This is a genomic window from Kluyvera genomosp. 2 (genome assembly GCF_036759865.1).
Classification (GTDB): domain Bacteria; phylum Pseudomonadota; class Gammaproteobacteria; order Enterobacterales; family Enterobacteriaceae; genus Kluyvera; species Kluyvera ascorbata_B.
On record NZ_JAPKIA010000017.1, the window covers coordinates 1 to 44,546 of the forward strand.

The window sequence follows — 44,546 nt, forward strand, 5'->3', positions numbered from 1 at the left end:
CGGATGAATATGATGATCTCATATCAGGAACTTGTTCGCACCTTCCCTAGATTTTGTGGATCCTGTACCATTTTTATATCCCTGATAAACGGATGTCATGAAAAAATCATTCGGTGGATGATAGTACAATGACAAAGAAAAAAGTGATCCGTTACACCCATTATTTTCAAAAAAGTCTTAAGTTTCGTAGCATTATGGCAATGTGTTATCAACGATGGGCGGTGGATTAATCTCACTCCATCGCCACCTTCACCGCCGTCCCTAACTGCACCATCACCTCGCGGTGCTTGTCGATCGGCGGCAGCGCGCAGTTGATCCGCAAGCAGTTCCGGTACTTCCCCGATGCCGAAAACAGCGATCCCGGCGCCACCTGGATTTTCATCCGGCACAGCTGCTTCGCCACGCACACCATATCTACCTGCTCAGGCAGTTCCACCCACAGCATAAAGCCGCCGGTGGGACGGGTCACACAGATCCCGCAGGGGAAAAACTCGCGCAGCCAGCAGGTGTAGATCTCCATATTGCGCTGGTAGATCTGCCGCATCCGTCGTACGTGGCGGTGGTAGTGGCCTTCACGGATAAAGTTCGAGGCGGCCAGCTGGGTCGACGGCACGTTGGTGCCGCTGGCGGCGTATTTCATTTGCAGCAGCTTGTCGTAGTAGCGGCCCGGTGCTATCCAGCCAATGCGCAGGCCGGGGGCGATGGTTTTGGTAAACGAGCTGCACAGCATCACCCGGCCGTCGATATCCCATGAGTGGATGGTGCGCGGGCGCGGGTAGTCGGTGGCCAGTTCGCCGTAAATATCGTCTTCAAAAATCACGATATCGTAGCGCTGGGCGAGGCTCAGCACCGCGCGCTTGCGGGTGTCGGGCATGATAAAGCCCTGCGGGTTGTTGCAGTTGGGGACGAGGATCACCCCTTTGATCGGCCACTGATCCAGTGCCAGCTCCAGCGCTTCGATGCTGATCCCAGTGTTGGGATCGGTCGGGATCTCTATGGCCTTCAGCCCTAAGCCGCGCAGCAGCTGCATGGTGCCGTAATAAGTCGGGGATTCCACGGCGATAATATCGCCAGGCTGGCATACCGACAGCAGCGCCAGCGACAGCGCGCTGTGGCAGCCGCTGGTGATGATCAGATCGTTGGCGGTGACCACCGATCCGCCGTCGAGCATCAGGCGGGCGATCTGTTCGCGCAGTTCGCGACGGCCGGCCAGTTCATCGTAGCTCAGCACGTCGACGATATTATGCTGTATTACCCGGCTCATCTCGCGCCACAGTGGTTTAAGCGTGGGCTGGGTGACGTCCGGCGAGCCGCCGCCAAAGGGGATGATTGATTTGTCATTGCGAGCGTCGAGCATGTTCAGTACCTGATCCCACTGGGTGATCTCCACCGGGCGCTGTACCGGGCGCGACATCGGCGGCACCGGCGGCTGGGCTTTCTGCGGCGCGACGAAGTAGCCGGAGCGCGGCTGCGGGGTGATCAGCTGGCGCTGTTCCAGCGTCTGATAAGCCTGCTGTACGGTGCTGATGCTGACGCCGTGCTCCTGGCTCAGGCTGCGCACGGAGGGCAGCTTTTCGCCGTGGCGATACAGCCCTTGTTCAATTCGCTCGGCCAGCAGGTTGGCCAGATGTTGGTAACGCGTCATTGCTGTATCCCCAGTGATCGCCATACAGATGAGAAAACCAGTACAGTCAGGCGATAAAAACCGCACGCAGATATCGTTTTAGCGAATCTGTATGTTAAAGAAAAGTATTTTTTGAATCTGTATTGCAGGACCGGAAATCCGCGAAGATAAAGCCTCTGGCAAGGTGAGGAGGCAAAGTATGGAATTTCACGAGAACCGGGCAAAACAGCCGTTTATCGGCTTTGTGCAACTGTGGCGCTTTATGAAAAAATGGTGGCATTTGCAGCAAACACGTCGTGTATTGCGGCGAATGAGCGATGAGCAGTTGAAAGACGTTGGGCTGCGCCGTGATGAAGTGGGTTAAAAATACGGGCGACGTGCCTGACACGTCGCCCGCCCGCGTTTTAGCTCAACATAAATTGCCATAAGATCCAGCCGCCGAAGCCGATCAATATGCCGCCAGCCGCCCGTTCAATTTTCCAGACCAGATTACCGAGCCGTCGCTGAACCTGCGGCAGCGCGATCAGTACGATCAACAGCAGATCCCAAAGCAGCACGACGCCGGTCATCCAGACTCCGCATACGGCCTGCTGTACCAGTGTGACATCCGGGCCGAGCAGCGCCGTCATCAGCGCCAGATAGAACAGCGCATTTTTCGGATTCAGCAGTGAAGAGCCCAGCCCCAGCAGCAGCTGTCGGGTGAGCGAGGGCAGCGCCGATGCGGTATGTTGCCACTCCTGTGTTCCGGCGCGGCTATTCAGCAGCTGGCGGCCCACCCAAAGCAGGTACGCGGCGCCCATCAGTTCGATACCGGTGAAGAGCAGCGGTGCCTGGCGCAGCAGCCCGGAGCCAATAACGACCAGCAGAATGTAGAACCCGTTTCCTGCCGCAATGCCAAGGCAAACGCCCACGCTGCCGCGCAGTCGAAAGCGTAGCGCGTAGCCTACCAACAGAAAGAAGTCCGGCCCCGGGCTGAGCAGCGCCATAAAGTGCGCGAGTGCCAGTGCGGGAAACGCGGGAGGGAAGAGTGTGGTGACCTGTTCCATAGCGACCTCAATAAAAAGCGTGAGGTCAGCGTAGGCCTGAAGAGGCGTTAATTATTGTCTGATATTGATCTACCCAGCGCGTACTGACGCGGCGTGGCGGCCGTGTAGCTGACGAAGGTTTTGTGGAAATGGCTCTGGTCGGCGAAGCCGCTCTGGTAGGCGACGTCAGCGATATCGTCTCCGGCACGCAGCCGCGCTTTGGCGTACTCCACGCGCGAGTTGTTAAGAAAGCTGCCGGGTGTCAGGCCGGTATCCTGCTTGAACGTCCGGATTAAGGTCTCTTTACGCAGCGAGAAACGTGCGGCGAACGCATCAAGGGAGGGGGGAGAGACGGGGTTTGCCAGTAGCGCCTGCTGCAGATGTTGGCTGGTGGAACGCAGTTTTTCATTAACGCCAGTTCGCAGGGAAAGAGCGGATAACAGCGTGGTCAGCGCGTCGGCGGACATCTGCTCAACGACGGTGAGATACAGGCTGAACAGCGCATCGTTGCGAATGACCTGCCGGGCTAATGGCAGCGGCGTGTCGATATAGAGCATATGGTAGCTGCGCGGCTTTCCTTGTATCGGGTTGCAGCTGTGCGGCGCGTTGGCGGGGATAACGATAAGGTCGCCGGGTGACAAAAGATACTCCTGCCCGTCACAGACGCAGCGCGTTCCACCTTCGAGAATCGCCCCTATCGAGAGCTGCGGGTGACTGTGGCGCTTATAGGCCTGCGTGCTCTGCCAGGTGCTGCGTCGTTCAAGCCCCGGCAGTCGGGCGAAGGTCTGATGAATATCGCGTGGTGTGGTCATTCGCTTCCCCCGGCGGTTTTTTATTTTTATACCACATTAGGGGAAGGTGGGTGGAGATGTGTGAAAAATAAACGATTCGCTTTAGATCACATTAACGAATTTAATGTATCAAATAACTGGTATCAGACTCACAGTTCACGCTGAAATCATTCGCCTCATATAGATAAGTGTTGCTTCACAGCTAGTATCAACTCGCTAATCATACACCTGCAAGAGGATACAATGAAAAATACAAATCGTATGATCGTGAACTGTGTTGCTGCTTCCCTGATGTGTTCCTGGAGCCTTTCCGCGTTGGCGGCAGGTGCCCAGACCGAGGTCAAGATTGTTCGCGATGAATACGGCATGCCGCATATTTACGCCGATGATACCTATCGGCTGTTTTACGGCTATGGCTACGTGGTGGCGCAGGATCGCCTGTTCCAGATGGAGATGGCGCGGCGCAGCACGCAGGGCACGGTCTCTGAAGTCCTCGGCAAGTCGTTCGTCAGTTTTGATAAGGGGATTCGCCAGAACTACTGGCCGGATTCTATCCGGGCGCAAATTGCGGCGCTAGCACCGGAGGATAAGTCCATCCTTCAAGGCTATGCCGACGGCATGAACGCCTGGATTGATAAAGTGAACGCCAACCCCGGCACGCTGCTGCCAAAACAGTTTTCCACCTTTGGTTTTGCACCACAGCACTGGCAGCCTTTTGATGTAGCTATGGTTTTTGTCGGCACGATGGCGAACCGATTCTCTGACAGTACCAGCGAAATTGATAACCTGGCGCTGCTGACGGCGCTAAAAGACAAATACGGTAAACAGCGAGGTATGGCGGTCTTTGACCAGCTAAAATGGCTGGTTAACCCTTCCGCGCCAACGACCATTTCCGCTAAGGAGAGCCACTATCCGCTCAAGTTTGACCTTAACAATACGCAAACGGCGGCCTTGCTCCCGCGCTACGACCTGCCAGCACCGATGCTCGACCGGCCGGCAAAAGGCGCAGACGGCGCACTGCTGGCGCTGACGGCGGGACAAAACCGGGAAACCATCGCCGCGCAGTTTGCGCAGAGCGGGGCCAACGGGCTGGCGGGCTACCCAACGACCAGCAATATGTGGGTAATTGGTAAAAACAAAGCGCAGGATGCAAAAGCTATTATGGTCAACGGCCCGCAGTTCGGCTGGTACGCGCCTGCTTATACCTACGGCATTGGCCTGCACGGCGCGGGCTACGACGTCACCGGCAATACGCCGTTTGCTTATCCTGGTTTGGTGTTTGGTCACAACGGCACGATTTCTTGGGGTTCTACCGCTGGTTTCGGCGATGATGTCGACATATTTGCCGAAAAATTGTCGAAAGATAAGCCGGGCTATTACCAGCATAACGGTCAGTGGGTGAAAATGCTCAGCCGCGAAGAGACCATTAAGGTCAAAGACGGCCAGCCCGAGACCTTCACCGTCTGGCGCACTCTGCACGGTAATGTGATGAAAACCGACCCAGCCACACAAACGGCTTACGCCAAGGCGCGCGCGTGGGAAGGCAAAGAGGTGGCATCGCTGCTGGCGTGGACTCACCAGATGAAAGCCAAAAACTGGCAGGAGTGGACGCAGCAGGCGGCAAAACAGGCGCTGACCATCAACTGGTACTACGCCGACGTGAACGGCAATATCGGCTACGTGCATACCGGTGCGTATCCTGACCGCCAGCCGGGACACGACCCGCGTCTGCCGGTGCCCGGCACCGGAAAGTGGGACTGGAAGGGGCTGCTCTCTTTTGATTTGAACCCGAAAGTGTATAACCCGCAGTCGGGCTATATCGCCAACTGGAACAACTCACCGCAAAAAGATTATCCGGCATCCGATCTGTTTGCCTTCCTGTGGGGCGGCGCGGATCGCGTGACCGAGATTAACCGCATTCTTGATAAGCAACCGCGCTTTACCGCCGATCAGGCCTGGGATGTGATCCGCAAAACCAGCCGTCAGGATCTGAACCTGCGGCTCTTCCTGCCGACGCTCAAGGACGCGACGGCGGGCCTGCCGGTGAGCGACCCGCGTCGCCAACTGGTGGATAAACTAACCGGCTGGGATGGCAGCAACCTGCTCAACGAAGGCGGTAAAACCTATCAGCAGCCGGGCTCGGCGATTCTCAACGCCTGGCTGACCAGTATGCTGAAACGCACGGTTGTGACGGCGGTACCGAAGCCGTTCGGTGACTGGTACAGCGCCAGCGGCTATGAGACGACGCAGGACGGGCCAACCGGCTCGCTGAACATCAGCGTAGGGGCGAAGATCCTTTACGAAGCGCTGCAGGGCGAGAAGTCGCCGATTCCGCAGGCGGTCGATCTGTTTGGCGGAAAACCGCAGCACGAGGTGGTGCTGGCGGCGCTGGACGATGCCTGGCAGACGCTGTCAAAGCGCTACGGCAACGACCTGAACGGCTGGAAAACGCCGGCGATGGCGCTGACCTTCCGGGCCAATAACTTCTTCGGCGTGCCGCAGGCGGCGGCGGATGAAGCGCGTCATCAGGCGGAATACCAGAACCGCGGCACGGAAAATGACATGATCGTGTTCTCGCCGTCGGCCAGCAAAAGCCCGGTGCTTGCCTGGGACGTGGTTGCGCCGGGTCAAAGCGGGTTTATTGCCCCGGACGGCAAGGCGGATAAGCACTATGACGATCAGCTAAAAATGTACGAAACCTTCGGGCGTAAATCGCTGTGGTTAACGCCGCAAGAGGTGGAGTCGCATAAGGAATCGCAGGAAGTGTTACAGGTGAAGTGGTAATTTTTCCCTGTCATCCCCCGTTTTGTCCGGCGGGGGATGCCTATTCGGAAACCTCCGTTTATACCCAACTTTACGTCCGCAGCCAGCCAGATTGACTACCCTTAATACCCTAAGCGGTAAAAACAAGGAGATTCACGATGGCTTACCAGACAGTTAATCCTGCCACTAACCAGCTTATCAAAGCATACCCTTCTCATACCGACGCGGACGTTGAAGCGGCGCTGAAAGCGGCCGATGCGCTCTACCATTCCGACTGGGCAAAAGGGGATATCGACCAGCGCCTGCCGGTACTCCACAAATTAGCCGATTTGATAGATGCCCGCGTTGAGGAGCTGGCGAAGATTGCCAGCCAGGAGATGGGCAAACTGATCGCCCAAAGTCGCGGCGAGGTGAAACTATGCGCGCAAATTGCCCGCTACTATGCCGACAACGCGAAGCAGTTTCTCGCGCCGGTGAAGTACAAATCCGAGCTCGGCGAGGCCTGGGTTGAACACCATCCTATCGGCGTGCTAATGGCCGTTGAGCCGTGGAATTTCCCTTATTACCAGCTGATGCGCGTGCTGGCCCCGAACCTGGCAGCAGGTAACCCGGTGCTGGCGAAGCATGCCAGCATTGTGCCGCACTGCGCAGAGGTCTTTGCGCACCTGGTGCGTGAAGCGGGCGCACCGGAAGGGGCGTGGGCGAACCTGTACATCTCGCAGGATCAGGTGGCCAACATTATTGCCGACGACCGCGTGCAGGGTGCAGCGCTGACCGGTTCTGAAAAGGCGGGCAGCGTGGTGGCGGCACAGGCGGCGAAGCACATTAAGAAATCGACCCTTGAGCTGGGCGGTAACGATGTCTTCGTGGTGCTGGACGATGCCAACCTCGATAAAGCGGTGAAAATCGGCGTCAATGCCCGCCTGAACAACGCCGGGCAGGTCTGTACCGCGGCAAAACGTTTTGTGCTGCATGAGAAAATTGCCGATGCTTTCCTGAGCAAGTTTACTGAGGCGTTTAAGCAGGCAAAAATTGGCGACCCGCTGGATGAAAGCACCACGCTTGGCCCGCTGTCGTCAAAAGACGCGCTGGAGACGCTGACCAAACAGGTCAATGAAGCAGTGAAAAACGGCGCGAAGCTACATCTCGGCGGTAAGCCGGTGCAGCGTGACGGCAGTTTCTTCGAGCCCACCATCCTGACCCACATTTCCCGCGATAACCCGGCGTATTTCGAAGAGTTCTTCGGCCCTGTCGCGCAGATTTACGTGGTGAAGAGCGATGATGAAGCGGTAGCTCTGGCCAATGATTCCCACTACGGGCTGGGCGGCGCGGTCTTTAGCCCGGATATTGAACGGGCGAAGAAAATGGCCTCGCGCATTGAGACCGGGATGGTGTACATCAACTGGCTCACCGATACCGCGGCTGAACTCCCGTTTGGCGGCGTGAAGCGTTCCGGCTACGGGCGCGAGCTGTCGGATCTGGGGATCAAAGAGTTTGTGAACCAGAAGCTGGTGGTAGTGCGCCAATAGCGGCAGCCATAAAAAAACCTGCCATCTGGCAGGTTTTTTTGGGAAGTGGGTAACGTTAGAAGTTTACGCCGCCGCCAATGTAAGCGCCGTCAATCAGCGTGTGGTTTGGACGGCCGTCTTTGCCGTCAACGCTGACGTGGCGATAGCCCACTTTCAGCGTGACCAGTGAAATTGGCGACCAGCTTACGCCACCGTTGGCTTCAACGTAGTTTTTCACGCTGTTGTTCAGGCCTTCCGGCGCGGCATAGCCTTCGCCAAATACGCGGATGCTGTCGGTCAGGGCTACGCTAACGCCGCCGCCGATAGGGAACGCCACGCCGTTATCGCCTTTTTTCGGGCCGATGTAGATAGCTTTCGCGCCTGCGTTCAGCATCACTGGGCCGACTTCCAGGTTATAGCCTGCGCCCACGCCGCCGGTCTGGGTGCCGTCGTCGGTGTTTTTCAGCCAGTTGCTTTCTGCGTACAGGCCAGATGAGGATTTACCCATTTCCAGATTCAGGTTGGTAAAGTTTTTACCCTGCTCAAGGCTACCGCCCATCGCCAGTGCGGAACCGGATACGGCGGTCAGAGCGGAAAGGAGCAGGATATTAAGCTTTTTCATGGTTTATTCCTCGTCATAAAATTAATCTGAGGACACCTTAACAAGTGGATTTTACTTCTGCAAATGTGACTCATGTCGATTTTTAATACTGGAATTGTAGTGGGCATGGTATTTTTTTGTTGCTTGTCTGTTTGTTTTTACCTGCGTCAATAATTAGCGTTTTGACGTTTAGCGCCCGTTTAGTTTTTGGCTAAACGTACCTTGAACAGAGCGGGGGATATTGGTTGGCAGTGAATTAATTGTCTTTCTAATAGTTTCCAAAAATATTCCAATTGTCATGAATAAAAATGGATATTTACATTTCTACGCATTTAATTACCCCCTTCCGGGCGGAGGGGGGCGTGATTCAGGCAGGGCTACGGGTTATTTTTTCAGGCTGGCGAATGCCGCGCGAATTTCTGCTTCCGGCAGTTGAATGCCAATAAACACCAGTGTGCTGTGCGGCGCTTCATCGCCCCACGGCCTGTCCCAGTCGGCGCTGTACAGACGCTGTACGCCCTGGAAGAGCAGGCGGTTCGGTTCGCCGTCAATCCACAGCATCCCTTTGTAGCGCAGTAGCTTGTCAGCAAAGTCCAGCAGCAGGTTTTCCATCACCCGGGAGACGTCGCTGATATCCACCGGGTAATCCAGTTCGACCACAATCGACGACACGTCGTTTTGCTGGTCGGCCATAAAGTGGAAGCGCGGCTTCGAGGTCACGTTCTCTTCCAGCATAAAGCCGTTGGTGTTGAACAGCAGATTCAGGTCGATATCGCCGTGGGTGACGGTGTAAATCGGCGCGCGGGCGTTGATGCGAGCCAGACGCTCGCGCAGCTTTTCGGCCTCACCGGCGACGTCGGTTTTGGTCAGCAAAATACGGTCGGCGTAGCCAACCTGCGACTGGGCGATGGTGAACTGGTTCATCTGCTCGTCGGCGTGCACCGCGTCGACCAGCGCAATTACGCCGTCCAGCAGATAGCGTTCACACAGCACCTCGTGGGAGAAAAAGGTCTGGATGATGGGGCCGGGGTCGGCCATGCCGGTGCATTCAATCACCAGGCGGTCGAAACTGATGTTGCCCTGGTCGAGATTATCGAGCAGGTCTAACAGCGCGTCTTCCAGTTCGTTAGAGCGGGTGCAGCAGATGCAGCCGTTGGTCAGGGTTTTAATCTGCGTGGCGCGGTCGCCAATCAGCTGATCGTCGACGGAGACTTCGCCGAATTCGTTTTCAATCACGGCAATTTTAAAGCCGTGCTGTTCGTTGAGGATATGGCGCAGCAGGGTGGTTTTGCCCGCGCCGAGGAAACCGGTAAGTAGGGTAACTGCAATCGGTGCCATGATGTCTCCTTTAACAGCAGCGCATGCCGCCTTTTCCATCGCCGCCGTAGCGCGCCTGCTGGCGCTCGCGGAAGAACTCTTCGTAGGTCATGTACGGTTTATCCGGATGGTTGGTCTGCATATGTTCGACGTAGTTGTCGTAATCCGGAATGCCAATCAGCATTTTTGCCGCCTGACCGAGGTATTTTTTTGCCTGACCTAAGTTACCAAACATTGTCTCATCCAGATATGAATAAAGCCGGATGGCGGCTAGCGCCTTATCCGGCCTACACTAATGCACTTTTTGTAGGCCGGATAAGCGCAGCGCCATCCGGCATAGAGGTTAGTGATGTGAAGAGGTCTTCACGCCGCCTTCCGGTACCGGCACATACGGCGTTTCTTTGTCGGTACGTTTATCGCTATTGCGCACCTGCATCCAGGTTTTGAAACCGTAGAAGATGATGCTGTACACCACCACAAGGAACAGAATACTCAGGCCTGCGTTGGTGTAGTTGTTGATAACGATGTGGTTCATGTTGGCAATCTGCTGTGCAGTCAGTTCACCACCAGCAGCAATCTTCTCTTTGTACTGGCTAGCCATGAAGAAGAAGCCTTCCATCTGCGGGTTGGTGCTGAACAGTTTCAGGCCCAGCGCCCAGGTGGTGCAGATCAGCAGCCATACTGCCGGAATGATGGTCACCCACACGTACTTGCTGCGTTTCATCTTCACGAGGATGACGGTGCCGAGCACCAGCGCCACGGCGGCCAGCATCTGGTTAGAAATACCGAACAGCGGCCACAGGCTCTTCACGCCGCCCAGTGGGTCGACTACGCCTTGATACAGCAGATAACCCCACAGACCGACACAGCCCGCCGTCGCAACCACGCCAGCGACCAGCGAGTCGGTTTTCTTCAGGAACGGCACGAAGTTACCGAGCAAATCTTGCAGCATAAAGCGGCCCGCACGGGTACCGGCGTCCAGCGCGGTGAGGATGAACAGCGCTTCGAACAGAATACCGAAGTGGTACCAGAAGCCCATATCCGCCCACGGCAGCACTTTGTGGAACACGTGCGCAATACCGACAGCCAGGGTTGGCGCGCCGCCTGCGCGGTTCAATACGGAAGGCTCGCCGATATCTTTCGCGGTTTGCAGGATCTGCTCTGGCGAAATCACGAAGCCCCAGGAGCTGACGGTGGCAGCAGCGTGAATGGTCACATCTTTTAGCTGTGCGGCAATCAGCGCCGCGTTCTCGCCGCCCATTTCATGCAGGTTTGGCATGGTGATGCCAAGGCCCGCCGGAGGCGTGTTCATCGCGAAGTAGAGGCCCGGTTCGATGATAGATGCCGCAACCAGCGCCATAATCGCCACGAAGGATTCCATCAGCATCGCGCCATAACCAATCAGGCGCGCATCGTTTTCGTTCGCCAGCAGCTTCGGCGTGGTGCCGGAGGAGATCAGCGCGTGGAAGCCAGAAACGGCGCCACAGGCGATGGTGATAAACAGGAACGGGAACAGCGCGCCTTTCCACAGTGGACCGGTACCGTCGATGTACTGGGTCACGGCTGGCATTTTCAGATCCGGGTTGAGGATCACGATGCCGAGCGCTAGGCCAACGATAACGCCGATTTTCAGGAAGGTCGCGAGGTAGTCGCGTGGTGCCAGAATCAGCCATACCGGCAGCAGGGCAGAGATAAAGGCGTAGCCAATCAGCGCGAAGGTGATGGTGGTGTCTTTAAAGGTCAGCGCCGGGCCCCAGTACGGGTCGTGGGCAATCACGCCGCCGAAGTAGATAGAGGCGACCAGCAGCACGATACCCATCACCGACACTTCGCCGACGCGGCCCGGGCGGATAAAGCGCATGTAGATACCCATAAACAGCGCAATCGGCACGGTTGAGCAGACGGTGAAGACGCCCCACGGGCTTTCTGCCAGGGCTTTCACCACGATCAGCGCCAGCACCGCCAGGATGATTATCATAATCAGGAAGCAGCCGAACAGGGCAATGGAGCCCGGCACGCGGCCCATCTCTTCTTTGACCATTTCGCCCAGCGACGAACCGTTACGGCGCGTGGAAATAAACAGCACCATAAAGTCCTGCACCGCGCCCGCGAGCACCACGCCCGCCAGCAGCCAGAGCGTACCCGGCAGGTAGCCCATCTGCGCGGCCAGCACCGGCCCAACCAGCGGGCCGGCACCGGCGATAGCGGCGAAGTGGTGGCCGAACAGCACGTAGCGGTTGGTCGGCACGTAGTTCAGGCCATCGTTGTTAATGACCGCCGGCGTTGCGCGCGTGGGGTCGAGCTTCATCACCTTCTGGGCGATGTACAGGCTGTAGTAGCGATAGGCCACCAGATAAACAGAAACCGACGCCACGACGATCCACAGGGCACTGACGTGCTCACCGCGGCGTAAGGCGACGACCGAGAGGCAAAACGCACCGATGATTCCGAGAATCACCCAGGGTATGTGCTTGAATAGCTTTTTCGTATCCATAGTAAAACCTGGTTTTTTTAAGATTAATAATCAGCCGAAGCTGCCGTTGTTTTTTGCGTTTGGGGATTGAGGAGGTATTGATTCTGATGATGAGTTTGTCAGAGATACGCGCGCGTAAAGTTGGGTAAATGCGTGAGCGGTTGAAAGTGAGGGCTAAGCGGTTGCTTTTCGCGGTAAGCGGTTGGACAACCTTTGTTCGACGGCAAAATATGTGATTGAGATCGCAAGTTTTTTTCCTGTTGCCGTTTCTCTGCGCACAACTACGTATGATTAAAAACCAATAAAAAACACTATTGTCACTAATTGATCACAACTCAGCGTGATGACCCTCTCCCCGCCGCCGCGTTTTCCCGACTATTGGCTCAACCCGGCCGGTGAGCCATGCAGCCTGCCGACCTGTATCCATAAAAAGGATGAACACAATGAAAAATATGCGGCTAAAAGCACTTTGTTTGGTTCTGGGAGCGGGCATGTTGTGGCCAGCGGTGGGGCAATCCGCCACGGAATTACGCATGTCGTGGTGGGGTGGCAACCAGCGCCATCAGGCCACCACTGAGGCGATTAAAGCCTTCGAAGCGCAAAACCCGGACGTTAAAATCAATACCGAGCCCAGCGGCTGGGACGGCTATTTATCCCGCCTGAGCACCCAACTGGCGGGCAATACCGAACCGGACGTGATGCAGATTAACTGGAACTGGCTGGTGATGTTCTCGAAGAACGGCGACGGGTTTTACGATATTAACCGCCAGTCGGCGAATATCGACCTCAGCCAGTTCTCCAGCCAGGGCAAGCAACTGGTGACGATGAACGGCAAGCTGAACGGTGTGCCGGTGGCGATGACCGGGCGTTCGATGTACTACAACCCGGAACTGTGGAAAAAAGCGGGCGTTGCCTACCCGCAGACCTGGGAACAGATGATTGCCGCCGGTCCGGCGTTTAAAAATACGCTGGGAGACGACTACTACCCGTTTATCCTCGCTAATCATGACACCACCATCATGACGTTTCTGAACTCTTATATGGTGCAGAAATACAACATCCCGATGATCGACCCGCAGAAAAAAGCCTTTACCTACAGCCGCGAACAGTGGCTGGACTATTTCGGCATGTACAAAAAGCTGGTGGATAACCATGTTATTCCTTCCATGAAATATCTCTCGGCCTTCGGCAAAGCCAACGCCTGGGAAATTAAACCATGGCTGGACCGCAAAATCGGCGGCGTCCACACCTGGAGCACCGACGGTACCTTTGCCGGTAGCCTGCGCGCGCCTGCGCATCTGGAAGTGGGGCCGTATCCGATGCTGCCAGGGGCAACCGATGCGGGCATCTTCTTTAAACCGGCGATGATGTTCTCCATCGGTAAAAACAGCAAACACCCGGAACTGGCGGCGAAGCTGATTAACTTCCTGCTCAACGACCCACAGGGGATTAAAGCCATGGGCCTCCAGCGCGGCGTGCCGCTGAGCGCCGAGGCGGTAAAAGTCCTGCAACAGGACGGCGTGCTGGATAACAGCCAGATCCAGGTGCAGGGGCTGGCGCAGGTAGACCAGCTGATGGGCAAAATTGAGCCGTCGCCGTGGTTTGAAAACCCACAGCTGTTGTCCTACTTCCTCGATGCGGTTCAGCGCTATGACTACGGGCAGCTCACCCTTGAACAACTGGCCGATGAATTTCCCCAGCGCGCGCAGCGCGTCCTGAAAAAGATCATGTAATTGAGGTGGTTATGTCGCAATTATTAAAAGAGTCGATTTTAAGCAAGCTGGATACGCTGTTTAATGAAGTGATTGTGGTGCGCACCAACGACGCTGAGCTAAAAAAACAGAAGGTTATCGCTTCTGACCTGTCGATTGAAAACTGGGACTGGTCGCAGGGGGTGGGCATTTACGGCATCTGGCGTCTGTATCAGATTACCCGCGAGCCGCGTTACCTCGATTACCTGAACGGCTGGTTCTCCCGGCGGATGGCTGAAGGGCTGCCGGAGAAAAACATCAACCGCATGGCGCCGATGCTGACCGCCACCTGCATGGCGGCGGAACTCGGCGAAACCGGCTGGCTGACGGATATCGCCGACTACGCCGACTGGATCGACACGCGTCTGCTGCGCACCCAGGAAAACGGCTACACCCACTGCACCAGCGATCATCTCAACGAAGAGCAGCTGTGGGTCGATACGCTGTTTATGAGCGGCCTGTTCCACGCCCGCGCGTCACAGCTGCTCAATAAACCGCACTACATGGACGATGTGGCGTATCAATTCTTACTGCACATCAAATATCTCGTCGACCGCCGTAGCGGACTGTGGATGCACGGCTGGAGCTTTATCGAACGCAACAACTACGGCGCGGCGCTGTGGGGGCGGGGTAACGGCTGGGCGGCGGTGGGCAGCGTCGATTTTCTCGAGATGGCGAATGCCGATAACGCCAATACGCGCTTTATCCGCGAAGCATTTGTCCGCCAGATGCAGGCGGCGGTGCACTACCAGCATAACAACGGGATGTGGTCGACGTTAATCGATCACCCTGAAAGCTATCAGGAAGCGTCGGGTACCGCCGGGCTGACCTACGCGCTGCTGAAAGGCGCGCGGCTGGGGCTGCTGGACAACCGCTGCCGTGATGCGGGGTGGGCGGGCATCCAGGCGCTGATTGCACGGATTAACGATCAAGGGGAAGTGGCTGACGTGTCGGCTGGCACATCGGTAGGACGCGACCTCCAGCACTATCTGGATATCCGCGTTCGTCAGCGCGCCTACGGGCAGTCGCTGGCCATGCTGGCGCTAGGGGAAGCGCTTGCCCATCTAAACGGATAACTTAAGGACAAGGTCATGACGACAAACCCCAGCGCGGTGCTGAGCGTCGAGGAAGAGCAAAAAATTCTGGCGCGGATCCACGATCCGCGTATTCCTTCAGCCGAGGTGAACGTGCGCGATTTTGGCGCCGTCGGCGACGGCGTCACGCTGGACACCCAGGCAATTCAGCGGGCGATCGCTCATCTCCACCGCCAGGGCGGCGGCAGAGTGGTGGTGCCAGCCGGTCGCTATCTTACCGGCTCACTGGCGCTGCTCAGCAATATAAACCTGCATCTGGATAGCCCACAGAGCGTGCTGCTGTTCACGACCGAGACCACCGAAGCGCACTACCCGCTGGCTTTCGGCCACTGGGAGTGCTCGCCGCTGTGGAACTACCGGGCGCTGATTTATGCCTGCGATGCGCAGAATATTGCGCTGACCGGGCGGGGCGTGCTGGACGGTCAGGCCAGCGACAGCGTCTGGTGGCACTGGACGCATCAGATTGAGCACGCCTGGTCGACCTCCGCCCGCAACCTGCAGCGCCCCGCCAGCCTGCGTCTGCGCGAAATGAACCTCAACGGCGTGCCGGTCGCCGAGCGCCGTTTTGGCGACGGCCACTACCTGCGGCCGATGTTTATTCAGACCCTGCGCTGTGAGAACGTCCTGCTGGAAGGCGTTACGCTGCGCAATTCGCCGATGTGGCAGGTGAACCCGGTCCTGTGCCGCAACGTTACCGTCCGGCGCATGACGCTGCGCTCCCACGGCCACAATAACGACGGCGTCGACCCGGAAAGCTGCTGCGATGTATTAATTGAAGATAACCTGTTTGACTCCGGTGATGACTGCATCGCCATTAAGTCCGGGCGCGATCGCGACGGCCGTGAGGCCAATATTCCCTGTGAGAACATCATCATCCGCCATAACCGTTTTGCCGATGGCCACGGCGGCATTGCGTTAGGCAGCGAGATGAGCGGCGGTATCCGCAACGTGTTCGCCGTGGGCAATGAATTTGATAGCCCGGCGCTGACTTACCCGCTGCGCCTCAAAGCTAACGCCCTGCGCGGCGGGGTGATTGAAAACGTCTGGCTGCGCCACTCGCGGGTGAAGCGGGTGCGCGATGCGGTGGTCCACGCCACCATGAACTATGCCGAGGGCGTTTACGGCAGCCATCTGCCGCGTTTTCGCAATATCGTGGTTGAAGATCTGGAAGCGAGCGGCGGCGAATACGGCCTGTTTATCGAAGGGCTGGCACAGTCGCCAATTGAAGGGCTGGTGCTGAAGGATATTCGCATCACCGACGTTGAGCATCCGCTGCACGCCGCCCACTGGGGCAGCGGCGTGAAGATGGAAAATGTCACCATTAACGGGCTGGCCTATCCGCGCCCGGTGCAGCTGTTTATTCGCGGGCTACCGCAGGTGGGCGACTATCTACGGGCGATTGCGCAGCTGCCGGGCAATGACGATGCGGTCCTGCGCTATTCGTGGTGGCTGGGAAAAACGGCGGAAGGGCCAATGACGCCGCTGGGCGAGGGCGATATTCTGGCGCTCACGCCGACGATGGCCGGGCGTTTTGTACGCTGTCGGGTAAACCACGGAGAGATGAGCCTGCTGAGTAAGCCGTGGCTGATTCAGCCGGAGGGCAGCATCGATCTGGCGAGCAGCCATTCGGTTAATGCCGGTATTTTGCGCGCGCGCGGGGTGATCGAAGAGAAAGGCGGCGCGGAATGTATTACCCGCTTTGAGCTGGCGCAGATGATCATTCGCCTGTGGGGATTGCAGTATCAGCCGTCGAATGGGGTCGTCATCCAGGATATTGCGCCGGATTCCGTCTGGTATCCGGGCATTGCCGCCCTGATTCAGCGCGGCATGATGGCGCTGGTGCAGGGGAAATTCCTGCCCGACCGCCCGATGCGTCGCGAAGAGGCGGCGACGGTGGCCATGATGAGCTGCGGCGTGTCGTACCGTAACGCCTCCACGATGCTGCAATCGACCTTTACCGACGGGCGCATTCTGCGCGATATCTACCTTACCAATGCTCAGCGCGCGGTGGCCTTTGGTTTTATGCGCTGCGATGAGGAAGGCCGCTTCCGCCCACGCCGCTATCTGCGCCGCCACGAGGCGCTGGAGATGCTGCTGGCGATTGGCCACTTTATGGGCGATCAGGATGCACAGCAGCGGCAGGTGAAGCCGTTGCGTTAGTGGGAGCGGCGGCGGGCAGTTTGATCGATCGAACGGATCATCGACTGCTTCGCCGTCATTAAATGGTTGCGCAGCGCCAGGGTGGCGTCGATCTCGTTACGACAGATCAGCGCTGTCAGGATCATCATGTGTTCATCAATGGCGATAATATTGCGCTGTTTAAGATCGCTTTCATCCCACTGATAGTGGAAGTGGAAAATAACCGAGATAATTTCCAGTGACTGATTAAAAAATATATTGTTGGCGGCCGAAAGCAATAAGGCATGAAAATCCCGGTCAAGCTGGGAGAATGTTTTTACGTTGTCACCAATACGATCTCTTAATTGCCGATGGTGCTCCAGTAATGTTTTTGCCTGTAGCCAGCGAGGGTCGCCGTCGGGTAAATTAAGAAAGCGCTGAAGGGCGTGTAATTCCAGCATTTCGCGTAATTCAAAAAGCTGCTCGGCGTAGGGGCGGTCAAATTCTTTCATGCGCCAAAGACCGCGCTTTTCGCTGACGATAAGATTATAGCGACCAAATTTCAGCAAATATTCTCTGGCTGCTACCGGGCTGACGCCGGCCATTTTTGCCAGGGCAATTTCGCTCATCACTTCCCCGGCCTTTAGCTGCCGCTGGTTAATCATTGAAAAAAATGCCTGTTCAAAAATCTGCGTCTGTTCTTCGAGCGGCGCCTGGGTGCACTCAAAGCCGTCCAGCGCATCAGGTTTGCGTAGCACGATGTAATCTTTGCCAATTTTCTCCAGCACGCCGCGCTGCTGCAGGTGGGTGAGAATGTGCCTGACGGTGGTGCGGCTGATGTTAAACATCTCGCCCAGCGCCGACTGCACCGGCAGCGGAGAAGGAATATGACCGCGGGCGATACCATCGATAATCTGATTCACCACGCTACGACGTAAATTCTGCGAACGGCTCATGCTGCATCCTCCTGATAATGATTAAAAACGAATTTAAAACCTATTTCTGCGTTGGCATTCACAAGAATTTGTTGCACTGATACGGAATTACCGCGAAATCCACAATAACAAGGAGAACATAAAAGGAGAAGCCCCAATGATTATTATGAAAACGTTAGTTTGTCAGCAACCCGGAGAATGGGCGTGGCAGTCGCGGAATATTCCAAAACCACAAAAAGATGAGGTGTTAATAAAAATAAAAACGGTCGGAATATGCGGTACGGATATCCATGCGTGGGGAGGCAAACAGCCTTTTTTCAGCTACCCGCGGGTATTAGGCCATGAAATTTGTGGCGATATTGTTGAGGTGGGGAGCGCCGTTCAGACATGGCGGGTTGGCCAGCAGGTGGCGGTAATCCCCTACGTAGCCTGTCATACCTGTAGCGCCTGCCAGAGTGGACGCGACAACTGCTGTGAAAATATCGCGGTGATCGGCGTGCATCGTGACGGTGGTTTTAGCGAGTTTCTGTGTGTACCGCAGCAAAACATCCTGTTGGCGGAAGGCATTGCGCCGGAGGCCGTGGCGCTAATTGAACCGTTTGCCATCAGCGCTCATGCGGTGCGCAGAGCAGCGGTGCAGGCGGGCGACGAAGTGCTGGTGGTTGGCGCGGGGCCAATTGGCCTGGGCGCAGCGGCGATTGCCAAAGCCGAAGGCGCGCGGGTGGCGGTGGCGGATGTCAGCAGCGATCGGCGCGCACACGTGGCGGCGCAGTTGGATCTTCCGACGCTCGATCCGCTGGCGGCGGATTTTGACGCCCGGCTACGCGCTTTGTTTGGCGGCAATCTGGCGCACAAGATCGTGGATGCCACGGGCAGCCCGCAGTCGATGAATCGCGCGGTGGATCTGATCCGCCACGGCGGCAGCATCGTATTTGTCGGCCTGTTTAAAGGCGACCTGCAGTTTTCCGATCCGGAGTTTCATAAAAAAGAGACCACCCTGATGGGCAGCCGCAATGCCACCGCTGAAGATTTTGTTCGCGTCGGCGAGCTGATGCGCAGCGGCGCGCTGAGTGCTGAGATGCTGCTGACCCATCGGTTGCGCTTTAGCGAACTGGGTAGCACCTTTGAGCGTGACGTCATCAATAATCCACGGCTGATTAAAGGCGTGATAGAGTTTGCGCAGAACATCGACGGCGCCTCTGGAAATTAATGTGATTTAAATCACTACGTTAACCAAGTAAAACCTGCGCCTCCGTCTACGCTTTATGCCAGTACAACAATAATACGGAGATTTACATGACAACGGTCAACATCGCACTCAACGACGCTTACACGCTGGCCTTCGAGGTCCTGCGCGCCAACGGTTTTTCACAGCCTCACGCCGACGCCATTGCGCGCAACGTGACGGCGGGCGAACGCGACGGCTGTGCATCGCACGGCCTGTGGCGTCTGCTGGGGATTGTCGAAACCCTGCGCAAAGGCAAAGTGTCGCCGGACGCTGAGCCGACCATCGTCGATCAGGCTCCGGCGATTGTGAAAGCCGACGCCCACGGCGCCTATTCGCTGTGCGCTTATGAACAGGCGCTGCCGCTGTTGATTGAGAAGGCGCGCCACTGCGGCATTGCGGCGCTGGCGATCAACCGTTGCGTGCATTTCTCCGCGCTGTTTGCCGACGTGGAACCGCTGACCGAGGTCGGGCTGGTGGGCTATGCGTGCACGCCAAGCCACGCATGGGTGGCCCCGGCGGGGGGCACGCAGCCGCTGTTTGGTACCAACCCGATTGCCTTCGGCTGGCCGCGCGGCGACAAGCCGCCGTTTATTTTTGATATGGCGACCAGCGCGGCGGCGCGCGGTGAAATTCAGCTGCATCAGCGGGCGGGTAAGTCGATTCCTGAGGGCTGGGGGATTGATAGCAACGGCCAGCCGACCACCGATCCTCAGGCGGTGCTCGACGGTGCGATGCTGACCTTCGGCGGCCACAAAGGGTCGGCACTGGCGGCGATGGTGGAACTGTTCGCCGGGCCGCTGATTGGCGATATGACCAGCGCCGAATCGCTGGCGTGGGACAACGGCGCGGGCGGTCTGCCTTACGGCGGCGAGCTGATTCTGGCGCTGGACCCACAGCGCTTCCTGGGCGCGCAGGCCGAGGCGCATCTGGCGCGCGCCGAAACGCTGTTCAGCGGCATGCAGGCGCAGGGTGCACGACTGCCGGGCGAGCGTCGCTATCAGGCGCGTCAGCAAAGCGAGCAGCAGGGGCTGGAACTTTCCCGCAGTCTGTACGATGAGATTTGCGCGCTGGCTGAATCCATGTAGGCCGGATAAGGCAACGCCGCCATCCGGCAATGTGCGCGGTGATGCCTGATGGCGCTTTGCTCATCTGGCCTACGGGATATTCGACGTACGGGGCCATGCAGGCCGGATAAGGCAATGCCGCCATCCGGCAATGTGCGCGGTGGCGCCTGATGGCGCTTTGCTCATCTGGCCTACGGATTATCCTGAGGCCATGGTGCGTTAATAGTCACATTTTCTATAAAGTTTTTCCTTTCCCCGCCGAAAATTCGTTATTCGTCTGGAGGAAAGAGAAACATGTTAAAACGTATCAAAATTGTCACCAGCCTCGTGCTGGTTTTGGTGTTATTTGGCTTGTTGCAAATGGTATCAGGGGGCCTGTTCTTTAACTCGTTGAAGCACGACAAAGAGAACTTCACTATCTTGCAAACGGTGCGTCAGCAGCAGTCCGGGCTGAACGGCAGCTGGGTTGCGCTACTGCAAACCCGTAATACCCTGAACCGCGCAGGGATTCGTTACATGATGGATCAGAACAACATTGGCAGCGGTGCTACCGTCGCCGAGCTGATGCAGATTGCCACGAAGTCTCTGGCGGATGCGGAAAAACGCTGGGCTGAGTATGAAGCGATGCCGCGCGATCCGCGTCAAAGCGAAGCGGCGGCGCTGGAAATTCAGCGCAACTACGACATTTACCACGGCGCGCTGGCCGAGCTGATTAAGCTGCTCGGTGCGGGCAAAATCAACGACTTCTTCGACCAGCCGACGCAGGGTTATCAGGATGGCTTTGAGAAAGCCTACGTTAACTACCTGCAGCAGAACGACAGCCTGTACGATCTGGCGGTGAATGACAGCAATGCGTCGTATACCCAAGCGCTGTGGATCCTCTTTAGCGTGATGATCGCGGTGCTGGCGGTGATCGTCAGCGTGTGGCTGGGCGTGCGCAAAACGCTTATCGCGCCACTGAATCGTTTAATCGACAGCATTCGCCATATTGCCGGGGGCGATCTGGTGAAGCGTATTGACGTGGAAAGCGACAACGAAATGGGCCAGCTGGCGCATTCGTTGCGTCATATGCAGGGCGAGCTGGCGCGCACCGTTGGTGAAGTCCGTCAGGGTGCCGATGCGATTTATAGCGGTGCCAGCGAAATCGCGATGGGCAATAACGATCTCTCTTCGCGTACCGAACAGCAGGCGGCCTCCCTTGAGGAGACGGCGGCCAGCATGGAAGAGCTGACCGCTACCGTGAAGCAGAACGCCGAAAACGCCCGTCAGGCCAGCCATCTGGCGCTGAGCGCGTCAGAAACCGCGCAGAAGGGCGGTAAAGTGGTGGATAACGTGGTGCAAACCATGCGTGATATCACCGCCAGTTCGCAGAAAATTGCCGACATTATCAGCGTGATTGACGGTATTGCCTTCCAGACCAACATCCTGGCGCTGAACGCCGCTGTCGAAGCCGCGCGTGCGGGTGAACAGGGCCGCGGGTTTGCGGTCGTGGCGGGCGAAGTGCGTAACCTGGCGCAGCGTAGCGCCCAGGCGGCGCGCGAGATTAAGAGCCTGATTGAAGACTCGGTTAACCGTGTCGATCTCGGTTCGACGCTGGTGGAAAGCGCCGGTGAAACCATGGATGAGATCGTGAATGCAGTCACCCGCGTGACCGATATTATGGGGGAAATCGCCTCGGCGTCCGATGAGCAGAGCCGCGGTATCGACCAGGTCGGTCTGGCGGTGGCAGAGATGGACCGCGTCACTCAGCAGAACGCCTCGCTGGTGGAAGAGTCCGCTGCTGCTGCGGCGGCGCTGGAAGAGCAGGCCAGCCGCCTGACTCAGGCGGTGGCGGTATTCCGCATTCAGCAGAGCCAGGCTAACGCCGGGCGCGAATCGGCCAGCGCGGCAGCGCCAGCGCCGGTGATGCTGCGCAAAGCGGCGGCCACCGACAGCGGTGAAAACTGGGAAACGTTCTGATATTTTCGCACCCTTAACGGGCGCGTTAACCTAGCGTCAGGCGCATGGCGCAGCGTGATTCATACGCCATACCGTGCGCCGCTTCTTCTGCCAGCGTCATCCTCAGCGATGGGCTGAGCGTCTCGTCCGCCAGAAATTCAAATCCCTGCTTCGCATACCACGGCCCGTTCCACGGCACCGTGCGAAAGGTGGTCAACGTCAGCGCACGAAAGCCTTTTTCTCGCGCTTGGGCAATCACATAGTCCATTAATCGGCGGCCAAGGCCGCGCCCCTGCCACGCCTGATGCAGCGAAAATTCAACGATAAACAGAACGTTACCCTGCGCCTGAGCCAGCAAAAATCCCACCGGGCGATCGTCGACCAGCGCTAGCCAGCTTGTGCCTGCGTCAACGTATTCACGATGGCGCTCGGCCGAGATGACCGGGCCTTCTGCCAGCCAGGCCAGTTCGGGTACCTGCCGAAAGCGCTGCCCGGCGGCGCGTTCAATGGCAGGTAGGGCGGTAATCTCCGCCGGGGCGGTCGGGCGAAAGGTGTATATCATCGGCCGAGTATAGCCTGCGCGCTCATACCGATGCGACGGTTAACGGGTGCACACCAGAATCGGTGAATAGAAATTGCTGATAACGATGGCGTCGTCCGGAGTTTTGCGAATGTTCAGCAGCCGCTTTTGCCCGGAGGTGATGCCGAGCGCGTATTGTTCAAAAATGCCTGCCGGGACATTGTCATGGCCAAATTTTTCGACCTGTTTAATGTGCAGCTGGTAAAACATTTCATGTACGTGCTGCCAGTCAAAGCTCTCCTGGCGCGAGACTTTCCAGTTCTGGCCGTTAGTCACGACGTCGCCGTTGACGTTGAAATAGCCCGTACCGTCCGGCGTGAAGTGCATGACCACCATGCCTTCGAAGGTGAAATGATTATCCTGGTTGCTGTCTTTGTAGGTCAGGCTGCCCTGGCAGGTCATGGAAAGACGCGTGCTCTGGTCAATCCACAGCAGGGTGCCCAGGATCAACAGGGCATTCAGGGCAATGACGCAAAGAAGTCTTTTTTTCTGTTTCACTCTCTACCACTCGTAAAAAAACAGCGTCTGACAGGAGCTGGCCTTGCCACGGAACTGGGAACACTGGCTCAGTACCAGACGACCTTTATCGCCGTAAAATACCGGGTCCTGGGGATGAAAATAAAAAATGGCGCTGGGCAAGCAGGTGAACGTTCCGGCCTCTTTTATTTGCATGACCAGGCGCTTTGCTCGCTCGGTGAAAACATCGGAAAGCGGCGTCAGCGTATAGACCGGGCAGCTACCGATGTGCGTCAGCAGGTGGGGAGTAAACTGCTGGCGCTGTGCGTTCCAGATCAGCGCGGCGGTGCAGAATACGAGTACCGCGGCGGTGAGCACGCCGTCAATCCAGTTCCGTTTCTGGCGTCCTGCGGACTTGACGACAATTGGCGCCTGCGCAGGCGCGGGAACGGCCACCGGTGCAGGTTCCGGTTCGCCGAGCGGTACGATGGCAATATCCGCGCTCAGCATAAATCCGACTTTCGGTACGGTGACGATAAACAGGCGCTCTGGCACCAGGCCGGCCAGCAGTTTACGCAGAATGCTGATGTATTGGTTGAGCGAATTGCTCGAGCCGCGCAGTCCGCGATCGTCCCACACCTGTTGTAAAAAAACCTCGCGTTCGACCACCATGCCGTGGTGGGCGATCAGCAGGTTCAGAATGGTTTGCGCGGTGCAGGTCAGCGTCTGGCTTTCGGAGCCTTCACTGTGTAGGGTGAGTGAACCATCCTCGTTGTCATACACGATGGCGTCTGCCAGCAGATATTTCATGGTTTTTGTCGGCGATCCGGAGCGGAAATAAAAGAGGTATCAGATGCGAGAAGGGCAACTGTAGCGTGAATTGTTATCGGTAACATTGATCCAAGCCGCGCAAAATATAGATTAATAAGTGAGCGTGATGACAACATCGTCGCTAAACGCCCCCGTGCCGGAGAGCGTTTGCGGCGGAACCGTGCCATAAACGGTAATAGACTGCACGTTTCCATCGGGATGAGTCACCTCCATCGTATTGCTTGCTGACCGATCGCCCCAGGGAACGGTGGCGGAGGCGTCTTGCCAAAGCGCATATTGCAGGCACTGCTGCCGGTCGTTACACATCTGGCGCTGGCTTCCTGAGGCATGCGCACCGTCGCTGATGCCTAATGTGTAGCGTGTTCCCACCGGGCAGCGCGCGCGAAGGGTCGCCGTAGAGGTGAGCTGTCCGGTCAGCGCCGTGCTGCCGACGATGCCAAAATCGAGCGGGGTGACGCTCTGAATAAAACAGCTGTCGGACAGCGTTGCGCTGGCGTTGGACGATAAATCCGTTGCCAGTCCCTGCGACGCGCCGTCCTGGCAGCTGGTCAGCGCCTCTTTTTGCGTGGCGCTGTTCCAGGTCAGCTTTAGTCCCAAAGTGTAGTTGAAGTAGCTGCGAACCGGCAGGTCGTTTTGCCCGGAAGGAATGGTCGCCAGCAGCGGAAAGCTGCCGCCGGACGTCAGGTTGCCACCTATCGTCAGCGCGGTTTGCAGCGCACGCCCCGCGCCGAGGGAGGTCAGTTCCTGGCTGTTATCCAGCGCGCTGAACAGGCGAAACAGCATGGTGTACTGTTTCCCTTCGTTATCGCCGTTAGAGGTCATTTTGAAAGGGGCGCTTTCCAGGCTACTGAGGCAAACGTTGAAGTAGCGCGTTTCACCATAATCCGCGTAGCAGCTGAATTTGACGCTGGTCTGCGTCGAGCTGGTGTTACCCGCGACCAGCGTACCGAATACGGTCGATGCTCCCTGAGTTATCCAGCAGCTGGCGGCAACGGCAGGACGCGAAAGCAACGCACATGCCAGCAGGAGCAGCAAGAAGATGGGTGATTTTACTGGCACAGTAAGGTTCCGAGGTTAAGCGTCGCGGCGTCAGATGCGGCGGCGGGCAGATTGACGGTACAGCCGCCGGTGGGCATCTGAATGTGTAACGCACCCGGCATCGGCGGGTTCTCCAGCCAGATAAACCCGTCGCGTCCGATGATAGATTCGCCGCCAGAGTAGCTGACGGCGCTGCCCACCGGCAGCGGCTGGCGGCCACGGTCGAGAATTCGGGCTGAGAGGGTGCGCGCGCGATGCACCTGGAAATCGACCTTCACCGCCGTGCTCAGACCCGGGCGAGCGTGCATCTCGACGATGGGCGTCGCGATTTCCGGCGGCAGGCTTAACGGATCGAGCGAGATTTTGGCATTGTGATAGCGCGGTAAATCTGTCAGCAGCAAATAGCCATGTTCGTCGGTGCTGCCCGCCGGGCGATTTTCTACGGCAATGGGGATATTGCCGATGCCGTCGGTAGAGACCAGCGCGATCCCCTGACGGTTATAGCGCAGCGCATAGGGGTGACTTTCCAGCAACATGAGCGAGCCTTCTCCGCTGAGGTATCGGCTGGTGCTGCTTTGGTCGCGGTCGAATCCGGCGTGCCATTCACCGTAGCTCCCCAGATAGCCGGCATCCGCATGATCCTGACGGGTGCTGCCCGTATTCTGACTCACCTGCCACGACCAGCCGCCCAGTTGATAGTCAGGCTGGTGGCGATAATCCCAGCGTGACGATTGGCTACCTGCCTGTAGCGATAGCGAATCCCGGTTGCCAAGCGGAATTGAGAACATGAGCTGGACGATTTTGTCTCCGCTACTGAGCGCATGGGTGAACCCTAGCGTGGCTGATACCCGATGCGGGAAGGACTTTGACCCGCTGATGTTCAGGTAGCGAGCGCCATCCTGGCGAACCCAGCCCGCGCCGAGTGTGCCCCAGCCGGAAACGCTCTGGCTGATCCACAGGTTATCGTTGCGCGTGATCGGCTGGCTGCCGCTGACGCGGGCGATATCTGCCCATTCACTGCTGCTACGGCTGGTGCTGGTGGAAAAACTGAACCCGCGCGCGTTCCACTGGTATCCCATGCCCCATTTTATACCGTCACCCTGCGGGCTCTGGCTGGCAGCCGCGTGGCCGCTGACAATGCCAGCCGCCGGTGAGATCAGCCAGTCGCTGGCGATGCCGATGTTGTGTGCCCGGCGATGCTGTTCGCTGTGCGCGCTTACGGTCAGGCTGTTGCTCAGACCGTAGCGCCATCCGGCGTCGAGCAAGGGGGAGGCGGCATAGTCGTTGGAACGTTCGGCGTAGTGTTGGCGTAACCAGCCGATATCCAGCGAGCTGCTGCTCACGCCCTGCGCCAGCATTTCCGGCGCACCATATAAATCCAGCGTCACTTCTCGCCGCTGGCCGTTAATATCGGTGATCACGACCTGCGCCTGACCGCTGCCGGTAAAGGTGGGCAGCGTATCCAGAATGTAGCCGCCCGGTTTGACCTGCTGGTGGCTTTGCTGCAGACCGTCAATGTATAAATCAACCGTCGACGGCAGCGCCACGCTATCGCTGAACTGGGCGCGGGGTGCGGTGTTTAGCTGCGGGTCGAGCTGGAAATTGCGCGCCAGGTGCAGGCCAGCAAAACGCACCTGTCTGCTCCAGCTCACGCCGGTGGTGATATTGTCGCCCAGCGCCACGCTGGTCAGGTTTTGCGGCAGATCGCGCTGCCAGGTGGTCATCAGGCGAGTATGGCTGGCGCCATTTTCGCTCTGCCCACGCAGAAAGCGGCTGTTCATGGTGCTGCTGATTTGCCCCGGCAGCCAGCCGGAAGTTTGCAGCTGACTTTGCAGGCTGGTTTGCTGCTGCCCAGCCTGATCGCTGGCGTAGAGTGAATAGTCCAGCGTCAGGTTGCCCATCTCCTGCGCCTGTTGCAGAGACTGCGCGCTGCGACGCGGCCGGCTCTCCAGATGCTGAACGTGCGTTAACCCATGCTCAGGCAGGGTGAGAGACAGCTGCTGTTGCAGGCTGTCGAAGTGGGCTTCAAGGCCCTCGATAGCCGAAAGATTGAGCCATCCCTTCGCCGACGATTCTGGCGCAATGCCCAGCTTCTGCGCATCGGCAGCGGCTATCCACAGCCCATTACCCGTCACGTGAACGGCCCACAAACCATCGTAGGTGTAGTGGTTTACGGTCACGGACAGGTACTGGGTGTTTGGGGTCGGCGGCTCAGCGTGGAGCTTCATTGCCAGTAGCCACAGCAGCAGGATGCAGGTTAAGCAGGCTGGCTTGGGTATGTTCATTCAGATACGCGCGCAGGGAGGAGAGCAAAGAACGATTTCCGCGTTTAAACGGCAGCTTAAATTGCTGCCCCGCAAGGACATAGCCCGCGAGGCCGGAGAGGTTTTCTGCCACCTGACCGCGTTCGTTGAGCGCCTGAACGTTGCTGAGCCGGATGTGGGTGGTTCCCCGGTTCTTGCACCAGATATCGGCGTTTTGCTGTGAACAGATAAGCTGGTCAGCCTCGTTTTTACTGCCCGGCTGCCCGGCGGCGATAAAGAGGGGAATGGAGTAGCGCAGTAGAAAGTGGACGCCGTTTTGCTCGGTGCCGGTCTGATGACCGCCGGGCAGTTCATCGACCAGCAGGCGGAAACTTTGTTCCTGAGGGCGCTCGCTGGGGTTGAGAATCACAATGCGCACCAGCTGCTGCTGGCCCGGCAGCAGAGAGGTCACCGCCGGGCTGCTGACCACATCATCGGTCAGCGTGAGCACGTCTTTGCCCTGCGCCTGCGTCCAGTGATAAACGCGGATCTGCGCATGAATCGGCTGACTGCCGGTGTTGGTCAGGTACAGCGCGCCGGCGCGTTGGGCGGTGGAAAGGTTAAGCATAACCGGTGCCACCTGCAGCGTCGCGCCCATGGCGCAACGGGCGAACAGCAGTACGACGGCAAGCCAGCATAGGGCAAAGAGGGCAGTTCTGCGCATGTCAGTACACCAGATTCAGCGTAACGTCGTCGCTGTACAGGCCCGCTTTGGCGTTGGTCAGCGCCCCCGCCTCAATGACGCCAACGATTGTTTCAGACTGCGCCTGGCCGGTGCCGGTGCCTTCTATACCGCCGCTGGCGTTGACCGGCGTTTTCTTGCTTTCGTCCGCATAGAGCTTATAGGCGATATTCTGCGCGCCGATGCTGCTGTCTTCGGGTTTAAGCCAGAAAGTGCCGTCGCTGTCGCCATCACTGCTGGCCGCTGACAGAGCAAACGGCGTGCCGTTGGTGCACAGCACGCTCAGTTGGGTGCTTGCGTTAATCTCACTGGACTCGTCAGAACCGTGGCGGGAGAAATTCAGATCGCTGGCCTGTAGCGTGCAGGACTTCAGGACTTCCAGCGAAACGTGCATGGTCGTCGTTGCCGTACTATCGGCCAGCGCGGTTTGATGAAATACACACAACAAGCTGAAAATGACGACAGGCATCCTTTTCATAAGTGAGCTCCAGTAGATGAATAGATATCGTGATCTCATTAACGGGTATGGTCTGGAATGGTCAGCGGCAGAGGATAAATTCGGCTTAACAAATAAGGATATCTTTATTTGCTAAATCTCAGCCTATTCCTAACAATGTGATGAAAATGTTCATTGCGCGTTTCTCATCTATTTCTCGAAGGCGACAATACGGTAATATTTTACTTTGTTGGGCATATTGTTACCTTTGGTTATTACTGATAAAGCGAACGATTGTCGATATTGCGTATTTTTCGGTGCAATTCTGCAAGCGTATTGCAGTGAAACTTTGCCATTGCGTTACGACGGTGTGTATAAATCGTCTTAGGCGATTTATGCAGCATCCCGGCGATAGCGTTGGGAGAAAAACCCATAATTATCAATAAGCAAATATGGATCTCTGAATGTGTAAGCGGCGTTTCTTTATGCGGCGTGCGGCGGAACTCAGGCTGTTTAAGCTGCTGGGTGAGCTGCTTTATCGACAGCTTATCGCTGAATACGCAGGCGCGATCCGGCGGTAAAATCTGCTGTACTTCTGGTACTCGATAATCTTCGGTGATAATCAGCCATTTACTGTCGCTATTATTGCGCAGGATCTTTTCACGCAGCTGGAATACGTTGTTATTGGTTTTTTCATTAAACCAGTGCAGCGCAGGGTACGGGTTAATCATATAGGGAACGGAATGCTTTAATCCCATCCACAGGAAATAGTTTTGACTAAGAACAACCAGTTCATACGGTGCAGACATATTGGTTACTTATTCCACAAAAAGCCCTGACCATAATTAGCGTGAGAATCACAGGCTAATTGGTAGTCAGCAATCGTTTCGATACCTTCAACAAGGACCTCGTCGGCAATTTTCTTGCAGCCCTGGGCCAGCTCGAGAAAGGGCTCTTTGCACTGGCGGCCTGTCCAGAAAGCGTGCTTATCAATCTTGGCACCCGAAAAGCGGTAATCCTGTTTAACCAGGCAGGGCAGAATGTCGTGATGAACGTCGTCAGCCCAAACGGCAAAACCCATGCTGCGCAGGGCGTCGATGCGTGCGCGCAGGCGCCTGCCGTCGGCGGGCGTGAGCAGCATGAGCTGGTCGAGATCGGTTAACTCAATGGCGATGCGCTGTGCTGCATCAGGTTCTTCGCCAAGGCGTTGTAAAAAATCAGGCGTCAGCAGAACGTCTGCGCTGGCGTTCAGATAATATTTTCCGGATGCGGGGGTATTGACCACGTGCGCAAGTTGCGCGAAGAAAAGGGCGACCCGGGCGTCGAGCGCCATGCTGTTGAAAAAAAGCTCGAGGTTAATCTGAGAAGAGGCGGTGGAAAGCACTTCCCAGGCAACGATGTTCTCGTTATCTAAGACGCGGATAGATTCGAATTTATAACCAGTGAGCATAATGACGCAGCAACATTTACCAAAGTTTTGTGTGTTGATAAATGCTAAATAATTTGCTTTTACTGGTATATTTATAAATACAAATTGAATTTATATAGTGTTTTAATCTGATTTATAATTTTTGTATAGATTTTTATTTTTACAGAAGTGGGCGGCGAGAAGGGGGGCGATATGCCCCCCGTGTGCATCCGGCGTTAACCCTCTGCGGCAATCACTTTGATTTCTACCATCCCGATGCCGAGCTTGCGCGGCGAGTGGCCGAGGATGTTACCCTCGTTGGTGGCCTGCGGGTCAGGTGGCACGATCACTAGCGTACTGGCGTCCGACGGGTTTTCGAAGTGCAGCGTGGTGGTGGTAACGTCGTGGCCGAGTGTGAGCATTTGCTCGCTGTCGCCGACGCGAACCGGGATGGGCTTATCGGCGTTCGGGCCAAAGGCCTTAGCGGTGATAACCAGGTCGAAGCGTTTTGGCAGCGGCTGCTGATACTCAATTTTTACCGCATCGCCGAGCTGTGCGTTGGACCAGCGTCCCCAGGATTCAGGGCGGGAGATGCCGCTAAAGCTTTTCACCTCTTCCGGCGCGCCAGCGACGTTAAAGATAAAGCTGTCGGCCTTATAGCGAATATCGTTATCGACGGTTTTGAGCGCATCCACGTTGCCTTTGTAGCGCACCATGTCGATGACCGTGTCGCGAAAATCGGTCTTACCGTTCCAGACCGCTTTGTCGACGTGCTGCACTTTTTGTTCGCCGCCGAGCTGACCCTGTGAGACGCACCAGTCGGTAGACAACGCCAGCTCGGGCGACCATAGCTGCGCCATCTTGTAGCAACGGTCGATCCAGACAAAGTTATCGCGCGGGGCGAAATCGGCCAGCTGGTAGCGCAGTGGAGCGGAGTATTCGCTTTCCGGCAGCGGCTCAACGCGGTTGTCAGACACGCGCAGCAGCAGCGGCAGGCGGAAATGGCTGCCGGAGAAGGCAATCATATTTTTCTGGCCGTCGATGGAGAACGTTTTGATCTCTTTCGGGAAATTCCACAGGCGAATGATATCCGGCTTCCACGCCAGCACCTTTTCCTTCATGTTGAGGAACACTTCCGACAGCGACTCTCCGGACAGACTACTGCGCCCCAGCCCGATGAAGTTGTCGCCACCCAGCATGTCCAGCACCGTAGCGCCGTTGTCCATCGTGTTACGCTTCACCGCGATGACGTCCTGATCGTCGGGCTTATCGCCGCGCAGTACGAAGAACAGATTGCTGCGGTCCTGCTTGTTGAGGGCGTCCCAGGCGGTATTTTTCATCGCCAGATGGTCGGAGGAAACCACGATGATGGTATCTTTAAACCACGGTGATGCTTTGATTTTATTGATAAATTCAGCGATATGTTCCTGGCTACAGGCGACCGCGCTGAACGACTGGTTGGCTTTGCCGTTGATGTCATACCGCTTACGGTTACAGGTACGGGAGATAAAGCCGTCCGGGTGGTGGGTATCGACGGTCAGGGTAAACAGTGAGAATCGCTTGCCTTCGCGGGACAGCGCTTCGAATTTCTTCCACGCTTCGTCGAGCACGGTATCGTCGTAATAACCCCAGTCGTTTTTATAGCTCGGGTCAGCGACGGTGGTTTTCAGCTCTTCGGCACCGTAAAGATAGTCAAAACCGTGCGATTTCAGGAACACATCTTTACCGGCAAAGCGCAGGTTGGCGCCCTGAACGAAGTAGTTTTCGTAGCCGGAGTTTTTCAGGATATCGCCAAGGCAGATATTCTGCGGGAAGAAGCTCGACAGCGACGCCGAGGCGTTGCCTTCGAACGGCGCAAACAGTGGAATACCACACTGTGAGGCGACCATTCCGGCAATGGTGTAGTCGGTGCCCGGCAGCTGCATGGTGTGGCTAAAGTCCAGGCTCTGGTTTTTCAGCGCGCCCAGCTCCGGGGTCAGGTTCGGGAAGGCCTCATCATCAAAATAGGTGCGCTCCAGACTCTCGCCGTAGATATAAACGAGATTCATCTTTGGCTTCGGAATTGTCTTCGACGGCTCTTTATAGTAGGCCGCGAAGTCCGGATCGCCGTCGCGAGACTGGGATTTGACCAGCTCGCTAATCTGGCGGAAGGCCGGACTGGCGTCGACTGAGCAAACGGCCAGAATCAGCGCCAGCAGGCTGTAGCCGAAATGATGAGGATGAGAACGGCGTCGGCGCAATACCCAGCCCAGCGCGCCAAAGACGGCGAGCAGAGCGGCAGCGAGGCCGATGCCGGGAAGAATATATTTACTGACGCCTGCGCCGGTCAGGCTGTTGGTCAGCGTGTAGAGCACCGCATCGTTAATTCCGTCGCCGGTAAAGTAGTCGCTGGCGTACAGGGTGATATTCAGGACCACAAACAGGCCCAGTACGGTTAAGGTAGCGGCGAACCACCATTTATTACGCCCTGCCTTACAGGCGTAAATGGCGATGGAGGCCAGGAACAAAACGATGGATAACAACTCTGACACTAGACATCCTCAAGCGCGCCAGGTCTTCTGGCTGAACAGAAACTGACTTCACAATGTAATTGTGCCGTCATCTGTCTGCAATTCTAACGTGAGTAAAGTGCGTTGTTATTCGGAATTGGTTTAGATATGTTTATTATTTGAACAGTTTTTTTTGTGCGGCGAGCAGGGCGCTCGCCGCACGAAGACAATCAGGAAATGAAGTTAACGCCCTGTTTGAGCACGAAGTCACAGGCTTTGGCTTTCACTTTTTTGCCCAGCTCGGTGTTGCCCAGGCTGTCGAGGTCAAGCTTCTGCCCGTCTTTGGCGTTCAGCAGGCCCTGAATGCCTTCCATATAGCCGGTATCCTGCTTCTGTTCGGTTGCCGTGTTGAGGCCCAGTTTATCCAGTACCTGGTTTTTCACGTTATCGACATTGGCAACAGAAGCCAGTTTTTCTTTCGCGCAGTACCCCATGATCCCGGCGGCATTGTTCATGCTGCTGGCGCTCAGAGACTGGCTACCGCCGTTAAGCAGGCTGGTCAGCGAAGAGAGCGAAGAACCGCCGCTCTGCGACGTGCTGCTGCTGCCGGCAAGCTGGCTGGCGGCGCTGCTCAGGTCATTTAACGATACGGCGCCCGCAGCGGTAGAAACAAACGCGCTGGCAATGATTACGCGGCAAAGCATCGATTTTACTGATTTCATGAGGTGTACTCGTGTGCAATGATAAATAGACGTGATAAGTATACGCCTGTCATTCATCGGAAGTATCTTAATACTCTTTGCCGGTGACGCGGCTGCGATAACTTTCCCAGTTAAAAATCACCCACAGGCTGTTGCCAAGACGCATACGGTCCATCACCCGCTCGCCGAGCAGCTTATTCATTTCATCGAGGTTGTTGTTGGTCAACATGCCCGTCGGGCGTTTAGATGACGAACGGCGATCGACGATCTGGTTGATAATCACCTTCTCATAGCGCGATTCGGTCTGCATGCCGATTTCATCGATAACCAGCAGGTCAACGTTGCTCAGATCGCTTAGCAGCTGCTCTTCGCTGGTTTCCCGGTTGCCGAACGTTTCTTTCATGGCGGACATAATGTCGGCCACGGTGATGATCAGCACCGACTTACCGCGCAGCAGCAGCTCGTTACAGATAGCGGCGGCAAGGTGGTTTTTACCGGTACCCGGTTTGCCGGAGAAGATGAAGCTTGCGATATTGCCGTCAAATTCGTCGACGTACTGGCGGGCTTTCGCCAGCGCGTTCATCTGGCCTTCGTTCTCGACACGATAGTTATCGAACGAACAGTTCTGATGCAGCGGACGAATACCGGAACGGTTAAACGTGCGCTGCATCTTCATCGCACGGTTTTCGCGCGCCAGCGCCGCTGCGCGGATCTCGCCCTGTTCTTTCTGCCAGGCCAACAGCTCTTCGCCGGTTTTAAAGGCCGGTTCGATATGCGCCGGCATCATTTTTTGCAGGCGCTTCATTAATTCGCCAACGTCTTTCATGCTCAACCTCTGAACCCCGGTGGAATCTGGCGGTCTGGTTCGCTGACCGCGTTAACGTCTCGCCGCAGCTGGCCGCTATTATTCGCCCGGCCCATCTGAACGCTGCGCGCCAGCTTTTGCTGCCACTGTACGTGGTGGAACACTTTGCCCTCAGCCTGCCAGTAGGCGACAAACGACGCCAGCTCTTCCGGCGTGACCGGCTCGCTTAAGGCGATCCCCCACAGCGCAGAAAGGCGCAGGAACTCGGCGTCGGGCTGCCAGCCCGGGTACATGGCGAATTTTCCCATCGGTACAGAGACCGGCGCCGCCGTTGGCTCTTCAAAGAACTGGGCATCCAGCGTCACGTCGCTGCCCGGACGGGCAAGCTTTTCTTCCAGCGCCAACAGCTGCGCCAGCCGCTCTGGCGTGACGGCATAAAACGCGGGCGCATTGTTAGCAAACACGGCGACCGCGCCGCCCTGAGTCTGCGCAAGGATCGCCTTGGGATCGGCCACGAAGGCTTCAATACCAATCACGTTGGGCGTCAAAATACGAGAAGACATAACACTATCTCAATACTGAAAAATCACGGGAAGGGGGCGGGAAAACCGCACGAATACTGCACATAGTAGCACAAGCGAGGGGAAGGGCGGCACTCTCCCGTGCCGCCCTGAGGATTACACCCGCGGGCGCTTGCGGTAAAGCCACAGGCCCGGAATAGACAGGCCAATCGAAAGCGCACCGACGATTGACGAGGCCTTCAGGAAGTTGCTCAGTAAGGTAATCATCATCTCTTCGGTGTAGCCAAAGTGGCTGATTTTTACCGCCGAGATCATCGCCGTATAGGCTGAAATACCGGGGAACATTGGGATGACGGCGGCGACGGTAAAGATTTTCGGGTGCGCCAGATACCAGCGTGACCACTGAATGCCGATGCTGCCGACCAGCATGGCCGCCAGGAAAGTGGACCATTCGATATTAAAACCTGCGGTCATCATCGTGAAGCGCGAGGCGTGGCCGATAGCTCCCAGCAGGGCACACCACGGCAGCGCGCGCTGCGGCACGTTAAACACCATCGCAAAGCCGACGGCAGGGATCGCCGACAGCACGATGTCCTGCGCCAGCAAGAGCAGAAAATCGATTACACCCATCCGCGTAGCCCCCATAACGTCATTGCCATCACCACGCCGATGCAGGTTGCCAGCGTCAGTAGACTGGCGATGGCCCATCGCGCGAGGCCGGTATTAATATGCCCTTTGAACATGTCGGCCACCGAATTAATCAGCGGAAAACCGGGAACCAACAGCAGCACGCTTGCCGCCATGGCGACGGTTGAAGTCTGGTGGAAGGTCGGGAGCTGGAGCATCAGCCCGGAGACGGTAGTGGCGACAAACGCGGTCAGACCGAAGTTAATCTGCGGGTGCATGGAGCGGTGCGTCAGCACCTGACGGATGTACATCGCGATGGTGCTGGCGCAAAAGGTGACCAGCGCGCCGTCCCAGCCGCCGTTGTTAAGCTTACAGAAGCAGGCGCAGGAGAGGCCGACCATCAGCACCACCAGCCAGCGCGGGTAGCGCAGAGGTTTAATCTGTGCAAAGCGCTTAGCGACATCTTTATGGTCCAGCAGTTTGTGCTCGGCCATGATGACAATGTGCTGCACTTCGGTGACCACGTGCATGTTGATGCCGCGATCGCTGTTTTTGCGCGTTGAGGTCAGGCACAGCCCATCTTTAATGGTGGTCAGCACGATGGCGTTTGACGAGATGGCGCTTTCAACGCTGTCCATCCCCAGCGCACGCCCCAGGCGGGTTGAGAGCTCCTCCACCAAAGCGCTTTCCGCCCCATGTTGCAATAAAAAAAGACCGCACTGAATACAGAGCCGCGTGACGGTACGTTGTTCTGATTGATCGACTTCCATAAAGCCCCTGGTAGCAAGAACGCCGGTTAATGACCTACTTGTACCCGAAGCGCGCACAGGCGCTAGCGGGGTGGGATCAAACAATGTGCAAAAATTCGGCGTCCTGTGATGACCGGCCAGGAGTTGATGCCGTCCACACTTTTGCAAAACTGTTGGAAAGTGCAATTTTTGAACGGATTCTGGCCTTCTTTTTCGTTACTGACTTATCAAAAATGCATTCTGAAACTTTATGGATACACAAAACAAACAAATAATTAACCAGAATGTGAGGACACCCTATGAACACGCAAGTCGCCATTATCGGTGCCGGGCCTTCGGGGCTACTGCTGGGCCAGTTGCTGCATAACGCCGGAATAAAAACCGTCATTCTCGAACGCCAGACGCCGGAGTATGTGCTGGGACGCATTCGTGCAGGCATCCTGGAAAACGGTACCGTTGAGTTGCTGCGTGAGGCGGGTGTTGCTCGCCGCATGGATGCTGAGGGCCTGATTCACCATGGCGTAGAATTTCTGTTTGCTAACCAGCGCATTCCGGTGCCACTTAGCGAGCTGACGGGCGGCAAGAGCGTTATGGTCTACGGCCAGACCGAAGTTACGCGCGATCTGATGGAAGCGCGACAGGCGTGCGGTGCTGAGACCTATTACGGCGTTGAGCAGGTTCAGCTACACGATCTGAAGAGCGATAGACCCAGCGTGACGTTTGTGAAGAATGGCGAAACGTGTCGCCTGGAATGTGATTTTGTCGCCGGCTGCGATGGATTTCACGGCGTCTCCCGACAAAGTATCCCGCGCGATATTTTGCGCGAGTACGAAAGTATCTGGCCGTTTGGCTGGCTGGGCCTGCTGGCGGATACGCCGCCGGTGAACCCTGAGCTGATTTACGCGCACCATGAACGCGGGTTTGTATTGTGTAGTCAGCGCTCACTAACAAGAAGCCGCTATTATCTGCAGGTGCCGCTGAGCGACCGCGTCGAACAATGGTCGGATGAACGCTTCTGGGGTGAGCTCAGGCGTCGTCTGCCGGATGAACTGGGACAAAAGTTAGTGACTGGTCACTCACTTGAGAAGAGCATTGCGCCGCTGCGTAGCTATGTGGTGGAACCCATGCAGTACGGCAGAATGTTCCTCGTTGGCGATGCGGCGCATATTGTGCCGCCGACCGGCGCCAAAGGGCTGAACCTGGCGGTGTCTGACGTGAACTACCTGTGGCGTATTTTGCGCCAGTTTTACCATCACGGTCGGGTAGATTTACTGGCGCGTTATTCACAGCTGGCGCTTAACCGGGTGTGGAAAGGCGAGCGCTTCAGCTGGTTTATGACCCATTTGCTGCATGATTTCCAGGACAAAAGCGCGTTCGACAGAAAGATGCAGGAAGCGGACCGTCAGTACTATCTGGGGTCGCGCGCCGGGCTGACGACCATTGCGGAGAACTACGTTGGGCTGCCCTATGAGACGGTGGAATAAAACATGAAGCGGGCGTCAGCGCCGGAGAGCGTACCGGTCTTTAAACTGTATGGCGAGCAGAGGGGCTGGCCCACGCCCGATTTGCTGCACTGTGAGTCAATACATCAGCGCAGCAGCCTGTACGCATGGCATATTCGCGTTCATCAGCATGCGGAGCTGGTGCAGCTGCTGTATGTGCATAAAGGCCAGGCCGAGATTGAAATTGAGGGGGAGCGACGAGCGGTTAACGGGCCCTGTATTCAGGTCGTGCCGTCGCTATGCGTGCATGGTTTTCGTTTTTCCCCCGGCACTCAGGGCTACGTACTTTCGCTGGCGCTCCCGCTGCTGAGCCGGCTGGAGGCGCAGTTTGGCGGACAGCTAGACGTGCTCGGTCAACCCGTCTGCGTGATGGTCAAGCGCGCCAGACGCCATATTCACACGGTATTTGCCGCACTACTCGAAGAGTACAGCCACGAAAAGGATGCACGCGAGATGATGCTGTCTTCCCTGCTCGGCGCGCTGCTGGTCTGGCTGAATCGGCAAGGCGCGCCGACCGCGATCCTTGAAGATAAAAGTGCGCGCAAACGCAGCGTGCTGAGGCAGTTTGCGCGGCTTATTGAGAGCCACTATCGCGAGCACCTTTCGCTGGCGGAATATGCGCAGCGTCTTGGCGTCTCGACGACTTATCTCAACTGCCTGTGCCGCGAGTTTCACGGTACCAGCGCGCTAGGCGTCCTGCACCAGCGCCTGCTGCTGGAGGCCAAAAGAAGCCTCCAGTACACCAGTATGAGCATTACGCAGGTATCGGACTATCTCGGGTTTAGCGATGTGACCTACTTCTCGCGCTTTTTCCGCAAACGCGGCGGGATGGCGCCAAAAGAATTCAAAATGAAAATAGAATAGACGAGTAAGAATATGGATAGTGAATTTTAATTATTCTTATGTCGTTTTTAATATTTTCTAAGTGAGTGCTTTTAAATCACCATGCCATACTGCATCCGTTTAACCCGCCAGTACATCCATGTAGCAGCATTTTTTATTGGTCTGGTGAGAACGCAATAATAATATTATAGCAGTCAAGGAAATAGAAAAGGGATGGTTTAGTTTCCTGATAATACGTTGTGCTGTATTAAATAATTTTATATTCAGGAAGTGAATCTTCGAATGGATACGGAGGTTTTATGTCGCCAGAATACTGCAAATTCGCGGTGATTATTAGCAAAATACCGGTAATGCAGTCTGGGCTCAGTACAATAATGGGAACCCATTTCCCAGATTATGAGCTCAATTTTTGCCAGTCTCTGGAAGAGTTAACGCTGCTTCAGCTGCGTCGAACAGATGTCGTTATTATTGATTTTTCTGGCGAAGTCAGAAATCCTCGCGCGGTCTGCGAGCAATATTACACGCTGCTTTCCCAGTATCGGGATATCCACTGGATCTTCATGATTAGCCGTCAGTATTACGCACTGGCCGTTGAGTTTTTGATGCGTCCAGAAAGTACGCTGCTCTCAGATTCAGACCCTATCGATCGCGTCATCAAGGCCATAAAGCTGGGGGGTGTCAGCACGGAAAAAATTAGCCAGACGCTGCTTTCCATGCATAACAGTGATGATATCGAAGGTGAAAACGACCGTGCGGTAATGCTAACGCTGTCAGAGCGCAAGGTTCTGCGTCTGCTGGCAAAAGGCTGGGGGATTAACCAAATTGCAGCCCTGTTGAAAAAGAGCAACAAGACGATAAGCGCGCAAAAAAATAGCGCGATGCGTCGACTTTCTTTGCGTAGCAATGCGGAAATGTACGCCTGGATCAACAGCAATCAGGGAATGAAGGAACTCAATCTCTACTCGGCTTATGGAGAACAAGCAGAATGGAAAAGCACAGCAGGAAGCAGTGCGTCGCTATCATAGAAGATTGCATGATGGCGGAAGTCGGGCTACGCCATTTATTAACGTCTTCGCGGAATAAAGATTTTACGATTCAGTTTTTTCGCTCGATGAGTGAATTTAAAACCGCACTCTGCCAGGCGCCTTTTGATGTGCTGATTTGCTGCCTGTCCGGCACGCGAGAGCCGCGCATTGAGTGTCTGCTGGCGATGGGCGAAATAGCCCGTTGTCATCAGCAGATGGTCCGCATCATTCTGGCGAACGATAACGTCGAGGCGGCACTCATCAGGCACCTGTCACCCACTTATCTTCACGGCGTGTTGAGCAAATCCAGCGCGCTGGTTGAACTCAAACAAAACGTACTCGAGCTGTTACAAGAAACGTCGTTAGGGCATGAGTGCGCGGCGGCATCTTCAGTACTGCGCGAAAACAGTTTTCTGAGCCCGACCGAGAATATGATTTTGCGCTACATGACCTACGGCTATTCGCTGATGGAAATCGCGCAGCGGTTGGGGCGAAATATTAAAACCATACGCGCGCATAAATTTAATGCGATGACCAAGCTTGGCGTTAACTCCGACGCTGATTTGCTCAGCGCGGCTGATTTACTGGTGTCGTTGCCCGATCGCTATATAGCCCGCTCTCGGGCGCTGCTTCGCACCGCTTAGTTTGTGGGCGTCAGGCAAACGTCGACCCACGTCGCGGCGGTGAGGGTCGCCATTCTTTGCGGAGAGATGCGTACCGCACTATGAATAGCACCGGCGGCGGGAAGCACCTCGTCATACTCTTGTAGCGACACGTCGCAGTAGACGTCCAGCGGGTTTTCGAGGCCAAACGGGCATACGCCGCCCACCGGGTGCCCGGTCAGCTCGACCACTTCGTCGCTGCTGAGCATGCGGGCCTTCGCGCCAAAAGTGTCTTTGAGCTTTTTATTGTCCAGACGGGCATCGCCTTTGGCGACGATAAGGATGACGCGATCTTTGACTTTTAGCGACAACGTTTTAGCAATTTGCCCGGGCGCAACCCGGTGAGCGGCAGCGGCCAGCGCGACGGTCGCAGTGCTTTGCTCAAGCTCGATAATATTGATGTCGGGCGCGTGCTCGGCAAAGAATTCTCGTACTGACTGTAGGCTCATTGTTGACTCCTGTTTTTTTGGCGAGTCACTCTGTCATAAAGCTACCCAGGTTGTAAATAAAGCGCCGAAGTTGTGCAAAAATTGTTTGATTTCTGGATCTCCTTCACAATCACTGCAACCGGTTACTGTAACCGGTTGCAGTTGGTCTTCAGGGGATTGATACTGCAAGGGTAACTTCCTTTGTATCCATAATAAGAGCCATATATGAACGGTATCCCTATGAACAATATGCCAGGCGCGTTACGCGGCTGTTACAAAGCGTTCACGGTTAGCCCAGTCGTATGTCGGCAAAATCGTTGTTGCTGTGCTTACGTCTAAAGCCTGTCAGGAGGGCTGCTATGTCTGCTAATCACGCTGCATTTAATCTGATCTTTCGTTTTGTAGAAAACTACGTCAGTCCCGTTGCTGGTCGTATTTCATCCCAGCGCCACGTCATGGCTATCCGTGACGGTTTTATTTCCGCTATGCCTTTTATGATTGTGGGATCGTTTCTACTGGTGTTTGCCTATCCGCCGTTCTCGCCGGACACCACCTGGGGGTTTGCCCGCGCGTGGCTAGACCTGGCAAAAGAGTTTGAGGGCCGGATTCTGACGCCGTTTGATATGACGATGGGTATCATGTCCATCTACATCTGCGCCGCTATCTCCTACAACTTAGGCAAACATTACGAAAAAACCAACCAGCTCGATCCGTTTATGTGCTCGATGCTGTCGATCATGGCGTTCCTGCTGGTTGCCGCGCCGAAAACGGAAGGCCATCTGCCGGTCGATAGCCTCGGTGGTACCGGGATCTTCACGGCTATTCTGGTCGCCGTATACTGCGTAGAGATGATGCGTTTTCTGAAGGTTCGCAACATCGGGATCCGTTTGCCGGATCAGGTCCCGCCGATGATCAAAAATTCCTTCGACCTGCTGATTCCAGTGCTGGTGGTCGTACTGACGCTTTACCCGCTGAGCCTGTTCATTCAGAGCCAGTTCGACATGCTGATCCCGCAGGCGATCATGTCGCTGTTTAAACCGCTCGTTTCCGCGGCTGACTCCTTACCGGCTATATTGCTGGCGGTATTGATTGGCCACCTGCTGTGGTTTGCGGGGATCCACGGTGCGGCTATCGTGTCCGGTATGCTGCAAATGTTCTGGCTGACCAACCTTGGCCTGAACCAAACTGCGCTAGCGCAGGGGGCACCGCTGCCGCACATCTTTATGGAAGCATTCTGGACCTTCTTCGTGGTGGTGGGCGGCTCGGGGGCGACCATGGGACTGGTGTTCTGCTACCTGCGCAGCCGCTCGGCGCACCTGCGCTCCATCGGCCGTCTGAGCGTGGTGCCAAGCCTGTTCAACATTAACGAACCGGTTATTTTCGGAACCCCAATCGTCATGAACCCGGTGTTCTTTATTCCGTTCCTGTTGGCGCCGATGGTGAACGCCGTTCTGGCCTGGGCGGCAATGAAACTGGATCTGATCGGTCGAGTGATCTCCGTCGTGCCGTGGACTGCCCCGGCACCGATCGGCGGCGCATGGGCGCTTGGCTGGGATTTCCGTGCGGCGATTCTGGTGGTGCTGCTGGCCTGTGTGTCGGCCATCATCTACTACCCGTTCTTCAAAGTGTATGAAAAACAGCTGTTAGCACAGGAAGAAGAAGAAGCGCAGCGTGCGGAGGAAGAGAGCCAGCAGGTTGCCTGATAGGCAGTGAAACGACGGGGCATTCGCCCCGTCGGTTAGTTAAGCGTGCAGTCACCGCACTGCTTGACGTCCGGCAGGCGGTAGCGCTGGCAGCAGGTGCGTCGCACTAGGCGACCGTCCCTTTCAACCACGGTACGCCACAGTGGGTTATCGCGGCCGTCGGCGAGCGTCCTGGTCAGGAAATAGCGCTGACGCAGGAGACTAACCTGTTCTTCCCCAAGCAGCGCGATCATCTCACCTAGATACCAGTTAATTAAATAGCCGGTATTACTCCAGATAAGTTTGCCGTTAATCTCGCCGGTGGCTTCCAGCGCGTTCACAACCGGTATTAATCCTTCAGTGACTAAACTGTCCAACCGCCGATCCCACGGCATGTTGCTGACCCGTTGGTCGCAATGTACGTCGGCCCAGAAGCAGGCCGCACGGCTAGTCTCGTGAAACTCAACCAGGAAATGCTCCGGTGAAACGGAAATCGCAGATGATTCGGTCAGCAGTGCCAGCATCAGCGGCGGCACCATCAGGCCGATATACCACTGTGCCCACAGCGAAATCAGCGGCTTGTTTTCGCGCGGCTGCATCGGCTGGTTGCGATAGATGTGATCGGAGTAGATGGCCAGCAGTGAGGTCAATTCGGTAGGCCGGGTCCATTCGGCTAGCGTTTTAGCGTTGCCCGGGGCGCTCTCGTTAAGTCGAAACATTTCCAGCATATGCGGGCGATGTTCGGCAATTTTGGCACGTACTGATTCCGCAAGCGCATTTTCCCGTGGAGGGAGCGGCGTGCGCCAGATGAGGTCATCAGCGATCGGTGCGGAACGATAGGCCATAGGATTAACGAGATAAAAATATAAATGATAATGATTAGCAATCGTAGCTATAAATAAAAGTGAGCGCAAGCGATTTGTCGCCTGCACCCATTTTTTGTGAACTCAGGCAGCGGGGAGCTGTTCGCTGGTTAGAGCGTTGTTGCGCCCCATGTTTTTGGCTTCATACAGCGCTTTATCCGCTCTCTGGATAGCGGCGTCGATATTGTTATCTTCCAGCGGCGCGACGCCGATGCTGACGGTGACATGTGTTGCGACGGCGGCATTAAACATATGTGGAATTTTGAGATCGTAGACATGCTGGCGAATCCGTTCTGCCGTTTGCATGGCGTTGGTGATGTCGCACTGCGGCAGCAGCACCATAAACTCTTCGCCGCCGAAGCGGGTCACAATATCCCGAGAACGTACGGCGTTACGAATGGCGGCGGAGACGCGCATCAGAGCCTGGTCGCCCATCATATGGCCGTAATGGTCGTTGTAGGCCTTGAAATGGTCGATATCCAGCAGCAGGACCGAGTGCTGAGCGGGGCCGAGCGCTTTGAGCGAATCCAGGCGAAACTGAAAGCCACGACGGTTATACAGGCCGGTCAACGGATCGAGCATGCTCAGGCCGTTGAGCGTTTCACGCTCTTCCAGCAGCTTATACATCAGCCCTTGCGCAAATCTGTCGTTGCGTCGTTGGATGACGTGTTGAATCGCAATACCGATTAACGGTAGGGCAAAACAATAGGCCATACGCCACCACTCGGTAGTATTGCTGGTAAACAGGCAAACAATAAATGTGGGGAGTGAATGCAGCGCAAACGCGACAATATTATTGGAAAAAGCAATGGTGCCAACAAATAACACGCTAAATAGCGCAACCAGCTGAAAATTGTCATTTATTGTCGGCAACGCAAAAGTTTTACTTAAAATATGCCAGCCCCATAAACAGCCGAATATCGCCGAAACCATGGGCAGGTTCAGCTTTATCCGGGCGTAGCGCCAGTTCCACAACAGCATCACGCTGCTGCCCACCGCAATCAGCATCGCTGGCAGAGGAAATATATTTACATCATAAATCGGGCTGAACACCGAGAGCGTCGATGAAATCAGGTTCAGAAACAAAAACAGCCGGAACGTGAGCTGATATTTTTGCGCACGCAGCGTGCGCCATGATTGTACGGTCATTGTTTGAAGTTGTAGTCAGCCTTAAATAAATAAACGCATTAAAAACAGAATAATGCAGTAGGAATAGCGCAATTTCTTTATATGCGACATGCTGATTTTTTATACAACTTAACACCATATAATATGCATGTCATTAATGATTATGAAACCTTAGCGCAAGTGCAGACAAATAACAAAAAACATCATATGATATTGGTAATCATTATCATTTGAGTGGGTCGGATCATGTTGCAAAAAACGTTAGGTAGCGGCTGGGGCGTTCTGATTCCGGGCGCTGTACTGGCACTGCTGAGTACCCTGGGGCTCTCAACTGACGTCTGGCGCGGGGTCATTGTGTGTGGACTGCTGTTGAGCAGCGCTATGATCTGGCATCGTCGGCTGCGACACTTCGTCCTGTTACCGTCTTGCATTGCGTTAATGGGCGGTATTGTGCTGATTGCGATGAATGTAAAGCTGATGGAATAGACAGGAAGGAAACACGAAGAAGAGAGCGAGAAAACTGGTGCGAGGGGGGGGACTCGAACCCCCACATCCGT

41 protein-coding genes and 1 tRNA gene (1 of these 42 running past the window's edge) are annotated in these 44,546 nt (G+C 56.1%); 15 read left to right on the top strand and 27 right to left on the bottom strand.

Going from position 1 to position 44,546, the window contains the following annotated elements:
• Positions 1–232 precede the first annotated feature (232 nt).
• Positions 233–1,645, bottom strand: coding sequence for a PLP-dependent aminotransferase family protein (locus tag V6942_RS17820; RefSeq protein ID WP_333501590.1), 1,413 nt, complete (start codon positions 1,643–1,645; stop codon positions 233–235).
• A 178-nt stretch (positions 1,646–1,823) separates the two neighbouring features.
• Here V6942_RS17820 and V6942_RS17825 point away from each other — a divergent pair, with 178 nt between their 5' ends.
• Entirely contained in the window at positions 1,824–1,988 is a 165-nt protein-coding gene (locus V6942_RS17825; RefSeq protein ID WP_072011371.1) for a DUF1127 domain-containing protein, read from the top strand.
• A gap of 40 nt (positions 1,989–2,028) precedes the next feature.
• On the opposite strand, the gene V6942_RS17830 is transcribed toward V6942_RS17825, so the two are convergent.
• Complete coding sequence (locus V6942_RS17830; protein WP_333501591.1) at positions 2,029–2,670, bottom strand: LysE family translocator; 642 nt, start codon at positions 2,668–2,670, stop codon at positions 2,029–2,031.
• 47 nt (positions 2,671–2,717) lie between these two features.
• On the bottom strand, positions 2,718–3,461 hold the full coding sequence (locus V6942_RS17835; RefSeq protein ID WP_333501592.1) for an AraC family transcriptional regulator: 744 nt from the start codon (positions 3,459–3,461) through the stop codon (positions 2,718–2,720).
• 222 nt (positions 3,462–3,683) lie between these two features.
• Here V6942_RS17835 and V6942_RS17840 point away from each other — a divergent pair, with 222 nt between their 5' ends.
• Both V6942_RS17840 and V6942_RS17845 read left to right on the top strand, forming a co-directional pair.
• The gene (locus V6942_RS17840; RefSeq protein WP_333501593.1) at positions 3,684–6,224 is read left to right on the top strand and encodes a penicillin G acylase; all 2,541 of its coding nucleotides are present in this window, start codon (positions 3,684–3,686) and stop codon (positions 6,222–6,224) included.
• A gap of 137 nt (positions 6,225–6,361) precedes the next feature.
• Positions 6,362–7,732, top strand: coding sequence for an NAD-dependent succinate-semialdehyde dehydrogenase (locus V6942_RS17845; RefSeq protein ID WP_333501594.1), 1,371 nt, complete (start codon positions 6,362–6,364; stop codon positions 7,730–7,732).
• A gap of 55 nt (positions 7,733–7,787) precedes the next feature.
• On the opposite strand, the gene V6942_RS17850 is transcribed toward V6942_RS17845, so the two are convergent.
• From V6942_RS17850 to btsT, 4 genes are all read right to left on the bottom strand, one after another.
• Positions 7,788–8,333 (bottom strand): YfaZ family outer membrane protein, encoded by a 546-nt coding sequence (locus tag V6942_RS17850; RefSeq protein WP_035893376.1) that lies wholly within the window; start codon positions 8,331–8,333, stop codon positions 7,788–7,790.
• A gap of 363 nt (positions 8,334–8,696) precedes the next feature.
• Positions 8,697–9,650, bottom strand: coding sequence for a GTPase (gene yjiA / locus V6942_RS17855; RefSeq protein ID WP_035893374.1), 954 nt, complete (start codon positions 9,648–9,650; stop codon positions 8,697–8,699).
• Positions 9,651–9,660: 10 nt separating this feature from the next.
• On the bottom strand, positions 9,661–9,864 hold the full coding sequence (locus tag V6942_RS17860) for a YbdD/YjiX family protein (RefSeq protein WP_035893372.1): 204 nt from the start codon (positions 9,862–9,864) through the stop codon (positions 9,661–9,663).
• Between the two features lie 108 nt (positions 9,865–9,972).
• Positions 9,973–12,123: a pyruvate/proton symporter BtsT gene (gene btsT / locus V6942_RS17865; protein WP_035893371.1), complete on the bottom strand. Its 2,151-nt coding sequence runs from the start codon at positions 12,121–12,123 to the stop codon at positions 9,973–9,975.
• A 422-nt stretch (positions 12,124–12,545) separates the two neighbouring features.
• Between btsT and V6942_RS17870 the strand changes: the two genes are divergently transcribed.
• The 3 genes from V6942_RS17870 to V6942_RS17880 are packed head-to-tail and all read left to right on the top strand — an operon-like array spanning position 12,546 to position 17,107.
• Entirely contained in the window at positions 12,546–13,835 is a 1,290-nt protein-coding gene (locus V6942_RS17870) for an ABC transporter substrate-binding protein (protein WP_333501595.1), read from the top strand.
• 11 nt (positions 13,836–13,846) lie between these two features.
• Positions 13,847–14,929 (top strand): glycoside hydrolase family 88/105 protein, encoded by a 1,083-nt coding sequence (locus tag V6942_RS17875; protein WP_182929525.1) that lies wholly within the window; start codon positions 13,847–13,849, stop codon positions 14,927–14,929.
• A 15-nt stretch (positions 14,930–14,944) separates the two neighbouring features.
• Positions 14,945–17,107 (top strand): glycosyl hydrolase family 28 protein, encoded by a 2,163-nt coding sequence (locus V6942_RS17880; protein WP_333501596.1) that lies wholly within the window; start codon positions 14,945–14,947, stop codon positions 17,105–17,107.
• On the opposite strand, the gene V6942_RS17885 is transcribed toward V6942_RS17880, so the two are convergent.
• The gene (locus tag V6942_RS17885; RefSeq protein ID WP_333501597.1) at positions 17,104–18,021 is read right to left on the bottom strand and encodes a GntR family transcriptional regulator; all 918 of its coding nucleotides are present in this window, start codon (positions 18,019–18,021) and stop codon (positions 17,104–17,106) included. The two genes, V6942_RS17880 and V6942_RS17885, sit on opposite strands and share 4 nt — an antisense overlap.
• A gap of 145 nt (positions 18,022–18,166) precedes the next feature.
• On the opposite strand from V6942_RS17885, the gene V6942_RS17890 reads away from it, so the two are divergent.
• The 3 genes from V6942_RS17890 (at position 18,167) to tsr (ending at position 22,251) form a co-directional block, all read left to right on the top strand.
• Positions 18,167–19,210: a zinc-binding alcohol dehydrogenase family protein gene (locus V6942_RS17890; RefSeq protein WP_106930495.1), complete on the top strand. Its 1,044-nt coding sequence runs from the start codon at positions 18,167–18,169 to the stop codon at positions 19,208–19,210.
• An 86-nt stretch (positions 19,211–19,296) separates the two neighbouring features.
• Positions 19,297–20,313, top strand: a complete 1,017-nt coding sequence (locus V6942_RS17895) for an Ldh family oxidoreductase (protein ID WP_182929522.1) — start codon at positions 19,297–19,299, stop codon at positions 20,311–20,313.
• A 273-nt stretch (positions 20,314–20,586) separates the two neighbouring features.
• A complete protein-coding gene (tsr, locus tag V6942_RS17900) occupies positions 20,587–22,251 on the top strand; it encodes a methyl-accepting chemotaxis protein (RefSeq protein WP_182929521.1) in 1,665 nt (554 codons plus the stop codon).
• Between the two features lie 25 nt (positions 22,252–22,276).
• On the opposite strand, the gene V6942_RS17905 is transcribed toward tsr, so the two are convergent.
• The 15 genes from V6942_RS17905 to V6942_RS17975 all read right to left on the bottom strand — a co-directional run bounded on the left by V6942_RS17905 (position 22,277) and on the right by V6942_RS17975 (position 35,877).
• Positions 22,277–22,792, bottom strand: coding sequence for a GNAT family N-acetyltransferase (locus V6942_RS17905; protein ID WP_182929520.1), 516 nt, complete (start codon positions 22,790–22,792; stop codon positions 22,277–22,279).
• A 39-nt stretch (positions 22,793–22,831) separates the two neighbouring features.
• Positions 22,832–23,308, bottom strand: coding sequence for a FidL-like protein (locus V6942_RS17910; protein WP_182966293.1), 477 nt, complete (start codon positions 23,306–23,308; stop codon positions 22,832–22,834).
• A 3-nt stretch (positions 23,309–23,311) separates the two neighbouring features.
• Positions 23,312–24,076 carry a winged helix-turn-helix domain-containing protein gene (locus tag V6942_RS17915; RefSeq protein ID WP_333501598.1) on the bottom strand — a complete coding sequence of 255 codons (765 nt, stop codon included), beginning with the start codon at positions 24,074–24,076 and terminating at the stop codon, positions 23,312–23,314.
• A 111-nt stretch (positions 24,077–24,187) separates the two neighbouring features.
• Positions 24,188–25,156, bottom strand: a complete 969-nt coding sequence (locus tag V6942_RS17920) for a spore coat U domain-containing protein (RefSeq protein ID WP_333501599.1) — start codon at positions 25,154–25,156, stop codon at positions 24,188–24,190.
• Positions 25,147–27,420 carry a fimbria/pilus outer membrane usher protein gene (locus tag V6942_RS17925; protein ID WP_333501600.1) on the bottom strand — a complete coding sequence of 758 codons (2,274 nt, stop codon included), beginning with the start codon at positions 27,418–27,420 and terminating at the stop codon, positions 25,147–25,149. Before V6942_RS17925 ends, V6942_RS17920 begins: the two co-directional genes overlap by 10 nt.
• Positions 27,347–28,102, bottom strand: a complete 756-nt coding sequence (locus V6942_RS17930; protein WP_333501601.1) for a molecular chaperone — start codon at positions 28,100–28,102, stop codon at positions 27,347–27,349. The genes V6942_RS17925 and V6942_RS17930 overlap by 74 nt, the downstream gene beginning before the upstream one ends.
• 1 nt (position 28,103) lies before the next feature.
• A complete protein-coding gene (locus V6942_RS17935) occupies positions 28,104–28,598 on the bottom strand; it encodes a spore coat U domain-containing protein (RefSeq protein ID WP_106930416.1) in 495 nt (164 codons plus the stop codon).
• A gap of 233 nt (positions 28,599–28,831) precedes the next feature.
• Entirely contained in the window at positions 28,832–29,365 is a 534-nt protein-coding gene (locus V6942_RS17940) for a helix-turn-helix transcriptional regulator (protein ID WP_106925197.1), read from the bottom strand.
• Between the two features lie 5 nt (positions 29,366–29,370).
• The gene (locus V6942_RS17945; RefSeq protein ID WP_333501602.1) at positions 29,371–30,006 is read right to left on the bottom strand and encodes an EAL domain-containing protein; all 636 of its coding nucleotides are present in this window, start codon (positions 30,004–30,006) and stop codon (positions 29,371–29,373) included.
• A gap of 194 nt (positions 30,007–30,200) precedes the next feature.
• Positions 30,201–32,495: a phosphatidylglycerol--membrane-oligosaccharide glycerophosphotransferase gene (opgB, locus tag V6942_RS17950; protein ID WP_333501603.1), complete on the bottom strand. Its 2,295-nt coding sequence runs from the start codon at positions 32,493–32,495 to the stop codon at positions 30,201–30,203.
• 188 nt (positions 32,496–32,683) lie between these two features.
• Positions 32,684–33,175 (bottom strand): DUF2501 domain-containing protein, encoded by a 492-nt coding sequence (locus V6942_RS17955; protein WP_106925200.1) that lies wholly within the window; start codon positions 33,173–33,175, stop codon positions 32,684–32,686.
• Positions 33,176–33,242: 67 nt separating this feature from the next.
• Positions 33,243–33,980, bottom strand: coding sequence for a DNA replication protein DnaC (gene dnaC / locus V6942_RS17960; protein ID WP_106925201.1), 738 nt, complete (start codon positions 33,978–33,980; stop codon positions 33,243–33,245).
• Positions 33,981–33,982: 2 nt separating this feature from the next.
• Positions 33,983–34,522 carry a primosomal protein DnaT gene (gene dnaT, locus V6942_RS17965; RefSeq protein WP_106925202.1) on the bottom strand — a complete coding sequence of 180 codons (540 nt, stop codon included), beginning with the start codon at positions 34,520–34,522 and terminating at the stop codon, positions 33,983–33,985.
• A 114-nt stretch (positions 34,523–34,636) separates the two neighbouring features.
• Positions 34,637–35,110 (bottom strand): threonine/serine exporter, encoded by a 474-nt coding sequence (locus V6942_RS17970; RefSeq protein WP_182929517.1) that lies wholly within the window; start codon positions 35,108–35,110, stop codon positions 34,637–34,639.
• Complete coding sequence (locus V6942_RS17975) at positions 35,101–35,877, bottom strand: threonine/serine ThrE exporter family protein (protein ID WP_182929516.1); 777 nt, start codon at positions 35,875–35,877, stop codon at positions 35,101–35,103. The genes V6942_RS17970 and V6942_RS17975 overlap by 10 nt, the downstream gene beginning before the upstream one ends.
• A gap of 278 nt (positions 35,878–36,155) precedes the next feature.
• Between V6942_RS17975 and pobA the strand changes: the two genes are divergently transcribed.
• The 4 genes from pobA to bglJ all read left to right on the top strand — a co-directional run bounded on the left by pobA (position 36,156) and on the right by bglJ (position 39,870).
• Positions 36,156–37,340, top strand: coding sequence for a 4-hydroxybenzoate 3-monooxygenase (pobA, locus tag V6942_RS17980; RefSeq protein ID WP_106925205.1), 1,185 nt, complete (start codon positions 36,156–36,158; stop codon positions 37,338–37,340).
• Positions 37,341–37,343: 3 nt separating this feature from the next.
• Positions 37,344–38,222, top strand: coding sequence for a helix-turn-helix domain-containing protein (locus tag V6942_RS17985; RefSeq protein ID WP_182966289.1), 879 nt, complete (start codon positions 37,344–37,346; stop codon positions 38,220–38,222).
• 278 nt (positions 38,223–38,500) lie between these two features.
• Positions 38,501–39,226, top strand: a complete 726-nt coding sequence (locus V6942_RS17990; RefSeq protein WP_106925207.1) for a helix-turn-helix transcriptional regulator — start codon at positions 38,501–38,503, stop codon at positions 39,224–39,226.
• Positions 39,227–39,237: 11 nt separating this feature from the next.
• On the top strand, positions 39,238–39,870 hold the full coding sequence (gene bglJ / locus V6942_RS17995; RefSeq protein WP_106925621.1) for a DNA-binding transcriptional activator BglJ: 633 nt from the start codon (positions 39,238–39,240) through the stop codon (positions 39,868–39,870).
• On the opposite strand, the gene V6942_RS18000 is transcribed toward bglJ, so the two are convergent.
• A complete protein-coding gene (locus tag V6942_RS18000; RefSeq protein ID WP_106925208.1) occupies positions 39,867–40,337 on the bottom strand; it encodes a YbaK/EbsC family protein in 471 nt (156 codons plus the stop codon). The two genes, bglJ and V6942_RS18000, sit on opposite strands and share 4 nt — an antisense overlap.
• A gap of 338 nt (positions 40,338–40,675) precedes the next feature.
• Here V6942_RS18000 and V6942_RS18005 point away from each other — a divergent pair, with 338 nt between their 5' ends.
• Entirely contained in the window at positions 40,676–42,019 is a 1,344-nt protein-coding gene (locus V6942_RS18005; protein ID WP_106925209.1) for a PTS sugar transporter subunit IIC, read from the top strand.
• Positions 42,020–42,054: 35 nt separating this feature from the next.
• On the opposite strand, the gene fhuF is transcribed toward V6942_RS18005, so the two are convergent.
• Both fhuF and V6942_RS18015 read right to left on the bottom strand, forming a co-directional pair.
• Positions 42,055–42,843, bottom strand: coding sequence for a siderophore-iron reductase FhuF (gene fhuF, locus V6942_RS18010; RefSeq protein ID WP_333501604.1), 789 nt, complete (start codon positions 42,841–42,843; stop codon positions 42,055–42,057).
• 102 nt (positions 42,844–42,945) lie between these two features.
• Positions 42,946–44,010, bottom strand: coding sequence for a GGDEF domain-containing protein (locus tag V6942_RS18015; protein ID WP_333501605.1), 1,065 nt, complete (start codon positions 44,008–44,010; stop codon positions 42,946–42,948).
• A gap of 225 nt (positions 44,011–44,235) precedes the next feature.
• Between V6942_RS18015 and V6942_RS18020 the strand changes: the two genes are divergently transcribed.
• Positions 44,236–44,475, top strand: coding sequence for a DUF1435 domain-containing protein (locus V6942_RS18020; RefSeq protein WP_106925212.1), 240 nt, complete (start codon positions 44,236–44,238; stop codon positions 44,473–44,475).
• 35 nt (positions 44,476–44,510) lie between these two features.
• Here V6942_RS18020 and V6942_RS18025 read toward each other — a convergent pair.
• Positions 44,511–44,546, bottom strand: a tRNA-Leu gene (locus V6942_RS18025); it runs 151 nt beyond the window's last position.

Coding starts and splice junctions, on each gene's coding strand:
- V6942_RS17830 (WP_333501591.1), bottom strand. CDS start 2,670: ATGGAACAGGTCACCACACTCTTCCCTCCCGCGTTTCCCGCACTGGCA.
- V6942_RS17860 (WP_035893372.1), bottom strand. CDS start 9,864: ATGTTTGGTAACTTAGGTCAGGCAAAAAAATACCTCGGTCAGGCGGCA.
- V6942_RS17850 (WP_035893376.1), bottom strand. CDS start 8,333: ATGAAAAAGCTTAATATCCTGCTCCTTTCCGCTCTGACCGCCGTATCC.
- V6942_RS17820 (WP_333501590.1), bottom strand. CDS start 1,645: ATGACGCGTTACCAACATCTGGCCAACCTGCTGGCCGAGCGAATTGAA.
- V6942_RS18020 (WP_106925212.1), top strand. CDS start 44,236: ATGTTGCAAAAAACGTTAGGTAGCGGCTGGGGCGTTCTGATTCCGGGC.
- V6942_RS17970 (WP_182929517.1), bottom strand. CDS start 35,110: ATGGGTGTAATCGATTTTCTGCTCTTGCTGGCGCAGGACATCGTGCTG.
- dnaT (WP_106925202.1), bottom strand. CDS start 34,522: ATGTCTTCTCGTATTTTGACGCCCAACGTGATTGGTATTGAAGCCTTC.
- V6942_RS17835 (WP_333501592.1), bottom strand. CDS start 3,461: ATGACCACACCACGCGATATTCATCAGACCTTCGCCCGACTGCCGGGG.
- V6942_RS17845 (WP_333501594.1), top strand. CDS start 6,362: ATGGCTTACCAGACAGTTAATCCTGCCACTAACCAGCTTATCAAAGCA.
- V6942_RS17880 (WP_333501596.1), top strand. CDS start 14,945: ATGACGACAAACCCCAGCGCGGTGCTGAGCGTCGAGGAAGAGCAAAAA.
- dnaC (WP_106925201.1), bottom strand. CDS start 33,980: ATGAAAGACGTTGGCGAATTAATGAAGCGCCTGCAAAAAATGATGCCG.
- V6942_RS18000 (WP_106925208.1), bottom strand. CDS start 40,337: ATGAGCCTACAGTCAGTACGAGAATTCTTTGCCGAGCACGCGCCCGAC.
- bglJ (WP_106925621.1), top strand. CDS start 39,238: ATGGCGGAAGTCGGGCTACGCCATTTATTAACGTCTTCGCGGAATAAA.
- V6942_RS17955 (WP_106925200.1), bottom strand. CDS start 33,175: ATGAAATCAGTAAAATCGATGCTTTGCCGCGTAATCATTGCCAGCGCG.
- V6942_RS17905 (WP_182929520.1), bottom strand. CDS start 22,792: ATGATATACACCTTTCGCCCGACCGCCCCGGCGGAGATTACCGCCCTA.
- V6942_RS17985 (WP_182966289.1), top strand. CDS start 37,344: ATGAAGCGGGCGTCAGCGCCGGAGAGCGTACCGGTCTTTAAACTGTAT.
- V6942_RS17925 (WP_333501600.1), bottom strand. CDS start 27,420: ATGAACATACCCAAGCCAGCCTGCTTAACCTGCATCCTGCTGCTGTGG.
- V6942_RS17935 (WP_106930416.1), bottom strand. CDS start 28,598: ATGAAAAGGATGCCTGTCGTCATTTTCAGCTTGTTGTGTGTATTTCAT.
- V6942_RS17945 (WP_333501602.1), bottom strand. CDS start 30,006: ATGCTCACTGGTTATAAATTCGAATCTATCCGCGTCTTAGATAACGAG.
- V6942_RS17915 (WP_333501598.1), bottom strand. CDS start 24,076: ATGAAATATCTGCTGGCAGACGCCATCGTGTATGACAACGAGGATGGT.
- V6942_RS17890 (WP_106930495.1), top strand. CDS start 18,167: ATGAAAACGTTAGTTTGTCAGCAACCCGGAGAATGGGCGTGGCAGTCG.
- V6942_RS17975 (WP_182929516.1), bottom strand. CDS start 35,877: ATGGAAGTCGATCAATCAGAACAACGTACCGTCACGCGGCTCTGTATT.
- V6942_RS17870 (WP_333501595.1), top strand. CDS start 12,546: ATGAAAAATATGCGGCTAAAAGCACTTTGTTTGGTTCTGGGAGCGGGC.
- fhuF (WP_333501604.1), bottom strand. CDS start 42,843: ATGGCCTATCGTTCCGCACCGATCGCTGATGACCTCATCTGGCGCACG.
- V6942_RS17990 (WP_106925207.1), top strand. CDS start 38,501: ATGTCGCCAGAATACTGCAAATTCGCGGTGATTATTAGCAAAATACCG.
- V6942_RS18015 (WP_333501605.1), bottom strand. CDS start 44,010: ATGACCGTACAATCATGGCGCACGCTGCGTGCGCAAAAATATCAGCTC.
- V6942_RS17840 (WP_333501593.1), top strand. CDS start 3,684: ATGAAAAATACAAATCGTATGATCGTGAACTGTGTTGCTGCTTCCCTG.
- yjiA (WP_035893374.1), bottom strand. CDS start 9,650: ATGGCACCGATTGCAGTTACCCTACTTACCGGTTTCCTCGGCGCGGGC.
- V6942_RS17875 (WP_182929525.1), top strand. CDS start 13,847: ATGTCGCAATTATTAAAAGAGTCGATTTTAAGCAAGCTGGATACGCTG.
- btsT (WP_035893371.1), bottom strand. CDS start 12,123: ATGGATACGAAAAAGCTATTCAAGCACATACCCTGGGTGATTCTCGGA.
- pobA (WP_106925205.1), top strand. CDS start 36,156: ATGAACACGCAAGTCGCCATTATCGGTGCCGGGCCTTCGGGGCTACTG.
- V6942_RS17940 (WP_106925197.1), bottom strand. CDS start 29,365: ATGTCTGCACCGTATGAACTGGTTGTTCTTAGTCAAAACTATTTCCTG.
- tsr (WP_182929521.1), top strand. CDS start 20,587: ATGTTAAAACGTATCAAAATTGTCACCAGCCTCGTGCTGGTTTTGGTG.
- V6942_RS17930 (WP_333501601.1), bottom strand. CDS start 28,102: ATGCGCAGAACTGCCCTCTTTGCCCTATGCTGGCTTGCCGTCGTACTG.
- V6942_RS18005 (WP_106925209.1), top strand. CDS start 40,676: ATGTCTGCTAATCACGCTGCATTTAATCTGATCTTTCGTTTTGTAGAA.
- V6942_RS17825 (WP_072011371.1), top strand. CDS start 1,824: ATGGAATTTCACGAGAACCGGGCAAAACAGCCGTTTATCGGCTTTGTG.
- V6942_RS17885 (WP_333501597.1), bottom strand. CDS start 18,021: ATGAGCCGTTCGCAGAATTTACGTCGTAGCGTGGTGAATCAGATTATC.
- V6942_RS17895 (WP_182929522.1), top strand. CDS start 19,297: ATGACAACGGTCAACATCGCACTCAACGACGCTTACACGCTGGCCTTC.